This window comes from Nesterenkonia sandarakina (genome assembly GCF_013410215.1).
GTDB classification, from domain to species: Bacteria; Actinomycetota; Actinomycetes; order Actinomycetales; family Micrococcaceae; genus Nesterenkonia; species Nesterenkonia sandarakina.
Map to the genome: position 1 here is coordinate 2,438,362 of NZ_JACCFQ010000001.1, position 57,671 is coordinate 2,496,032.

49 protein-coding genes and 1 tRNA gene (2 of these 50 only partly in view) are annotated in these 57,671 nt (G+C 67.4%); 31 read left to right on the forward strand and 19 right to left on the reverse strand.

Annotated features, from left to right (window positions below; genetic code table 11):
- The 13 genes from rplU to HNR11_RS11280 form a co-directional block, all read left to right on the forward strand.
- Positions 1–40, forward strand: the 3' portion of a protein-coding gene (gene rplU / locus HNR11_RS11220) for a 50S ribosomal protein L21 (protein ID WP_058889479.1). The gene continues 269 nt to the left of window position 1, outside the view; 40 of the gene's 309 nt are visible here — the last part of the coding sequence; the start codon falls outside the window, past its left edge; the stop codon is at positions 38–40.
- 52 nt (positions 41–92) lie between these two features.
- Positions 93–347: a 50S ribosomal protein L27 gene (gene rpmA, locus HNR11_RS11225; protein WP_036475435.1), complete on the forward strand. Its 255-nt coding sequence runs from the start codon at positions 93–95 to the stop codon at positions 345–347.
- Between the two features lie 107 nt (positions 348–454).
- The gene (gene obgE / locus HNR11_RS11230; RefSeq protein WP_179442357.1) at positions 455–2,125 is read left to right on the forward strand and encodes a GTPase ObgE; all 1,671 of its coding nucleotides are present in this window, start codon (positions 455–457) and stop codon (positions 2,123–2,125) included.
- Entirely contained in the window at positions 2,122–3,276 is a 1,155-nt protein-coding gene (gene proB, locus HNR11_RS11235; protein ID WP_179442359.1) for a glutamate 5-kinase, read from the forward strand. Before obgE ends, proB begins: the two co-directional genes overlap by 4 nt.
- A gap of 2 nt (positions 3,277–3,278) precedes the next feature.
- Complete coding sequence (locus tag HNR11_RS11240) at positions 3,279–4,661, forward strand: glutamate-5-semialdehyde dehydrogenase (protein WP_179442361.1); 1,383 nt, start codon at positions 3,279–3,281, stop codon at positions 4,659–4,661.
- 55 nt (positions 4,662–4,716) lie between these two features.
- A complete protein-coding gene (locus HNR11_RS11245; protein WP_179442363.1) occupies positions 4,717–4,902 on the forward strand; it encodes a hypothetical protein in 186 nt (61 codons plus the stop codon).
- 5 nt (positions 4,903–4,907) lie between these two features.
- Entirely contained in the window at positions 4,908–5,558 is a 651-nt protein-coding gene (gene nadD, locus HNR11_RS11250; protein WP_281366241.1) for a nicotinate-nucleotide adenylyltransferase, read from the forward strand.
- A gap of 127 nt (positions 5,559–5,685) precedes the next feature.
- The gene (locus HNR11_RS11255; protein ID WP_179442366.1) at positions 5,686–7,107 is read left to right on the forward strand and encodes a hypothetical protein; all 1,422 of its coding nucleotides are present in this window, start codon (positions 5,686–5,688) and stop codon (positions 7,105–7,107) included.
- 11 nt (positions 7,108–7,118) lie between these two features.
- The gene (gene rsfS, locus HNR11_RS11260; protein WP_058889204.1) at positions 7,119–7,490 is read left to right on the forward strand and encodes a ribosome silencing factor; all 372 of its coding nucleotides are present in this window, start codon (positions 7,119–7,121) and stop codon (positions 7,488–7,490) included.
- A 138-nt stretch (positions 7,491–7,628) separates the two neighbouring features.
- Positions 7,629–7,701: transfer RNA gene (locus HNR11_RS11265), tRNA-Ala, on the forward strand.
- Between the two features lie 170 nt (positions 7,702–7,871).
- On the forward strand, positions 7,872–8,861 hold the full coding sequence (locus tag HNR11_RS11270) for an aldo/keto reductase (protein WP_179442368.1): 990 nt from the start codon (positions 7,872–7,874) through the stop codon (positions 8,859–8,861).
- Positions 8,862–8,925: 64 nt separating this feature from the next.
- A complete protein-coding gene (locus tag HNR11_RS11275) occupies positions 8,926–10,524 on the forward strand; it encodes an NAD-dependent epimerase/dehydratase family protein (protein WP_179442370.1) in 1,599 nt (532 codons plus the stop codon).
- 153 nt (positions 10,525–10,677) lie between these two features.
- Positions 10,678–12,357: a catalase gene (locus tag HNR11_RS11280; protein ID WP_058889201.1), complete on the forward strand. Its 1,680-nt coding sequence runs from the start codon at positions 10,678–10,680 to the stop codon at positions 12,355–12,357.
- Positions 12,358–12,456: 99 nt separating this feature from the next.
- Here HNR11_RS11280 and HNR11_RS11285 read toward each other — a convergent pair whose 3' ends face one another.
- From HNR11_RS11285 to HNR11_RS11305, 5 genes are all read right to left on the reverse strand, one after another.
- On the reverse strand, positions 12,457–12,714 hold the full coding sequence (locus HNR11_RS11285; protein WP_179442372.1) for a DUF7218 family protein: 258 nt from the start codon (positions 12,712–12,714) through the stop codon (positions 12,457–12,459).
- A gap of 45 nt (positions 12,715–12,759) precedes the next feature.
- On the reverse strand, positions 12,760–13,650 hold the full coding sequence (locus HNR11_RS11290) for an SDR family oxidoreductase (RefSeq protein ID WP_179442374.1): 891 nt from the start codon (positions 13,648–13,650) through the stop codon (positions 12,760–12,762).
- 58 nt (positions 13,651–13,708) lie between these two features.
- Complete coding sequence (locus HNR11_RS11295; RefSeq protein WP_058889198.1) at positions 13,709–14,896, reverse strand: alcohol dehydrogenase catalytic domain-containing protein; 1,188 nt, start codon at positions 14,894–14,896, stop codon at positions 13,709–13,711.
- 136 nt (positions 14,897–15,032) lie between these two features.
- A complete protein-coding gene (locus tag HNR11_RS11300) occupies positions 15,033–15,446 on the reverse strand; it encodes a DUF3054 domain-containing protein (protein WP_179442376.1) in 414 nt (137 codons plus the stop codon).
- A gap of 59 nt (positions 15,447–15,505) precedes the next feature.
- Positions 15,506–16,174, reverse strand: a complete 669-nt coding sequence (locus tag HNR11_RS11305) for a cyclodeaminase/cyclohydrolase family protein (protein WP_179442379.1) — start codon at positions 16,172–16,174, stop codon at positions 15,506–15,508.
- A 641-nt stretch (positions 16,175–16,815) separates the two neighbouring features.
- Here HNR11_RS11305 and HNR11_RS11310 point away from each other — a divergent pair.
- From HNR11_RS11310 to HNR11_RS11325, 4 genes are all read left to right on the forward strand, one after another.
- Positions 16,816–17,757, forward strand: coding sequence for a putative RNA methyltransferase (locus HNR11_RS11310; protein WP_179442381.1), 942 nt, complete (start codon positions 16,816–16,818; stop codon positions 17,755–17,757).
- A 38-nt stretch (positions 17,758–17,795) separates the two neighbouring features.
- Positions 17,796–18,311, forward strand: coding sequence for an NfeD family protein (locus HNR11_RS11315; RefSeq protein ID WP_179442383.1), 516 nt, complete (start codon positions 17,796–17,798; stop codon positions 18,309–18,311).
- Positions 18,312–18,350: 39 nt separating this feature from the next.
- Entirely contained in the window at positions 18,351–19,604 is a 1,254-nt protein-coding gene (locus HNR11_RS11320) for an SPFH domain-containing protein (RefSeq protein ID WP_179442385.1), read from the forward strand.
- A gap of 78 nt (positions 19,605–19,682) precedes the next feature.
- Entirely contained in the window at positions 19,683–20,024 is a 342-nt protein-coding gene (locus tag HNR11_RS11325; RefSeq protein ID WP_058889192.1) for an RNA polymerase-binding protein RbpA, read from the forward strand.
- Positions 20,025–20,177: 153 nt separating this feature from the next.
- On the opposite strand, the gene HNR11_RS11330 is transcribed toward HNR11_RS11325, so the two are convergent.
- The 3 genes from HNR11_RS11330 to HNR11_RS11340 form a co-directional block, all read right to left on the reverse strand.
- Complete coding sequence (locus HNR11_RS11330; RefSeq protein WP_179442387.1) at positions 20,178–20,912, reverse strand: glycosyltransferase; 735 nt, start codon at positions 20,910–20,912, stop codon at positions 20,178–20,180.
- A gap of 78 nt (positions 20,913–20,990) precedes the next feature.
- Positions 20,991–22,247 (reverse strand): hypothetical protein, encoded by a 1,257-nt coding sequence (locus HNR11_RS11335; RefSeq protein WP_179442388.1) that lies wholly within the window; start codon positions 22,245–22,247, stop codon positions 20,991–20,993.
- Positions 22,240–25,278, reverse strand: coding sequence for a DEAD/DEAH box helicase (locus tag HNR11_RS11340; RefSeq protein WP_179442390.1), 3,039 nt, complete (start codon positions 25,276–25,278; stop codon positions 22,240–22,242). Before HNR11_RS11340 ends, HNR11_RS11335 begins: the two co-directional genes overlap by 8 nt.
- 201 nt (positions 25,279–25,479) lie before the next feature.
- On the opposite strand from HNR11_RS11340, the gene HNR11_RS11345 reads away from it, so the two are divergent.
- The gene (locus HNR11_RS11345; protein WP_179442392.1) at positions 25,480–26,694 is read left to right on the forward strand and encodes an MFS transporter; all 1,215 of its coding nucleotides are present in this window, start codon (positions 25,480–25,482) and stop codon (positions 26,692–26,694) included.
- Between the two features lie 151 nt (positions 26,695–26,845).
- Here the strand turns inward: HNR11_RS11345 and HNR11_RS11350 are convergent, their stop codons facing one another.
- Both HNR11_RS11350 and HNR11_RS11355 read right to left on the reverse strand, forming a co-directional pair.
- Complete coding sequence (locus HNR11_RS11350; protein WP_343050662.1) at positions 26,846–27,892, reverse strand: LacI family DNA-binding transcriptional regulator; 1,047 nt, start codon at positions 27,890–27,892, stop codon at positions 26,846–26,848.
- Complete coding sequence (locus HNR11_RS11355) at positions 27,868–29,595, reverse strand: glycoside hydrolase family 13 protein (RefSeq protein ID WP_179442394.1); 1,728 nt, start codon at positions 29,593–29,595, stop codon at positions 27,868–27,870. Before HNR11_RS11355 ends, HNR11_RS11350 begins: the two co-directional genes overlap by 25 nt.
- A 254-nt stretch (positions 29,596–29,849) precedes the next feature.
- Here HNR11_RS11355 and HNR11_RS11360 point away from each other — a divergent pair, with 254 nt between their 5' ends.
- From HNR11_RS11360 to gdhA, 4 genes are all read left to right on the forward strand, one after another.
- Entirely contained in the window at positions 29,850–31,157 is a 1,308-nt protein-coding gene (locus HNR11_RS11360; protein ID WP_179442396.1) for a sugar ABC transporter substrate-binding protein, read from the forward strand.
- A gap of 3 nt (positions 31,158–31,160) precedes the next feature.
- Positions 31,161–32,768 (forward strand): ABC transporter permease subunit, encoded by a 1,608-nt coding sequence (locus HNR11_RS11365; RefSeq protein WP_179442398.1) that lies wholly within the window; start codon positions 31,161–31,163, stop codon positions 32,766–32,768.
- A gap of 1 nt (position 32,769) precedes the next feature.
- A complete protein-coding gene (locus HNR11_RS11370; protein ID WP_179442400.1) occupies positions 32,770–33,708 on the forward strand; it encodes a sugar ABC transporter permease in 939 nt (312 codons plus the stop codon).
- A 155-nt stretch (positions 33,709–33,863) separates the two neighbouring features.
- The gene (gene gdhA / locus HNR11_RS11375) at positions 33,864–35,222 is read left to right on the forward strand and encodes an NADP-specific glutamate dehydrogenase (protein ID WP_179442402.1); all 1,359 of its coding nucleotides are present in this window, start codon (positions 33,864–33,866) and stop codon (positions 35,220–35,222) included.
- Between the two features lie 111 nt (positions 35,223–35,333).
- Here gdhA and HNR11_RS11380 read toward each other — a convergent pair whose 3' ends face one another.
- Both HNR11_RS11380 and adh read right to left on the reverse strand, forming a co-directional pair.
- Entirely contained in the window at positions 35,334–35,723 is a 390-nt protein-coding gene (locus HNR11_RS11380) for a DUF779 domain-containing protein (protein WP_179442404.1), read from the reverse strand.
- Positions 35,724–35,756: 33 nt separating this feature from the next.
- Positions 35,757–37,280: an aldehyde dehydrogenase gene (gene adh / locus HNR11_RS11385; RefSeq protein ID WP_179442406.1), complete on the reverse strand. Its 1,524-nt coding sequence runs from the start codon at positions 37,278–37,280 to the stop codon at positions 35,757–35,759.
- A 216-nt stretch (positions 37,281–37,496) separates the two neighbouring features.
- Between adh and HNR11_RS11390 the strand changes: the two genes are divergently transcribed.
- Together HNR11_RS11390 and HNR11_RS11395 are read left to right on the forward strand one after the other, a co-directional pair.
- Positions 37,497–38,687: a sigma-54-dependent transcriptional regulator family protein gene (locus HNR11_RS11390; protein WP_179442408.1), complete on the forward strand. Its 1,191-nt coding sequence runs from the start codon at positions 37,497–37,499 to the stop codon at positions 38,685–38,687.
- Between the two features lie 59 nt (positions 38,688–38,746).
- Positions 38,747–39,481, forward strand: a complete 735-nt coding sequence (locus HNR11_RS11395; RefSeq protein ID WP_179442410.1) for an IMPACT family protein — start codon at positions 38,747–38,749, stop codon at positions 39,479–39,481.
- A gap of 58 nt (positions 39,482–39,539) precedes the next feature.
- On the opposite strand, the gene HNR11_RS11400 is transcribed toward HNR11_RS11395, so the two are convergent.
- Positions 39,540–40,343, reverse strand: a complete 804-nt coding sequence (locus HNR11_RS11400) for a GAF and ANTAR domain-containing protein (RefSeq protein WP_179442412.1) — start codon at positions 40,341–40,343, stop codon at positions 39,540–39,542.
- 294 nt (positions 40,344–40,637) lie between these two features.
- Here HNR11_RS11400 and HNR11_RS11405 point away from each other — a divergent pair, with 294 nt between their 5' ends.
- On the forward strand, positions 40,638–41,057 hold the full coding sequence (locus HNR11_RS11405) for a hypothetical protein (protein WP_179442414.1): 420 nt from the start codon (positions 40,638–40,640) through the stop codon (positions 41,055–41,057).
- Here the strand turns inward: HNR11_RS11405 and HNR11_RS11410 are convergent.
- Both HNR11_RS11410 and HNR11_RS11415 read right to left on the reverse strand, forming a co-directional pair.
- Positions 41,032–42,015, reverse strand: coding sequence for a heme o synthase (locus HNR11_RS11410; RefSeq protein WP_179442416.1), 984 nt, complete (start codon positions 42,013–42,015; stop codon positions 41,032–41,034). The genes HNR11_RS11405 and HNR11_RS11410 overlap by 26 nt on opposite strands.
- A gap of 196 nt (positions 42,016–42,211) precedes the next feature.
- Positions 42,212–44,293, reverse strand: a complete 2,082-nt coding sequence (locus HNR11_RS11415) for a DNA gyrase subunit B (protein ID WP_179442417.1) — start codon at positions 44,291–44,293, stop codon at positions 42,212–42,214.
- Between the two features lie 232 nt (positions 44,294–44,525).
- Between HNR11_RS11415 and HNR11_RS11420 the strand changes: the two genes are divergently transcribed.
- On the forward strand, positions 44,526–44,747 hold the full coding sequence (locus HNR11_RS11420; RefSeq protein ID WP_179442419.1) for a DUF7455 domain-containing protein: 222 nt from the start codon (positions 44,526–44,528) through the stop codon (positions 44,745–44,747).
- A 131-nt stretch (positions 44,748–44,878) separates the two neighbouring features.
- Here the strand turns inward: HNR11_RS11420 and HNR11_RS14110 are convergent, their stop codons facing one another.
- From HNR11_RS14110 to HNR11_RS11435, 3 genes are all read right to left on the reverse strand, one after another.
- Entirely contained in the window at positions 44,879–46,309 is a 1,431-nt protein-coding gene (locus HNR11_RS14110) for an RNA polymerase sigma factor (RefSeq protein WP_425488276.1), read from the reverse strand.
- A gap of 184 nt (positions 46,310–46,493) precedes the next feature.
- On the reverse strand, positions 46,494–47,927 hold the full coding sequence (locus HNR11_RS11430) for a DUF4192 family protein (RefSeq protein ID WP_179442423.1): 1,434 nt from the start codon (positions 47,925–47,927) through the stop codon (positions 46,494–46,496).
- 124 nt (positions 47,928–48,051) lie between these two features.
- Positions 48,052–49,224 carry a PAC2 family protein gene (locus HNR11_RS11435; RefSeq protein WP_179442425.1) on the reverse strand — a complete coding sequence of 391 codons (1,173 nt, stop codon included), beginning with the start codon at positions 49,222–49,224 and terminating at the stop codon, positions 48,052–48,054.
- A gap of 199 nt (positions 49,225–49,423) precedes the next feature.
- Between HNR11_RS11435 and HNR11_RS11440 the strand changes: the two genes are divergently transcribed.
- The 3 genes from HNR11_RS11440 to sucB all read left to right on the forward strand — a co-directional run bounded on the left by HNR11_RS11440 (position 49,424) and on the right by sucB (position 54,511).
- The gene (locus HNR11_RS11440) at positions 49,424–51,013 is read left to right on the forward strand and encodes a leucyl aminopeptidase (protein ID WP_179442427.1); all 1,590 of its coding nucleotides are present in this window, start codon (positions 49,424–49,426) and stop codon (positions 51,011–51,013) included.
- 142 nt (positions 51,014–51,155) lie between these two features.
- Entirely contained in the window at positions 51,156–52,535 is a 1,380-nt protein-coding gene (lpdA, locus tag HNR11_RS11445; protein ID WP_218849695.1) for a dihydrolipoyl dehydrogenase, read from the forward strand.
- Between the two features lie 110 nt (positions 52,536–52,645).
- The gene (gene sucB / locus HNR11_RS11450; protein ID WP_179442429.1) at positions 52,646–54,511 is read left to right on the forward strand and encodes a 2-oxoglutarate dehydrogenase, E2 component, dihydrolipoamide succinyltransferase; all 1,866 of its coding nucleotides are present in this window, start codon (positions 52,646–52,648) and stop codon (positions 54,509–54,511) included.
- Between the two features lie 217 nt (positions 54,512–54,728).
- Here the strand turns inward: sucB and HNR11_RS11455 are convergent, their stop codons facing one another.
- Complete coding sequence (locus HNR11_RS11455) at positions 54,729–56,504, reverse strand: serine/threonine protein kinase (protein ID WP_179442431.1); 1,776 nt, start codon at positions 56,502–56,504, stop codon at positions 54,729–54,731.
- Positions 56,505–56,604: 100 nt separating this feature from the next.
- On the opposite strand from HNR11_RS11455, the gene lipB reads away from it, so the two are divergent.
- Positions 56,605–57,345 carry a lipoyl(octanoyl) transferase LipB gene (gene lipB, locus HNR11_RS11460; protein ID WP_179442433.1) on the forward strand — a complete coding sequence of 247 codons (741 nt, stop codon included), beginning with the start codon at positions 56,605–56,607 and terminating at the stop codon, positions 57,343–57,345.
- On the forward strand, positions 57,342–57,671 hold the beginning of the coding sequence (lipA, locus tag HNR11_RS11465) for a lipoyl synthase (RefSeq protein ID WP_179442435.1). It continues 678 nt past the right edge of the window; 330 of the gene's 1,008 nt are visible here — the first part of the coding sequence; it begins with the start codon at positions 57,342–57,344; the stop codon falls past the right edge of the window. The genes lipB and lipA overlap by 4 nt, the downstream gene beginning before the upstream one ends.

Below are 57,671 nucleotides of genomic sequence, written 5' to 3' on the forward strand. Positions count from 1 at the left end.
TTCGGAACTCACCCGCATCAAGGTGACCTCGATCGCCTGAGGCGTTCCAGGTTCGCAGATTCCCCGTTCTTCCTGAGAGGTAGGCAGACCCAATGGCACATAAAAAAGGTGCGAGCTCGACTCGCAACGGCCGCGATTCCAACGCCCAGTACCTGGGCGTGAAGCGCTTCGGCGGCCAGAACGTCTCCGCTGGCGAGATCCTGATCCGCCAGCGCGGCACCAAGTTCCACCCCGGCGTGAACGTCGGGCGCGGCGGCGATGACACCCTCTTCGCACTGGCCGAAGGCGCTGTCGAGTTCGGCAGCCGCCGCGGCCGGAAGGTCGTCAACATCGTCCCAGCAGCCTGATCCAGGCCTGCACAGACGTTTCGCACGTAAAGTCGAGGGTGGGCCCACTTGATGGGCCCACCCTCGACTTGTCTTAAGTCAGAATTTTCTTCAAGGAGTCTCCCGCCATGGCACATTTCGTCGACCGAGTGGTCCTCCACACCACAGGCGGTAACGGTGGCCACGGCTGCGTCTCCGTGCACCGCGAGAAGTTCAAGCCGCTCGGCGGCCCGGACGGCGGCAACGGCGGCGACGGCGGCTCCGTGGTCCTGGTGGTGGACCCGCAGACCACCACGCTGCTGGAGTACCACCACCGCCCGCATCGCCATGGCGAGAACGGGGGAGTGGGCCAGGGTGACCTCAGGCACGGCACCCGTGGACCGGTGCTGGAGCTCCCGGTGCCCGAGGGGACCGTGGTGAAGGATCGCGAGGGCCGTGTCCTGGCCGACCTCGTCGAGCCCGGCGCACGGTTCACGATCGCTGAAGGCGGTCAGGGCGGGCTGGGCAACGCCTCGCTCGCCTCGAAGAAGCGCAAGGCCCCCGGCTTCGCGCTGCTGGGCACCCCGGGTGAGGCCAACGACGTCGTCCTGGAGCTGAAGTCCGTCGCGGACATCGCCCTGGTCGGCTTCCCCTCTGCGGGCAAGTCGAGCCTGATCGCGGCGATGAGCGCCGCGCGGCCGAAGATCGCGGACTACCCGTTCACCACCCTGGTGCCGAACCTGGGAGTCGTCCAGGCCGGCGAGACCCGGTTCACCGTGGCCGATGTGCCCGGGCTGATCCCCGGAGCCGCCGAGGGCCGGGGCCTGGGACACGAGTTCCTGCGCCATGTGGAACGCTGCGCCGCCCTGGTCCACGTGCTCGACTGCGCCTCCCTGGAGACCGATCGTGACCCGCTGGGCGACCTCGATGCCATCGAGGCCGAGCTCGCCGCCTACGCCCCGGACAAGGTCGAAGGTGCCGGTGGCACCGAGGACGCCTCCTCGAACGCGGTCCCGCTGAACGAGCGTCCCCGGCTGATCGCGCTGAACAAGACAGATCTCCCCGACGGGGCGGCGATGGCTGAGATGGTGCGGGCCGATCTCACGGCGCGCGGCTATCGGGTCTTCGATGTCTCCGCGCTGAACCGCGAGGGCCTGCGTGACCTGGGCTTCGCCATGGCCGAGCTGGTGCTGCAGGCGCGCGCCCAGCGCGAGATCGAACCCGCACCGGTGCCGGTCACGGTGCGGCCGCGGGCAGTGAACCGCAAGCAGTTCACCATCACCGCGGAGTCCAAGGGCGGGGAGCCGCTGTGGCGCGTGCGCGGTGACAAGCCCGAGCGCTGGATCCTGCAGACCGACTTCGGCAACGACGAGGCCGTGGGCTACCTGGCCGACCGCCTGGTCGCGGTGGGCATCGAGGATGAGCTCTTCAAGCAGGGCGCCAAGCCTGGCGATGCGGTGGTCATCGGCTCCGAGGCTGACGGCGTGGTCTTCGACTGGGAGCCCACCATGGCTGCCGGCGCCGAACACCTGGGCGGCCCGCGCGGCACCGACCTGCGCCTGGACGATCACTCCCGGCCCACTCGCGCGGAGAAGAAGCAGGAGCAGGCAGACCGTCGCGCCGCGAAGGCCGCGACCCGCGCGGAGATGGACGTGGAGTACCGCACCCAGAACGGCGCGCCCACCAAACGCAAGGACGACGGGGCGCCGACCAGCGTCACCGATGAGGACGGGGTGGAGATCTTCTACCCGCACGGCAACCCGGATGATCTCCAGGACGAGGGCTTCGGCGCTGACCAGGAGGAGGCCGAGAGGCGATGAGCACGCCCCGGCTGACCGAATCGATGGTCGCCTCCCGGGGCGACCTGGTCGACGCCCGCCGTGTGGTCGTGAAGATCGGGTCCTCCTCGCTGACCACCCTTGACGGGGGGATCTCGGTGGACGCGCTGAACCGGCTGGTCGCCGACCTCCAGGTGCTGCGCGAACGCGGCACCGAGGTGGTCCTGGTCTCCTCCGGTGCGATCGCCGCGGGACTGGCCCCGCTGGGGCTGGGCATCAGGCCCGCCGACCTTGCCACCCAGCAGGCGGCGGCTGCCGTCGGGCAGGGACTGCTGCTGGCGCACTACACGCGTGCCTTCGCGCAGTACCAGACCACGGTCTCCCAGGTGCTGCTGACCGTGGAGGACCTGATGCGGCGCACCCAGTACACCAATGCGCTGCGCACCCTGGAGAAGCTGCTCAGCCTCGGCGCCGTGCCGGTGGTCAACGAGAACGACGCGGTGGCCACCCATGAGATCCGGTTCGGCGACAATGACAGGCTCGCCGCGCTGACCGCGAACCTGCTGCGCGCGGACGCCTTGATCCTGCTCTCCGATGTGGACGCGCTCTACGATGGTCCCCCGGATCAAGGTGGTGCACCGGTGGCGCACGTCTCCGGCCCAGCGGACCTCACCGGGGTGACCCTGGGTCGCCGTGGGAAGGCCGGGGTCGGCACCGGAGGCATGGTCACCAAGGTGGAAGCCGCCCAGATCGTCGCCTCCAGCGGCATCCCGGCCCTGCTGACCTCGGCCCCGAACGCCCGCAGACTCTTCCACGGCGAGCAGGTGGGCACCTTCTTCGAAGCCAGAGGACGACGCCGCGGCGCCCGGTCCGCCTGGATCGCCCACCTGGCCCACCCCAAGGGCCGGCTGAGCATCGACGACGGGGCGGTCGCCGCCGTCGTCGAGGGCCGCCGCTCGCTCCTGCCGGCCGGGATCCTCTCGCTCAGCGGTGACTTTGAGGCCTCGGACCCGGTGGAGATCACCGACCGCAGCGGCGCCGTGCGGGCCCGGGGACTGGTCGGCTACTCGTCCACCGAGCTGCCACAGATGCTCGGTCGTTCCACCGCCGAGCTGGGCACTGAGCTGGGGCCGGAATATGAACGTGCAGTGATCCACGCAGATGACATCGTCCGCATCGAGACTAGGCTGTGAACATGGCAGAAGATCAGCAGACCGAAAGCACCGCCACCGAAGCGTCCGCCGAGCAGAGCAAGCCGGACCCCGCTGCGGATTCCTCCGCGGAGACCGCGGCCGGGATCCGGGAGGTCGCCGCGCGCGCCCGGGACGCCTCCCGGGGCCTGCGTGGGCTGGACCGTGAGCACAAGGACCGGACCTTGGCCGCGGTGGCCTCGGGCCTGCGCGAGTCCATCGCGTCGCTGACCGAGGCGAACCAGGAGGACCTGGATCGTGGCCGTGAAGCCGGACTCAGTCGTTCCCTGCTGGATCGACTGGCGCTGAGCCAGGATCGCATCGAGGCCCTCGCCGCCTCCGTGGAGGAGATCATCGGCCTCGATGACCCCGTGGGACGAGTGCTCCAGGGTCGCACGCTGCCCAACGGGCTGCGCCTGACCCAGGTCAGCGTCCCGCTCGGTGTCATGGGTGTGATCTACGAGGCCCGTCCCAACGTGACCGTGGACATCGCCGCGCTGGGACTGAAGTCCGGCAACGCCGTCATCCTGCGCGGTGGTTCCGCTGCACAGAAGACCAACGAGATGCTGCTGGCGATCATCCGCGACGCGCTGCGCACCACTGCGGTGCCGGTGGACGCGGTTCAATCGATCGACGGCTTCGGACGCGAGGGCGCGACCGCGCTGATGACCCAGCGCGGCTCGGTGGACGTGCTCATCCCGCGCGGCGGCCACGAGCTGATCCAGCACGTGGTGCAGAACTCCCGGGTCCCGGTCATCGAGACCGGCGAGGGCAATGTGCACATCTACATCGACGCCGACGCCGATGCCGAGACCGCGCGCAACATCGTGGTCAACGCCAAGACCTCCCGGCCCAGCGTGTGCAACGCGGCCGAGACCCTGCTGCTTCATGCCCAGGCCGCCGACGCCGGCCAGGAGGTGCTGCGCGGACTGCTGCGAAGCGGCGTGAACCTGCACCTCGACGCCAGGGCGCGGGAATGGCTGCCAGCAACTCAGCCCGAGAGCCTCACCGAGGATCCGGTGAAGTTCGGCACGGTCACCGAGGTCACCGAGGAAGACTTCGCCACCGAATATCACGATCTCGAGATCGCGGTGGCAGTGGTGGACTCCCTCGACGAGGCCATCGAGCACATCACCCGCTTCTCCACCGGACACACCGAGGCGATCGTCACCGACTCGGTCTCCAACGCCGACCGGTTCGTCGCGGAGATCGATGCGGCAGCGGTGATCGTCAACGCCTCCACCCGCTTCACCGACGGCGGGCAGTTCGGTCTCGGCGCCGAGGTCGGGATCTCCACGCAGAAGATGCATGCCCGCGGTCCGATGGGCATGGCCGAGCTGACCACCACCAAGTGGGTCGTGCGCGGCGAGGGCCAGGTCCGCGCCTGATTCCGCGTAGACTGTTGACCGATCAATTCACGTTCGTCCCAGATGAGGGAGAAGCATGCTCAACCTGCACGTCATCGCCACGGTCCTGGGGGCTGAGGCCCATGAAGCCAGCCCACTGCCCATCGACGCGATCTGGTACGGGCTGATCATGTTCGCACTGCTGATGTTCCTGCTGCTGATCACCCTGAGCTTCGCCGGCAAGGGCCGCCAGCTGCCCGCCGAGCCGCACAGCGATCACTGACCCTCTTGGAGCAGCGTCACCCGCACGTCGCGGCAACCTCAGAGCGCCGATCCGGTCGGCTGCGACTGGGCATCATGGGTGGCACCTTCGACCCCATCCACCACGGACACCTGGTCGCGGCCAGCGAGGTCGCCACTGAGTTCGCGCTCGACGAGGTCATCTTCGTGCCCACCGGTCAGCCGTGGCAGAAGGCGGGGCGCGAAGTCGCACCCGCCGAGCACCGCTACCTGCTCACCGTGGTCGCCACCGCGGCGAACCCCCGCTTCACCGTCTCCCGGGTAGACATCGACCGCGGGGGAGCGACCTACACCATCGACACGCTGCGAGACTTCCGCAGGATGTATCCGGATGCCGAGCTGTTCTTCATCACCGGTGCCGACGCCATGGCGCAGATCATGTCCTGGAAGAACGTCGATGAGCTCTGGGAGCTCGCGCACTTCGTCTCGGTGACCCGCCCCGGCTATATCTCCGAAGACTTCGGGCGCACCAACGAGATCTCACTCATGGAGATCCCGGCGATGGCCATCTCCTCCACCGACTGCCGGGAACGGGTCCGGGCTGAGAAGCCGGTCTGGTACCTGGTGCCCGACGGCGTGGTGCAGTACATCGCCAAGCACCGGCTGTACCAGGCAGATTCAGCTGAGCCCGCGCGTTGAGTGCTTCGCGCGCTCACGCCTCGGCATACGATGGATTCCGGTGCTCCAGAGTCGAGACCAATTTGATCAAGGGCAATGTTCCGCCTCAGACGCAACTGTCTGACCAGGGACTTCAGGAGGCTGCACGATGACCGCAGAGAACACCGAGCCGAACGACGCGCCAGGTGGTGCAGATCTGCGCGCCCGCTATCTTCCGGTCTCACGCAAGGAGCTGCGCCGCCGTCGCGAGGCCGGGATTGCCGATGAGCCGCGCCCCACGCAGGCCCAGGAAGCGCCGACCGATGCTCCGGTCGATTCCATGACGGCCGAGGAGTCCCCGGCTGCGGAGGACTCTGCGACGACGTCGGCGCCGGAGGAGTCCGGGACGGTTGAGGGGTCGGGGACTGAGGATGACCCCGAAGTGGCTGACCCCGAGGGCGAGCCTGACTCTGCGGCCGACGGCGGGGGCGAGGCAGACTCAGAGGCCGACTCAGAAACAGACGCTGACTCAGAGGCTGACGCCGAGGCGCAGACCGATGCCGAGTCCAGCTCGGTTCCCACCTTCACCACCGGCTCGGAATCCACCTCCGGCCCCGGCCCCGGCGCACCAGGCCCCTGGGGCTTCAGCCTGCCCACGCCCCCCGCCTCCGAGCCTGCCGTGCCCACCGAGCCGGCCCTGCCCGCGGGCTCCGCATTGCTCGCCGAGACCTCTGAGCAGGGGTCCGAGGACGCAGCAACCGAACCCGCCACCGGGTCTGAGCCGGGCGGCACCTCAGAGGAGGTCCTCGAGGGTGGGCAGGCGGAGCCCGCGGAATTCTTCGGCAGCGAGGAGATCGAGGGTCCGGAGGACCGTGCGGAGACCGACCCCGCCGAGGATGAACTCTCGGCGGAACCCACCGAGGACGAAGACCCCGCAGAAGCCACCGAGGGTCCCGCAGAAGGCGCCGAGGTCGACGCGGCCGCCACGGTCGAGCCTGGATCCCCTGCATCGCAGCCCGCGCAGCCCCGGCCTCAGGACCTCCCTGGTACCGATCTCGATGATCAGGACGAGGCGCCGGTCCCCGCATCCCGGAAGTCCCGCCGCGGTCTGCAGGTCACCGAGAACATCGCGGAGCTCTCCGCGGACAAGCTTGCGGAACTGCAGGAGATCAACGAGGCCGTCGCCGCCGCGGATGATCCGCACCGGGTGGACCCCGAGCTGCTGAAGAAGCAGCAGGCGCTGGCGGCCAGAGCCATGCAGGCCAATCAGGAGCGGCTGCGCAAGGAACAGGTCGCAGCAGATCGAGACGCCAAGGAGCGCCGTCGTCGTCTGCGACCGGAGTCCGAGGTGATCACCCGCAAGGCGCTCCGGGCCCATATGGAGTCCGACGAGACCGCTGAGCCCAGTGACTACGCGACCGGCTCCATCGAACCGATCCAGGCGCGGGGCGCCCATGGCCTCGAGATCGACGCCATGGTCGAGCACAGCACCCGCCAGGGAGCGCGTCAGTCCATGATGGGCTGGCTCGTGATCATTCTCGCCGTGCTGCTGGTCATCGCACTCGGTGTCGTACTCTCATTCATCCTCTAAGCTTGGACGTCATGGCTATCACCGAACTTGTGCTCTCTGAACTCCGCACCGCGGCCTCCGCTGCGGCGGATAAACTCGCGACGAACATCGTCGGGTTGGATGTGGGAGAGCGACTCGGCATCACCGATGCCTTCCTGGTCTGCTCGGCGCCCTCCGAACGGCAGATCGGCGCCATCGTCGATGAGGTGGAGCGCCAGCTCAAAGAGCAGCACGACTCCTCACCGCTGCGCCGAGAAGGCCGAGGCAGCGGCACCTGGGTGCTGCTGGACTACGGTCACATGGTCGTCCACGTCCAGCACGAGGAGGAGCGCGCCGTCTATGGCCTCGACAGGCTCTACGCCGACGTGGCCAAGGTCGACCTGCAGCTGCCCGCTGAGCAGTAGAGCAACTCGCATCGCCCCAAGTCAGCGAGTTGTCGCGGTGACTCCACGGCACTGGGATCTCGATTTGCACAGCGATTCGGATTCACAGTAGAGTAGGGGAGTTGCCGCGGCGCAGATGCTGAGTCGCGGTGATGATCTGGGGGTATGGCGCAGCTGGTAGCGCGTCCGCATGGCATGCGGAAGGTCAGGGGTTCGAGTCCCCTTACCTCCACAGATCAGTTGGCCCGGAGTCCACCAGGACTTCGGGCCTTCTTTGTATGCGGAGTGCTTCCACGTGAGCTTCGTGGACGCCGGGGAAGTCAGGTGCGTCTTCCGCTGGCACGCCTGGTGGTCAGGGGTAGGCTTGAGTCGACCGTCACATCTGACCTCGGAGGTTCTCCCATGCAGCATCGTGTCCTCGGCCGCACCGGCCGTGAAGTGTCCACCGTCGGCCTCGGCACCTGGCAGTTCGGCGGCGACTTCGGCCGGGTCGAGGAATCCGACGCCTTCGCGGTCATGGACGCTGCCGCCGAACACGGCGTCACCGTCTTCGACACCGCAGACGTCTACGGCGACGGCCTCAGCGAGCAGCTCATCGGGAGCTGGCTTGCGAAGAACCCGGAGTGGCAGGGTCTGGTCGCCACCAAGATGATCCGCCGCGCCGAGGAGCCCAGCCTGGCGCACGCCACCGCCGAGAACTTCCAGGCCTGGATCGACCGCTCCCGGAAGAACCTCGGAGTCGACACCCTGGACCTGGTGCAGCTGCACTGTCCCGACGACGACGTCTACGCCTCAGACGCGGTCTTCGACCGCCTGGACGCATTGGTGGAATCAGGCGCCATCGCGCACTATGGCGTCAGCGTGGAGACCGTGGAGCAGGCGCTGAGTGCCATCGCCCGGCCGAATGTGGCCACGGTGCAGATCATCCTCAACGCATTCCGGCAGAAGCCGCTGGAGAAGGTGCTGCCAGCGGCCCAGGAAGCCGGGGTGGGCATCATCGCTCGCGTGCCGCTGGCGAGCGGACTGCTCAGCGGTCGCTACACCAAGGACACCACTTTCGAAGCTACCGATCATCGCAGCTACAACCGCGCCGGTGAGGCCTTCGACGTGGGAGAGACCTTCTCCGGCGTCGACTTTGCCACCGGCGTCGAGGCGGCGGCGCAGTTCTCCGAGCTGGCCGAGCAGGAGGGCCTGAAGCCGACGACGGCGGCGCTGGCCTGGGTCATCCAGTCCGCGGGCGTGAGCACGGTCATCCCCGGCGCCCGGAATGCCGACCAGGCACGAGGCAATGCTGAGGCCGGGGGAGCTCCCCAGCTCTCAGATGACTTCCGATCCGCCGTGCGGAAGCTCTACGCCGATGAGATCGCGCCCTCGGTCCACGACCGCTGGTGAGTATCAGGGAACACGCCCGGCACTGAGACCCCCCCCAACCAGGCACCACCGAGCAGGAGGATTCATGCGCATCGCCGTCATCGGAGCCACGGGGAATGTTGGAACAGCGGTGCTGCGGCACCTCAACGATCGGCCCGAGGTGGACAGCGTGCTGGGGATCGCGCGGCGCCTGCCGGACACCGACACGGCCCCCTACGCACAGACCCAGTGGCACCGCGCCGACATCCAGTACAGCGATGTCATCCCGGATCTTGCCAGCGCGCTCTCCGGCGTGGATGCGGTGATCCACCTGGCCTGGCTGATCCAACCGAACACGCAGCGCAGCCTGCTGCGTCGAGTCAACGTCGATGGGACCCGGCACGTGCTTCAGGCGGCTGCCCGGGCGGGTGTCCGCCAAGCCGTCGTCGCATCTTCGGTCGGGGTCTATTCTCCGGCCGGAGACGACACCGCCCACGATGAGCAGTGGCCCACCCAAGGGATTCCTGGGTCCCACTACAGCGAAGACAAAGTGGCGCAGGAGCAGGTCATGGACGAGTTCCTGCGCGAGCATCCGGGCTTCTCGCTCGCCCGGCTGCGCCCCGGGCTGGTCTTTCAGCGCGAGGCGGGGTCAGAGATCCAGCGCTACTTCGCCGGTGAGCTGGCACCGGTGCAGCTGCTCAACCTCATCCGGCCCCCGGTGGTGCCAGTGCCTGCCGGGATTCGGGTCCAGGCGGTGCACGCAGACGACCTCGCCGCCGCCTATGCGCAGGCAGCGATCCTCGGGGCTCAGGGGGCTTTCAACATCTGTGCTGAGGATCTGCTCGACGGTGACGCCATCGCCAAGATCGTCTCCGGAGGGACGAGTCCAGGGGTGAAGCTTCCCCTGCCCGGGGCGGCGCTGCGTCCGCTGATCAAGGCCGCGCACCGTGCCCGGATCCTTCCCACGGATGAAGGCTGGTTGGACATGGGTCTGCACGTCCCGGTGATGGACAGCTCGCGCGCCAGGAACGAGTTGCAGTGGACGCCCCGGTATTCCGGAGCGCAGGCGCTGGAGGAACTCCTCGAGGGCATGGCGTCCGGCGTGGGGACCGCCTCTGTGCCGCTGCGACCCCGGGACCTCGACGCCTCGGGCCGGCCGGAGCTGCCTACGGCCGATCACACCCTGGGAGGCGAGGTCGATGCGCTGCTGCTGCGCCAATACCTGGCCGACCATCTCGCCGGGGCCACTGCCGGGACGAACCGAATCGGGCGCATGGCTGGGGACTACGTGGACACACCGGTCTTCCCTGAGATCTCGGAGGTGGCGGAAGCGGTCCGGCGGGAACGCGGGTTCCTCATCGAGCTGATCCGGCGGCAGGGCTTTGCCACGCCACCGGGCTCCACCACCATTGCCTGGCTGGGGGAGCGGGTCGGGCGACTCAAGCCCAATGGCCGGCTGCCCGGCGGGCGCTCTCCCTCCACGCTCGTGGTCGAGGCTGAGATGATGATCACCGGAGTGACCGGCAAGCTCCACGGCTGGAAGGTCATGAAGGACCACGCCGAAGCACTCGGAGTCCACGCGCAGGTGTTTCAGGATCTCATCGAGGACGCCGAGCGCCAGCGTGAACAGCTCCAGAGCGTCCACGCCTATGCGCGCCGCCGGGCCTTCCGAAAGGACCGCGGCACCTTCGAGAAGACACGCTGAACGCCTAGTTATGAACTACTCGTAATAACTTCTCGATCTTGCTAAGCTCGGAGGGTCCACCCCACAAGCCCGCTCAGCACGAGCCGGGCACGTCAGAGCACTCCTGCGTCCATCCGACGTGCGGGTCCTGGCTGCAGCGAAGAGGAGACCGAATTGGCACAGACCGATCCGATCCTGACCACTCGACAGGGCCACCCTGTCACCAATAACCAGAACCAGCGCACCGTGGGAAACCGCGGACCTGCCACGCTGGAGAACTACCAGTTCCTCGAGAAGATCAGTCACTTCGACCGGGAGCGCATCCCGGAGCGCGTGGTCCATGCCCGTGGCTTCGTCGCCTACGGCGAGTTCGAGGCCACCGGCATGATCGGCGACGAGCCGGCGTCGAAGTACACCCGCGCCAAGCTCTTCCAGGAGGCTGGCAAGAAGACCGACCTCGCCATCCGTTTCTCCACCGTCATCGGCGGCCGGGACTCCTCTGAGTCGGCCCGTGACCCTCGCGGCTTCGCCGTGAAGTTCTACACCGAGGATGGCAACTGGGACCTCGTGGGCAACAACCTGCCGGTGTTCTTCATCCGCGATGCGATCAAGTTCCCCGACGTGATCCACTCGCTGAAGCCGGATCCGATCACCTTCCGCCAGGAGCCCAACCGGATCCTGGACTTCATGGGTCAGACTCCTGAGTCCATGCACATGCTCACCCACCTCTTCAGCCCCCGAGGCATCCCGGCGACGTACCGCCACATGGAGGGCTTCGGTGTGAACACCTACAAGATGGTCAACGCCGAGGGCGAGACCGTCCTGGTGAAGTACCACTTCCACCCCCGCGCCGGCGTCGCCTCCATGACCGAGGCAGAGTCCGCCAAGGTCCAGGGACAGGACCTCGGACACGCCTCGAAGGACCTCTTCGAGGCCATCGAGCGCGGTGACTTCCCGCAGTGGGACGTCCACGTGCAGATCATGGAAGACCATGACCACCCCGAGCTCGGCTGGGACCCGCTGGATGACACCAAGATCTGGCCCGAGGATCAGTTCCCGCTGCGCAAGATCGGCGTCATGACGCTGAACCGCAACGTGGGGGATCACCACAACGAGAACGAGCAGATCGCGATGGGCACCGGTGTGCTCGTCGACGGCCTGGACTTCTCCGACGACAAGATGCTGGTGGGACGCACGTTCTCCTACTCGGACGCCCAGCGCTACCGGGTGGGCCCGAACTACCTGCAGCTGCCGGTCAACCAGCCCAAGGGTCGCGATGGCCGGGTCTACACCCACCAGCGCGGCGGACTGATGTCCTTCGGCAACGATGTGCACCCCGAGCAGAACCCGCACGTGAACTACGAGCCGTCCATCCACAATGGGCTGCACGAGTCACCTGAGCACCAGCCGCAGAACGCGCCCGCCGTCGGCGGGAAGGTGGTCCGGGAGAACCTGGATCGCCGCAACGATTATCTGCAGGCTCGTGGCCGCTACAACACCATGATGGACTGGGAGCGCGATGAGCTGATCAACGTGCTCACCGGGATGCTGGAGCAGTCCGAGCGCGACGTGCAGGAGCGCATCGTGTGGCACTTCTTCATGATCCACGACGACTACGGTCAGCGGATCGCGAAGAACATCGGCCTCACCGTGGAAGATGTCAAGCATCTGAAGCCGCTGGCCGTGCAGAACCTCACCGAGGAGGAGCAGCAGCGCCTGGCCAACCTCGGCAACAACGGGGACACCATTGATCCCGAGGCGTGGGGCACCTGGACGGCTTCCGTGGAGAACCGTCAGGCCTCCGGGGAAGACGTGCTGGCCGGCAAGCTGGGAAGCCCCAGCTACAGCAGCTGATTCCTCAGCGCCGCTGAACCCTGGTTGAACCAGTGATGGCCGGGACCCCCGCGGGGGTCCCGGCCATCACTGTCTCAGTGCTCTTCGGCAGCTGCCGCCTCAGTGGTTGCGCAGCGCGTCGATCAGCTGATCCTTGTTCATCTCGGAGTAGCCGGTGAGACCGAGCTCCTTGGCGCGCTCCTGCAGCTGCGCGACCGTCCGGTCCTCGTAGTTCGGCGCCTCCCCGCCCTTCTCGCCCTCGCTGCTGCGACCTTCTCTGGCAGCGGCGTTGGCGATCCGAGCGGACTTCTCCTTGGAGTTGCCCTCCTCGCGGAGGCGTTCGTAGAGCTCTTCATCCTTCACGCTGGAGCGTGCCATGGCGGTGGTTCCTTCCTCGGTGTGGTCGGGGGACGTCAGTCCAGCTCAGAAGCCCTTGCCGCCGGTCACCGGGATCACAGAGCCCGAGACGTAGGAGGCCTCTTCGCTGGCGAGGTAGACGTAGGCCCCGGCGAGTTCCGCCGGCTGCCCTGGTCGGCCCAGGGGAGTGTCCTGCCCGAACTTCGCGACGCCGTCGAATCCGGTGGCCGGGATCAGGGGAGTCCAGATCGGTCCCGGTGCCACACCGTTGACGCGGATCCCCTTCTCCGCGAGCTCTGCGGCCATCGACTCGATGAAGGCCACCTGAGCGGCCTTGGACATCGCGTAGTCGAAGAGCGGGGCCTTGGGCTCCACGGCCTGGATGGAGGTGGTCACGATGATCGAGGCCCCTGGCGACAGGTGCGGCACCGCCTCCCGGGTCACCACGATGTGGGCGATCAGGTTGGTCTCGAAGACCTTGCGCACCTCCGCTGTGGGCGTCACGTCGATGCCGTCGCGGGCCCGCTGGTAGGCAGCGTTGAGGATCAGCACATCGATCCCGCCGAGGTCCTCCACGGCTCTGCGCACGATGCCCACGGCGCTGTCCTCCTCCGTGATGTCCACCGGGTAGGTCGCACAGATCCGTCCAGCCTCGCGCACGTGCTGAGCGGTGGTCTGGGCATCCTCTTCCTCCTCAGGGAGGTAGGCGATGGCGATGTCCGAGCCCTCCCGGGCGAACGCGATGGCGACGGCGCGGCCGATGCCGGAATCACCGCCGGTGATCAGGGTCCTGCGGCCAGTGAGCCGGCCGTGACCAACCCAGCTGGATTCTCCGTGGTCGGGATCCGGGCCGGTCGCCCCGGTCAGTCCTGGCTGATCGGACTGTTCCTGCTCGGGGAGGTCGCTGTGCCGGTACTTCGTGCGCGGGTCCTGCTGGGTGTAGGGGTTCGTCGTCATGCCTTCATCCCTTCGAGTGATCGGTCCGACCCAGGGTCGGCGGGCCTGCTGATGTCGTTCAGACTGCTGACTTCGTGGGATCCAGGACGACCTTGATGCAGCCGTCCTCCTTCTTCTGGAACATCTCGTAGGCACCGGGAGCCTCGCCGAGCGCCACGGTGTGCGTGATGAAGTCGTCCACACCCAAGGGATCGGCGGGATCCTCGACCAGCGGCAGGATCTGATCCACCCAGTTCTTCACATTGGCCTGGCCCATCTTCACCGTGATCTGCTTGTCGAACATGGTGATCAGTGGCAGCGGGCTGGCGGCACCGCCGTAGACCCCGCTCAGTGAGATGGTGCCGCCGCGGCGCACCAGTTCGATCGCGGAGTACAGGGCTGCCAGGCGGTCCACCCCGACGGTCTGCATCATGGCCTTGCCTGCGGCGTCGGGCAGGAACTGGGCCGAGATCTGAGCCGCCTTGGCGATGGGGGAGCCGTGGGCCTCCATGCCTACCGCGTCCACCACCCCGTCGGGGCCTCGCCCGCCGGTGGCTTCACGGATCTGGCTGATCGACTCCTCGCCGGTGTCGAAGACCATCACGCCATGGCGGGCTGCCATCTCGCGGCGCTCGGCCACAGGATCGATCGCGTAGACCTTCATGCCCTGATGCTTGGCGATGCGTGCGGCGAACTGGCCGATCGGGCCGAGCCCGATGATCGCGATGCTGTCTCCGCGCTGCAGCCCGGTGTAGGCCACACCCTGCCAGGCGGTGGGGATGACATCGGAGAGGAAGAGGTAGCGATGGTCGGGAAGCTCATTGCCCACCTTGATCGGGCTGTAGTCGGCGTGGGGGACCCGCAGGTACTCGGCCTGGCCCCCGGGAACCGCCCCGTACATCGCGGAGAAGCCGTAGAGCGCGGCTCCCATGCCCTGTTCGCGGACCTGCGTAACCTCACACTGGGTCTGCAGTCCACGCTGGCACATGTAGCAGCTGCCGCAGGAGATCTGGAACGGGATGACCACCCGGTCACCGGCGGTCAGGTTGGAGTCGGGGCCCGCCTCGACCACCCGTCCCATCGGCTCGTGACCCAGGATATCGCCGGGAGTCATGAACGGTCCGAGCACCTCGTAGAGGTGCAGGTCGGAGCCGCAGATGGCGGTGGAGGTGACTTCGATGATCGCGTCATTGGCCTGCTGAATCGTCGGATCCGGCACTGTCTCGACACTTACCTTGTGGTGGCCCTGCCATGTCACTGCTTTCACGTCGCGTCTCCTCAGAAGTTCTGCTGCGAGGCGTACTCGAAAGAGATGTCATGCATCAATTCCGTCATCACCCTTACAGGCTCTACGCTATCGGCTCGCAGCTGAGAGTGAGCTGAACACCAGCCGAATGTTGACCTCATCGCCCGGTGCCGAGGCGGCCGATCAGCCTGGTGAGCACACGCCGGCCGGTGAGCAGCGCGCCGAGCACGCCCAGCGCGACAAGGACGAAGGAGAATTCGGCGCCTCCGCCGCCGGCCAGGACCCGGCCTGCCATGCCCAGGACCACGGTGCCCAGGATCACGACGACGGCGTCCGGCCAGAGCCTGGAGGGGGCTCTCCAGAACCGCACGGCGAGCGAGCTGATCAGCAGTCCCAGAAGAAACGGTGCGGCGGTCCCCAGCACATCGCCCAGCCCGAGCCCGGTCTCGTGGGACCGATTGCCCAGCGCGGCGAAGCCCACCACCAGGAGCGCGTCCAGGGCCAGCAGCAGCCAGGGGAGTGCGAGCTGACCCCGATGCCGGGGTGTCATCTGCTGAGAGGGGGAGCGCATGTGCCGAGTCTAGGTCGCGCCTGCGGGATCTGGTCTAGGACGTGCCTGCGGGATCTGGTCTAGGACGTGCCCGCGGGATCTGTCGGGGCAGCGCGGTCATCGATCGAGGCGGTGCAGGCGTCGATGCGCTCGATCGCGGCCGTCAGGTCCTGCACGCTGGCCCAGAGCCTGGGGTGTGAGGCCTGGATCTGCTCCAGCGTGGAGCCGGAGGACTTCAGGGTGGCCAGGTCGAAGCTGGCATTGGTCCGAGCACCGGCGACGGCGGCACGCAGCGCACCGAAGGCGACGACGACGTCGGCGATCAGCGCCTGCTTGCCGTGCTCTGCCAGCCAGGCCAGATCCTCGATGGCAGATACCGCGTGGTCACCGAGCTCCGCCGAGGACTGCGCAGCGCCGATGGCGGCCTCCCGGATCGCCTCCTCGCGCTCTGGTCCTGGATCCACCTTGAAGGCCGCGCCGAAGGCCTGGGAGGCGGTCGCGTCGTCGTCGGCCAGCTGGAGCGCGGTCCCCCGACGGTCCTGGGCTTGCGCGAGGATGGCGCTGAGCCTGTCCGCGCACTGCGCATCAGGCTCGGTGTATCCGGCCACCATGGAGGTCAGCGACGCGGCGATGGCCAGCATCACCCCGGCTCCGGCCCCGCCGCCGGGGGAGCCGGTGGCCTGGGACAACCCGTGGGTCCACTTGGCGACCGTGGAACGATGGGTGGTGATCGCTTCAGTCTCAGACATGGGCCCAGTGTGTCCTAGAAATCCGAGGAACCAAACGCCCCGGACGACGCGGCGGCTGAAATCCGTCACATCGGAGGGGATAGGCGGCTTTACTCGGAGTCATTAAACTGCAACAGTGAAATAGATATAGTTCCCGCAGACACGGATTAAACCGTGGAGATTGCGCCTGCCCACGCGAGGCCCGAGGCCGCGGAGCATGACGTCCCTCGCGCCCCAGTCCTCGCCGGGCCGGGCTGAGGTCCCTGCGATGTCCACGAGATCAATCATCATCATCGGCGTCGTCCTGTCGCTGGTGGCGCTCAGTCTGGGCATCGCTGGAGTGTTTCGCGCGGGCTCGGGCCAAGCAGTCTCGTCAGTGTGGCCGGTGCTGATTTCGCTGGCAGCGCTGCCCTTAGCGGCCATCGTTCACCGGCGACGGGTCCGGTGCCAGTCCGAGCGGGGAACCAGGGCCCAGAAGGGCAACCTGACATAATGTAGATTATCGGCGCATTATATACGTGGCGGAGTTCTTGCGGCGCCTGACTGCCGGTTGGTTTATCCAGGCACTCAGGTCAACGCTGAAGGTGACACACGAACGCTGGATATTCAGGAACGGCCTAACGGCACTGAGCCGACCGAGTCGGAGCGATAGCCTGGAACCTGTGACCTCACCCTGGCCCTTGATCTGTCCCTCCTGCGCCGCGCCGATGGACCTGGTGCGGGCACCTGACGCCCCGGGACACTCACCCCGGACTGAGCCGCAGCAGCAGAAATCCTCACCCCGCGCCCTACAGGCCCTCAGCTGCCCCGCTGGTCACCGCTTCGATGCGGCACGTCAGGGTTATGTCAACTTGCTCTCCGGGCGCGGGACACGCTTCACGCCCGACTCCGCGCAGATGATCATGGCCCGGGAACGGGTCCAGAACGCCGGAGTCTTCGACGCACTGAGCACAGAGCTGACCCAGATCCTGGGCGAGCACACCGCCGCGCGGAGCCGCACTGATCCCGCTGTCCCGGCTGAGACCACGCACACCTCCGATCCAGCGATCTTCCTGGACTGCGGCGCCGGCACCGGACACTACCTGCACCAGCTGCTCGATTCCTCCCCCGCATCCCGAGGCATCGCGCTGGACCTCTCTGTGGCGGGACTCAAGCGGGCGGCCCGCCACCGGCGAACGCTCGCGCTGGCCTGGGACCTCTGGCAGCCGCTCCCCCTGGCCTCGGATGCCGTGGACCTGCTCCTGGACGTCTTTGCCCCGCGCAACGTGGCCGAGTACGCCAGAGTTCTTCGCCCGGGTGGACTGGCAGTGGTGGTGACCCCCGGTGACGCGCACCTCGGGCAGCTCCGCTCGGCGGGCATGCTCAAGGTCCAGGGCGAGAAGCTGCGCCAGCTCGCGGAGCAGATGGCACCAGCCTTTGGCGTGGCGGAACTGAACGCCCAGGTCAAGGCGACAGTCCCGGTCGATGCCGGTCTCGCCGCCGATCTGGTCTTCATGGGTCCCGCCGGGCATCATCTCGACCTCGGCGCCCTGCGCAAGCAGCTTGCGGATGCTGGCGTGTCACATGTCACCATCGACCTCGACGTGAGCCTGTGGCGCAGATAGTCTGAAGTCACGCGTGTATGGGCTGATGAGGAGCTGAGATGATCGAATGGTTCGGCGATAACCTCTGGGCGCCCTGGCTGGCACTGGCGCTGGGACTGCTGGTCCTCGAAGCCATCACCCTCGATCTGCTCTTCCTGATGCTCGCCGTCGGCGCCGGAGCAGCCACCACCGTGGCCCTTGCCGGTGGCGAGCCCTGGCTGCAGGTGCTCGTGGGCTGCGCCACGGCGCTGCTGATGCTCGGTGCCGTCCGGCCGATCGCACTGAAGCACCTGAAGAAGGGCCCGGCGAACCAGCTCACCAACATCGACCGGATGACCGGCATGGAGGCCCATGCCCTGGAGGCCATCACCGGCGACGCCGGCCTGGCCGAGGTCGACGGCGACACCTGGACCGCGCGCACCACCGGAGGCCTGCGGATCGAGCCCGGAATGGACGCCGTCGTCGAGTCCGTGGAAGGCGCCATCGTCTACCTGCGGCCCAGCCGCGAGATCAACTGGGATGAGCCGGGACCCGACATCTCTGGGCCCAACACTCCCCGTTCGGAAGGCGCCTGAGAGACCTTCAGGCGCGCCACTGATAGAGAACGGAACGTCATGGAAGTCACTGCACTTGTAGTCCTCCTGGTCCTGGTAGCCCTGGTGGTGATCATCATCGCGCGCAGCGTGCGGATCGTGCCGCAGGCCCGCGCCGGACTGATCGAGCGCCTGGGCAAGTACCAGCGCACGCAGGGCCCGGGACTCACCCTGTTGGTCCCCTTCATCGACCGGCTGCTGCCGATGCTGGACATGCGCGAACAGGTCGTCTCCTTCCCGCCCCAGCCGGTGATCACCGAGGACAACCTGGTGGTCTCCATCGACACCGTGGTCTACTTCCAGATCACCGATCCCAAGGCCGCCACCTACGAGATCCAGAACTACATCATCGCGGTGGAGCAGCTGACCACCACGACGCTGCGTAACGTGGTCGGTGGGCTGAACCTGGAAGAGGCTCTGACCTCGCGTGATCGGATCAACGGGCAGCTCCGCGGGGAGCTGGACAAGGTCACCGGGCGCTGGGGCATCCGGGTCGCCCGAGTCGAGCTCAAGGCCATCGAGCCGCCGCACTCCATCCAGGACTCCATGGAGAAGCAGATGCGCGCCGAGCGGGAGCGCCGCGCCGCGATCCTCACCGCCGAGGGCACCAAGCAGGCCGCGATCCTCACCGCTGAAGGTGAGCGTCAGGCCTCCATCCTCGCCGCCGAGGGCGATGCGCAGGCCAGGATCCTGGGCGCCAACGCCGAAGCACAGGCTATCGAGACCGTGTTCAACGCGGTCCACGACTCCGAGCCCGGCCCGGAGCTGCTCTCCTACCAGTACCTGCAGATCCTTCCCGAGATCGCGAAGTCCGAGTCCAACACCATGTGGATGATCCCGGGCGAGTTCGGCGATGCGCTGAAGAACCTCGCAGGGGCCTTCGGAGGGCCGGAGTCCGCCGCCGCATCCGGCATCAGCCTGGAAGATCGCGAGTCCGAACGGGCAGCCCGATCGGAGCGGCTGAAGCAGCGTCGGCTGGAGAAGGCCCGGGAGTCCGAGCAGAATCAGGGCAAGCCGTCCATCTCTTCTGCCATCGCGGATATGGCCGAGTCTGCTCGCAGCACCTCGGTGACCGACGAGAACCCGCACTACACCAGTCGCCAGGAGATCGAGCAGGAGGCCCGCAAGGCGCGGGTCGGCAATGCACAGGTCGCCGAGTCACGCACCGACGCTCCCGCGCAGGACACTGCAGTCGCCCCGACGCAGGAGGCAGAGCTCACCGAGCAGCCGGTCTTCCAGCAGCAGCCTGAGCCGATGGAGGATCCGCAGCGCTGAGCAAGGTGGGAATATCTCGGCGGTGCTTTAGAGTTGTACACCGAGAATGACTCTGCCCATCACACTGGAGGAAAATCGATGAGCGATCGCAGTCTGCGCGGAATGCGCCTTGGTGCGCAGTCCATGGAAACGGAACAGGGCGTTGAGCCTGCGCCCCGTCAGGAGATCGAGTACCTCACTGAGGACGGCGAGCGGATGCGGGTGATGTTCTCCGCCGAGGCCGACGTCCCCGCCACCTGGGTCTCCCCCACCGGCAAGGAAGGTCTGCGCGTCGACGTCGACCGGCCCGAGGCGGAGCCGGAGAAGCCGGTCAGGACGCACTGGGACATGCTGCTGGAGCGTCGTTCCACGGAGGACCTCGAAGTGATCCTGCAGGATCGGCTCAAGCTGCTCAAGGAGCGCCGCGGCGAAGCCGCCTGACTCGACTCAGTGCACCAGCCGGTTCAGCAGCACACCCTGCTGACCACACAAGGACGGCGTCTCTCCCCACGTGAGAGGGACGCCGTCCTCGTATTTCCGGTGGGCACGCGCGGGCTCGGCTCATCCCCGTGCTCGGATGGGCCGCGCGCAGGCTCAGCGCTGGCGCAGCTTCTGGGCCAAGGTGCGGGCTCGTGCACTCAGTCCCCAGCGGGTGACGTTGACCATGGCCTCGACCACGATGTTCGAGCTCATCTTGGAGACCCCCTGGGTGCGCTCCACGAAGGTGATCGGCACCTCTGCGATGGTCTTGCCCATCCCGGCCACCCGGAATGTCATGTCCACCTGGAAGCCGTAGCCCACTGATTCGATGCTGCTCAGGTCGATCTCTTCGAGCACTGAGCGGCGGAAGGCCCGGAACCCGGCGGTGATGTCGCGGACCTTGAGTCCCAGCATGGTCCGCGAGTAGAGGCTGCCGGCCCGCGAGATCGCGATCCGGTGCAGCGGCCAGTTCACCACCGATCCGCCGGGCACCCAGCGTGAGCCGATGACCAGGTCCGCCTCGTCGATCTTTGCAAGCAGCTTCGGCAGCTGTTCGGGCTGATGCGACCCATCGGCGTCGAGTTCGACCAACACGTCGTAGCCGCGCTCGAGTCCCCAGCCGAACCCCGCGATATAGGCACCGCCGAGCCCGTTCTTGGCGGTGCGGTGCAGCACATTGATCTGTGGATCCTCAGCGCTGAGCTCCTCGGCGAACTCACCGGTGCCGTCGGGACTGTTGTCATCGACGATGAGCACGTCTGAGTCCGGCACTGCCGCTCGCAGACGCGAGACGGTGCCGGGAAGGGCGTCGATCTCGTCATAGGTGGGGATGATCGTCAGGATCTTCACGAGTTGCTTCGCGTCCTTCTGGGGGTTGTGGAGATGGTGGCAGTGGGTCGGGCACAGTCTACGGTCATGCGCTGGAGCTCATCTCCGGGAAGCAGGCTCGGCGCGGGGGTCCGAAGGGGCGACCTCGACCCCGTCGATCACGGTGGAGATCAGCCGTGGCAGGCTCTGCCCGTCGAGGTAGGGCAGCAGCGGGGTGCGCGCCCGGACGTCGGTGCTCCACGCCGCGGTGCGCGAGTCTGGGGTCTGCACCGCCAGTGAGTCCACCTCCCAGATCGCGTAGCTTGCCCGTGCGCCTGGATCCAGCTGCGCGGAGGTCACTGGCGTGCCGCTGGACTCGGGCAGAGACCGGTACGCCCCGCGCGTCTGCGCGTTGAAGCCTGCCCGCACCGAGACCGGGTCGCTGGGGTGGTGGACGTGGGCGCTGACGGTGGACCAGGGGCTCTGCCCGGCCTCGGCGACGGCGCTGACCGGCACACCGACGCTCAGCGCCGTGGCCAGGTGTCCTGCTCCGCGCAGCACCACCTGGGCTCCGGTGTTCAGCAGCAACTCCCAGTCCTCCCGCGACGCCGAGTCGAAGCCATGCAGCACGGTGGGCAGCCCCCCTGGCGGGCTCTGCCGCTTGGAGCGCATCTCGGCGGTGGTGTCCACCAGCGCGGTCACCACGGTCGACGCGGTGGTGTCCTGATCCACCCGCAGAATCAGCTGACGCTGGGCCTGAGCGGCTGCGAGCCGGATGCCCAGCAGCTGCTCCAAGATCTCCTCAGCGGGCAGCTCCAGCGCGGCTGGGCGGTCGAGGATCGCGTCCACGGTCCGCAGCAGCTCGCTCGAGGCCCGCACTGCATCGAGCCGGTCTGCCACGCTCAGCTCATCCAGGCCGGTCAGCGCGAGCACCGGGTAGGCGCGCACCCCATGCTCGGCGGCTGCGCGGAAAGCGGCATTCAGCGATTCCTGGGCCGCGTCGGCGTCGCTCAGCGCGGAGCTGGAGAGCTCGACGCTGAGCCGGACGGCGCCGCAGCCCTGCGCTGCCGCCTCGTCGAGGGCAGCGGTGACCCGCTCCGACCAGGGCGTGTGCTCGGCGGAACCAGGTGCAGCGGGATCCACGGCGTCAGAAGCTGTGAGCTCGACCCAGCCGACGAAGGCCGGGGTGACCAGGGCGCGGTCCAGATCGTGGATGACCAGGTCGGGCTCCCTGCGCTCTGCGGCGGTCTCATCGGAACCTACCCAGGCGATCAGCCCGTCCTCGACCAGCATCGCGTCTGCGTAGGGCTCGGAGGGGGAATGGATCGTGCCGTTGGTCAGCAGCCGCGGCGGGTGGGCGGCACTGGTGCTAGTCATCAGTTGGTTCCTCCAGGTTCTGATAGGCCACCGAGGAGTATGCCACCACTCCCCTGCCGATCAGCTGCACGGCCTCGGCGCAGCGCGCCGAGAGCTTCGCCGGGGTGTGTGGAATCTTGCTCATCTGGTCCAAGGTGTCGATGCACTGTTTGGTCCAGCGCACGAAGTCACCTGCCGCCAGGGGCGAGTCGTCCAAGGAGCTGCGCAGGCTCTTGCCTCCGGCCCAGGCATACATGGGCAGCACCAGACCCATCTCCGGGGCCGCCGTGGGCTCCAGATGATGCCGCTTCTCCAGGGCTTCAAGTTCAGCGTGAACCTCAATCCCGGTCTGCGCGGCCTGGCCCAGGCGCTTGGTCGGCATCACCGGCATGGCGCCTTCGTCCTCGCGTTTGGCCTGGTAGACCAGCACGGTGACGAACGCTGCCAGCTCCTGCGCGGTGAGCCCGGAGAGCACCCCGCGTTCCATCAACAGACCGGTGAACAGGTCTCGCTCCCCGTAGATCCGGCGCAGCTGCTGCCCGCGGTCTGTCACGGCGAACTCGGTGGCGAACCACTGCTCGGCGGTGAATCCAGGGCGTTGCAGCGCAGGGTCCGGAGCGGTCACGGCGGCGGAGTTCTCCGGCGGGACGTGGGGCATCAGTTCCGGGTCCACGGCCTCCATATGGCCGAGCTCGTGGAGGACCCCGCAGACCCGGTCGAAGGTCTTCGCGATGGAGCCGGTGCGGCGGTCGATCTTCAGCTTCAGCTGATCGATCTCGCGCTGCAGCTTCCAGGCGCGCTCGGCCCAGCGGGCGTGGTCCTCACGTTCGCTGCAGCCGTGACAGGGGTGGCGCTGCAAGGCGTTCTGCAGCTGCTCCAGCGACTCGGACTCGGAGTCCTCGGCGCGGAACCCGAATCCCGGGGCGGGCGCATTCGGGCGCGGCGGCACCCGCTCGTGCAGCGCGGCCCGCATCGAGGAGGCCAGGTCCCTGCGGACCTTGGGCACCTTCACCTGCGGCTTGCGCGGGAGCCGGATGCTGGCGATCACCTCCGGGGGCTGGGCGAAGTCCTCGGCGGTGATGTTGCGGAACTTGCCGTCGGCGGTGATCACCCCGGGGCGAGGGTCGTGCTCCGGGGCGCTGTGGACCACCAGAGAGTCCCCGAAGCCGCGCTTGCCGCCAACTTCGATGACGTCACCGGGCTGCAGTGCGGCCAGGACCCGGATGATCTCGCGGCGTCGCTGCCGGTGCCGCGCCTTGGCCTGGTCCTTCTCCGCCTCGTTCAGACGCCGACGCAGCGCGGCGTATTCTCGGAAGTCTCCGAGGTGACACGCCATCGCCTCCTCGTATCCGGCCATGGAGGACTCACGCTTCGCCACGTCCCGGGCGACCCCGACCACCGAACGGTCAGCCTGGAACTGCGCGAAGGAGGATTCCAGGATGGTGCGCGCCCGGCGTCGGCCGAACTGCGCCGTGAGGTTCACCGCCATGTTGTAGGAAGGCTTGAAGCTGGAGTTCAGCGGGTAGGTCCGCTTCGACGCCAGCCCCGCCACCTGACGCGGATCCATGCCGGGCTGCCAGACGACGACGGCGTGGCCCTCCACGTCGATTCCGCGCCGGCCGGCACGACCGGTGAGCTGGGTGTACTCCCCCGGGGTGACGTCGACGTGGGATTCGCCGTTGAACTTGTCCAGCTTCTCCAGCACCACGGTGCGGGCCGGCATGTTGATCCCCAGCGCAAGGGTCTCGGTGGCGAAGACCACTTTGAGCAGACCCTCCGCATAGAGCTGCTCCACGAGCTCCTTGAACGGGGGCAGCATCCCCGCGTGGTGTGCGGCGACCCCGTTGATCAGCGCCTCACGGAAGCTTTCGAATCCCAGGATGGAGAGATCCTCGGCCGGGAGGTCCCAGCCCATCTGCTCCACCCGGGAGGTGATCTCGGCGGCCTCTTCACGGGTGGTCAGCACGATGCCGGCATTGAGGCACTGCTCCACGGCGGCTTCACAGCCCACCCGGGAGAAGATGAAGCCGATGCAGGGAAGCAGACCGTCACGGTCCAGGGCCCGGATCATCTTGGGACGGTTCAGCCGCGGGCGCCCTGCGGAGGAGCCCGAGACCCCGGAGACGTCGGAGGAGCCGGCTCGACTCCGGCTCGAGGAGCCGCCCCGGCTGGAGGAGGCGCTGCTGCTGAGCTCATGCCGCACTCCGGCGCCTGAGCGGCCGCGTCCTGCGCCGCGTGCAGGACCCGCACCGGGACCTCTGCCTCGGCCGCGTGAGCGGTGGCCGCCGCTGCGCCGCGAACTGGGCCCCTGGCTCTGATGGGCCAGGCGCTGCAGGTCGGGATTGACCAGCGTGGGCGCGTCGTCGTCCTCTTCATAGATGAACAGATCATGCAGCTGGTTCTCGACGAACATGTGCTGCCACAGCGGCACCGGACGGTGCTCGGAGACCACCACGGAGGTCTCCCCGCGCACCGTGTCCAGCCAGGCGCCGAACTCTTCGGCGTTGGAGACCGTGGCCGAGAGCGCGACGACCTGCACGTGCTCCGGGAGGTGGATGATGACCTCCTCCCAGACCGCGCCCCGGAACCTGTCGGCCAGGTAGTGGACCTCATCCATGACCACGTAGCCGAGATCACGCAGCGTCGCGGAGTCCTGGTAGAGCATGTTGCGCAGCACCTCGGTGGTCATCACCACGATCTGCGCCTCGGAGTTGATCGAGGTGTCACCGGTGAGCAGCCCCACCTTCTCGGTCCCGTGGTCCTCCACCAGCTCCTGATACTTCTGGTTCGAGAGCGCCTTGATCGGGGTGGTGTAGAAGGTCTTGGTGCCCTTGGCGAGTCCCAGGTGCACGGCGAACTCGCCGACGATCGTCTTGCCTGCCCCGGTGGGTGCCGCGACCAGCACAGCACGCCCGGCCTCCAGGTGCTGACAGGCCTGGACCTGGAACTCGTCGAGGTCGAAGGCCTGGGCCCGGCGGAAGGCCCCGAGGTGACTCTTGGCCTCTGCTGCTCGTCGACGTGACTCTGCGTAGCGCTCGGCCGGTGAACTCATGGTGCCAGCCTATGACATCCCCGCCTGGTGGTTCTCACCTGGCGCATGCGCCTGCCAGGGCCTTGTCCCGTGATCCGTCGCATCGCTGTGCCATGTCCCCTCGCTATATCTGTCCAAAGCCAGGGGATGTGGCAAAGGGATGCGACAGCCGGGCCGGGGTGTGCGAGCTCGGCGAGGGTGCCGGCTCGCTAGACTGCTGCGATGACCACGGCGCACTCCCCCCGGCGAGAGATCCTGCTGGGGGCGCTGCTGCCGGCGTTCATCTTCAGCCTCGGAGCCGGTGCCATGATCCCGGTGCTGGCTCCCTTCGCCGTGGAGCGCGGAGCGAGCCTCGCCGTGGCGGGGATCATCGCAGCGATGCTTCCGGTGGGTCAGATCCTGGCGGATCTGCCCGCAGGCGCGCTGGCCGCCCGGGTCGGGGACCGTCGGGCGATGCTGATCGCGGCCGGCGCCGCGGCGATCGGATTCCTCGCCGCGGGACTGGCACCCTCGCTGCTCACCCTGGGCGCCGCCGTCGGCCTGGTGGGGGCTGCGAACGCGGTCTTCCACCTGGCGCGGCATTCCTACCTGACCGAGGTCACCCCGGTGCACCAGCGCGCTCGGGTGCTCTCCACCCTTGGCGGGGTGCATCGGATCGGGCAGTTCCTCGGGCCTTTCCTCGGGGCGGGGGTGCTGCTGCTGGGCGACCTGCGTGCGGTGTTCCTGCTGGCGCTGCTGACCGCCCTCGCCGCCGGTGTCACCGTGCTGCTGGCCCCGGAGATCGACACCCGGCCTGCCAGGGCCCCGGGCGCCTCCCGCGCCGGGTTCACCCAGGTGATCGCCAGACACCGGGAGCTGCTGCTCACCCTGGGGGTGGCCTCCATGCTGGTGGGAGCGATTCGCGGGGCCCGCCAGCAGGTGCTTCCGCTCTGGGGCGAGCACATCGGCCTGGACCCCACGACGATCTCGCTGCTCTTCGGCCTGGCCGGGGGCATCGACATGCTGCTGTTCTATCCGGCGGGGAAGATCATGGACCGGTTCGGGCGACTCTGGATCGGAGTGCCCTCGATGACCTGCCTCGGAGTGGCGATGGCCCTGGTGCCGCTGGCTCATTCGGTCCCGGTGCTGGCCGCTGTCGCGGTGCTGCTCGGTGTCAGCAACGGACTCGGCTCCGGGGTGATGATGACCATCGCCTCGGACATCGCCCCGGCGGATGCGCGTCCGCAGTTCCTCGGTGCCTGGAGGCTGATGCAGGACTTCGGGATCGCCGCTGGTCCGCTGACCCTCGCCGCCGGGGCTGCCCTGGGATCCTTGGCCGCCGGGGTCTGGGTGGCGGCGGCCATGGGACCGCTGGCCAGCGCCGGTCTGCTGCGCTGGCTGCCGCGGTACTCGGTCCACGCCAGTAGCCGCACCCGCCGAGCCGCCGGCATCGACTGAGACACCCCCTGACCTTGCGGCGGTGGTTGTGCCCAGGCAGGCTCACGCCCCGAACGGGTCAGCAGCCGGGCAGGCGGATTGGTCAGCGTTCTCGGCGAGCGGGCCAGCAGTCCAGTAGGCGGTCTGGCAGGCGGTCTGGACTGCTGACCCGTCAGCGGTGCGGGGTCGCGGCCGCTCGAGCGGTGCTGCGGCGCACCAGGAGGTCGAACGGGAGGTCCAGCATCTCCGGCCGTTCGGCTCCGGATTCCACGGCGGCGAGAATCAGCTTCGCCGCCGTCTCCCCCTGGTGCTGCGCGTGCTGATCCACCGTAGTCAGCTCGAAGAGCGCGCCGAGTTCGTGCCCGTCGATGCCCACCACGGAGAGCTCCTCGGGGACCGTGATGCCCAGCTCCCGCGCGGCCAGGACCGCGCCGATGGCCATCTCGTCGGAGGCTGCCACCAGCGCTGTCATCCCGGTTCCTGGCTGGCCCAGCAGCTGCCGGGCCGCATGGAAGCCCCCAGGGATCGTGAAGTCTGCCTCGGCGATGAGCTCGGGGTGGGTCGGCAGTCCGCGGCGTCGCAGCGCCCGATCGAAGCCCTCCCGACGCTGGCTCGGGACCTTGTAGTCGGCGTCGAAACCCTCAGCGCCGCCGATGAAGCCGAGCACCTGATGGCCCAGCTCGAGCAGATGTGCCGTGGCGAGTTCGGTGATCGCCAGGTCATCGATCGCGACCCCGGGAAGCATCCCGGAGGTGCCCCCGATGATCACCACCGGAATCTCCAGCCGCTGCAGCTCCATTTCCTCCCATTCGCTGAGCTCCAGCGCCACCACGACGACGGCGTCCACTCGGCGCCGACGCAGGAAGGCGCTGAAGATCTCTCGGCGCACCTCCGGGTCTCCGGTGACGTTGTAGAGCGTCACGTCATACCCCGCCCGGGTCGCCTCATCCGAGATCCCGGTGAGCACGGTGTTGAAGAACCAGCGGTGCAGCTCCGGCATGATCACGCCCAGGTTGCGCATCCGCCCCGAGGCCAGGCTGGAGGCCGCGGAGGAGGCGACGTAGTCAAGGTCGGCGGCGACCTTCTGGATCTTCGCGCGCGTGCTCGCGGAGACGTTGCCCCGGCCGCTCAGGGCACGGGACACCGTCGCCGCGGACACGCCCGCTGCACGAGCGACGTCATCCAGGCTGGTCATCAGCCGGCGTGCCGACGCAGCCACACGGTGCAGTCCCCGGGCACCTGGTCGCCCTCCAGCGCCGAGCTTGCCAGCAGGACCTCGTGGCCGGTGGGCAGCGGGACCGAGGAGGTTCCGGTGTTCGCCAGCACCACCACATCCTGGTTGCTGAACATCAGCACATGCTCTGAGCGACCACCGAGCCAGTTCAGCTCACCGAGGCCCAGGTCATGCTCACTCCGCAGGCTGAGCATCCTGCGGTAGAGGCTCAGCGTGGAGTCTGGGTCGGCCTGCTGGACGTCTCGGGCGAGGCCCCTCCAGCGCTCGGGCTGCGGGAGCCAGGGCGTGCCGCCGGCGGTGAAGCCGAAGTCGTCGGCGTCGGCGGCCCAGGGCAGCGGGACCCGGCATCCGTCGCGGCCGTAGCGCTCTCCCGCCGTGCGGAACCAGGTCGGGTCCTGGCGTGCCTCATCGGGGAGGTCGTGGACCTCGTCCAGACCGAGCTCCTCCCCCTGGTAGATATAGGCGGAGCCTGGAAGGGCCAGCATCAGGGCGGTCGCGGCGCGGGCACGCGCCAGTCCGGTCTCTCGGTCCGGCAGGCCCGGATAGTCGGGGCCGATCCCGGTGCCCTGCGGGTTCTCTCCGGTCAGCGCCAGCCGGGTGGCGTGGCGCACCACGTCATGGTTCGAGAGCACCCAGGTGCTCGGGGCCCCGACGGCGTTGAAGGCACGCAGTGAATCGTTGATGACGCCACGCAGCTGCTGCGCATCCCAGGAGGCCTCCAGGTACTGGAAGTTGAACGTCTGGTGCATCTCATCGGGGCGCACCCAGAGTGCCGCCTTCTCCACAGAGGAGACCCAGGCCTCGCCACAGAGCGCCCGGTCTCCGGCATACTCCTCCAACACCAGACGCCAGTCCCGGTACACCTCGTGGACCGCTGACTGCTCGAAGTACGGCGCCGGGGTCGCCTCGCCTCCCATCGACGCCGCGTCGGCATCCGGGGTGTAGTCCGGGAAGTCCTGGTCCTTGACCAGCCCGTGGGCCACATCGACGCGGAAGCCGTCGACCCCACGATCCAGCCAGAAACGCAGAATCCGACGGAACTCCTGCTTGACCTCCTCCTGGGACCAGTCGAAGTCGGGCTGACTGGAGTCGAAGAGGTGCAGGTACCACTGGCCCGGGGTGCCGTCGGCCTCGGTGATCCGCGTCCACGCCGGGCCTCCGAAGATGGACTGCCAGTTGTTCGGCGGCTCCTGGCCCTCAGGGCCCTTGCCTTCACGGAAGATGTAGCGGGCCCGCTCCGGACTGCCCGGTGCCGCCGTGAGCGCCTGCTGGAACCACTCATGCTGATCCGAGGAGTGGTTCGGGACCAGATCGACGATGACCCGGATTCCGAGGCTGTGCGCCCGTGCCAGCAGCGCGTCGAAGTCGCTCAGAGTGCCGAAGATCGGGTCGACGTCACAATAGTCGGTGACGTCGTAGCCGGCGTCCTTCTGCGGAGAGGTCATGAAGGGACTGAGCCAGATCGCGTCCACCCCGAGGGCGTCCAGAGCCCCAAGTCGGGCGGTGATCCCCGGCAGGTCTCCGATCCCGTCTCCCGAGGAGTCGCTGAAGGAGCGCGGGTAGATCTGGTAGATCACTGCGCTGCGCCACCATTCGGCCGTCGTCCCCGGCCTCCGGGTCGTCTCGTCTGAATCTGGCACGGCGTCGGTGGAGGCGTCGGGGCGACGCAGGTCCTGGTGAACAGTCATGTCTCCAGCATATATGCAAGCGCTTCCATGTCACCAGCAACCTGAGACAACCGCTTGCAGTCCTGGACGACATCCCGAAAGGGCAGAAAATGGCCTCATCATGAGGCATAAATGCTGGTCATCGCCGTGGCGTCGGGGATCATGACACGCCACGCCATGGAGTTGCGCAGATCACATTCCCCTCGCATACTGGAAGCGCTTGCACTCAGGATGGCGGAGTGACCCACTCCGCTTCTTCACAGAGAGGGACACCGATGACGGTGAACACCAGAGGAATCACAAGGCTGACCGCGCTTCTGGGGCTGGGAGCATTTGCGCTGACCGCCTGCGGCTCCGGAGGCGACTCCGCCGAGCAGGGTTCAGGCGAATCTGCCGAGACCGAAGCCGCCGAAACCACCGAGGAGGAATCCTCGCAGTCTGAGTCCGGTGATGCGGCCGCCTCCGGCAGTCTGACCATCTGGGCCGACGCCAACCGCGCCGAGGTGCTCAACGAGGTGGCCTCGGACTTCGAGTCCGACACCGGCATCGCCGTGGAGATCGTGCAGCAGGACTTCGAGGAGATCCGGGACCAGTTCGTCTCCCAGGTGCCCACCGGAGAGGGCCCGGACATCGCCGTCGGCGCCCACGACTGGCTCGGTGTCCTGGTGAACAACGGTGTCGTGGCGCCCGTGGAGCTCGGCGACGCCGCCGGGGACTTCGAAGAGATCGCCGTGGACGCCTGGACCTATGAGGGGCAGACCTACGGCCTGCCGTACTCCATCGAGAACATCGCGCTGCTGCGCAACACCGAACTCGCCCCCGAGGCCCCTGCCGACTTCGACGAGATGATCCAGATGGGTGAAGAGGCCGGCACCGAGTACCCGTTCCTGGTCGGCCTGGACCCCAACGAGAGCGACCCGTATCACCTCTACCCGTTCCAGACCTCCTTCGGAGCTCCGGTCTTCGGCACGGCGGAGGACGGCAGCTATGACTCCTCGCAGCTGGCCATGGCCGACGCCGGCGGGGAGGAGTTCGCCGGCTGGCTCGCAGAACAGGGCGAGGCCGGGGTGCTGAACCTGAACATCGACGGGGACCTGGCCCAGGAGAGCTTCAACGACGGAAACTCCCCGTTCTTCCTGACCGGTCCCTGGAACGTGGACGGCGCGCGGGAGGCGGGCATCGACGTCGCCGTGGACCCGATTCCGGCCGCTGGTGACCAGGATGCGCAGCCATTCGCCGGTGTCCAGGGGTTCTTCCTCTCGGCACAGAGTGAGAACGTCGTGGCCGCCAGCAACTTCCTGATCAACTATGTCGGCACCGCAGAGGTCCAGACGGCGCTGTATGAGACCGGCGGACGGGCCCCCGCCCTGACCGAGTCGTTCGAGCAGGCGCTGAGCGAGGACGAGATCGTCGCCGGCTTCGGCGAAGTCGGCGCTGAGGCCGTGCCGATGCCCGCCATCCCGGAGATGGGGGCGGTCTGGGACGACTGGGGCTCCAGCCAGGCCGCAATCATCAAGGGCGACGGCGACCCGGTGGAACTCTGGCAGAAGATGTCCGAAGACATCTCCTCAGCGATCGACTGACCGATGAGCGCACCGACCACCACCAGGCCCGATGAGCGCACCGTGCATGGGCGTCGTGCCCGCCGCACGGCCGAGAGCGCGAGCATCGGATGGAAGCTGCTGCTGCTGAAGATCACCGTGCTGGGGCTGCTCAACGCCGTCTCCGTCTACGCCGCGATGGTGCTCTTCTTCAACGAGCGGTGGATCATCGGCACCCTGGTGGTGGTCAGTGGCGCCATACTCACCTGGATCTATCTCCAGCGCGGCGCCCTGCCGGCGAAGTACCTCGCTCCGGGCGTGGTCTTCCTGCTGATCTTCCAGGTCTTCGTCATCCTCTACTCCGGCTACGTGGCGTTCACCAACTATGGGACCGGCCACAACAGCACCAAGGATCACGCGATCCACGCCATCATGCTCCAGACCCAGGACCGCGTGCCCGATTCACCGACCTACCCGCTCACCGTGGTCGAAAGCTCCGATGAGCTCGGATTCGCGGTGACCACCGAGGACGGCGAGATCCTGATCGGCTCCGCCGATGCGCCCCTGGAGGCCGTGGAGGGCGCCGTGGTCGAAGACGGTCGAGTGGTGCAGGTCCCAGATCACCAGGTGCTCAGCTTCGCGGACCTGGTGGAACGTCAGCAGGAGCTGACCACCCTGGCCGTCCCGCTCTCCGATGACCCCAACGCCGGGGCGCTGCGCACCCAGGACGGGCAGCGCGCCTATGTCTACACCTCGCGGTTCGTCTACGACGAGTCCTCGGACACCATGACCAACACGCAGACCGGGCAGACCTACACCGACGGCGGAGAAGGCGCCTTCGTCACCGAGGCCGGCGAGGAGCTCATGCCCGGGTGGCGGGTCAATGTGGGGCTGGAGAACTTCGTGCGAGCGATCACCGAGGAGTCCATCCGGGGCCCGCTGCTCTACGTCACGACCTGGACCTTCGCTTTCGCGTTCCTCTCAGTGGCCAGCACCTTCATCCTGGGACTGTTCCTGGCGATCGTGTTCAACGATCCTCGGATGAAGTCCCGGAAGTATTACCGGCTGGTGATGATCCTGCCCTACGCATTCCCGGGCTTCCTCTCGGCGCTGGTCTGGGCCGGGATGATGAACCAGGAGTTCGGATTCATCAATAACGTGCTCTTCGGCGGCGCCGCGATCCCCTGGCTCTCCGACCCCTGGCTTGCCAAGCTGAGCATCCTGATCGTAAACCTGTGGCTGGGCTTCCCGTATATGTTCCTGGTCTGCACCGGTGCGCTGCAGTCGATACCCGAGGAGCTCACCGAAGCCGCTCAGATGGATGGGGCCCGCCCCTTCCAGGCCTTCCGGCAGATCAAGTTCCCGCTGCTGCTGGTCTCCATCGCGCCGCTGCTGATCTCCTCCTTCGCCTTCAACTTCAACAACTTCAACCTGGTGTACATGCTCACCGGTGGCGGTCCCCGAGACATCGAGGCTGGCATCAACGTGGGGTCCACAGACATCTTGATCTCCATGGTCTATAAGGTCGCGTTCGTGGGCTCCCAGAGTGACTATGGGCTGGCCAGCGCCTTCTCCATCCTGATCTTCTTCATCGTCGGAACGATCTCCGTGATCGCCTTCCGGCGCACCCGCGCTCTCGAGGAGCTGAACTGAGATGGCCGTCGCCTTGGAACCCCAGACTCGCCGCCCGAACCGGGCACCCAGCACCCCCAGAGCGGCCAAGAGCGCCACTGCCCGCCGCCCGTTCCGGCGCTGGTTCTCCCAGACCGGGTGGCGGCACCTGGTCGGCGTCGCCGTCGTGATCTTCGCGGCCTTCCCGCTGGTCTATGTCTTCTCTGCCTCGCTGAACCCCGGTGGGACGCTGATCACGGCGAACACCTTGTTCGGGAATCTGAGCCTGAGCAGCTATGTGGACCTGTTCAACCGACCGCAGCAGCCCTTCGCGGCCTGGTATGTCAACACGCTCTTCATCGGGTTCAGCGCCTCTGCAGGCAGCGTGCTGCTCGGGGCACTGGCCGCCTATGCGTTCTCCCGGATGCGCTTCACCGGACGCCGCTTCGGCCTGATCACCATCCTGCTGGTGCAGATGTTTCCGCAGCTGCTGGCCATGGTGGCCATCTTCCTGCTGATGCTCTCGATCGGAGAGATCTTCCCCGCCATCGGACTCAACAGCCAGATCGGTCTGATCCTGGTCTACCTCGGCGGCGCGCTGGGGGTGAACACCTACCTGATGTATGGCTTCTTCAACACCATCCCGACCTCCATCGACGAGGCTGCCCGCATCGACGGGGCTGGTCACGCGAGGATCTTCTTCACGATCATCCTCCCGCTGGTCTCCCCGATCCTGGCTGTGGTGGCGCTGCTGTCCCTGGTGGCCACGCTGAGCGAGTTCGTCATCGCCTCGGTGCTGCTGCGGGATCCGGAGAGGCAGACCCTGGCGGTGGGCCTCTACCAGTTCATCTCCCAGGAGACCTCGCAGAACTGGTCCATCTTCGCCGCCGGCGCGGTGCTCGCCGCGATCATTCCAGTGGCCCTGTTCCTGGCTCTGCAACGCTACATCGTCTCGGGGCTGGTCGCCGGCAGCGTGAAGTGAGCCTCGCCCCGGCCCGGTGACGGCGCTGACCTGCTGCGGTCTGGGTGCTCTGTCCCCGGTCAGGACGCCGCCGGGCCGGTCAGGACGCTGCGCGGCGGTCTATTAGGGTGGAATCCGCCGCCCTGACCGGGCGTGCCGCCGTCCAGGAGTCCACCATGAGCCCCAGCAGCAAGCGCATCGCCGCCGTGTACGACCAGGTCCTCGCCCGCAATCCTGGGGAGGCGGAGTTCCACCAGGCGGTGAAGGAGGTCTTTGACTCGCTGGACCGGGTGCTCACCAAGTTCCCGGAGTACGCCGAGGAATCCATCCTGGAACGGATCTGCGAACCGGAGCGCCAGATCATCTTCCGCGTCCCGTGGACCGACGACCACGGCCGGGTGCGCATCAATCGCGGCTTCCGAGTCCAGTTCAACTCCGCACTGGGTCCGTATAAGGGTGGGCTGCGCTTTGACCCCTCGGTGATGCTGGGCACGGTGAAGTTCCTCGGCTTCGAACAGATCTTCAAGAACGCGCTCACCGGGCTGCCGATCGGCGGCGGCAAGGGCGGCAGTGACTTCGACCCCAAGGGCCGCAGCGACGGTGAGATCATGCGCTTCTGCCAGTCCTTCATGACCGAGGCCTACCGGCATATCGGTTCCTCCGTGGATGTCCCGGCCGGGGACATCGGCGTGGGGGCCCGCGAGATCGGCTACCTCTTCGGTCAGTACAAGCGGATCGCGAACCGCTATGAGGCCGGGGTCATCACCGGAAAGGGAACCAGCTGGGGCGGGTCCCTGGTGCACACCGAGGCCACCGGCTACGGGGCGGTGTTCTTCACCGAGCACATGCTGCAGGCGAACGGCCGAGGACTGGACGGCGCGCGAGTCCTGGTCTCGGGCTCCGGGAATGTCGCCTTCTACGCCATAGAGAAGATCCACGCCCTGGGCGGGCTGGTGATCGGCGCATCAGACTCCTCCGGGGCCGTGCATGATCCCCAGGGCATCGATCTGGATCTGTTGCGGGAGGTCAAGCAGGTCCAGCGCGCCAGGATCAGCGAGTACGCCCAGCAGCGCGACTCCGCAGAGTTCATCGGGGGCAGGTCGGTCTGGAGCGTCGCCGAGAAGCACCGGGTCGACGTCGCCATGCCCTGCGCCACGCAGAACGAGCTCGACGACGACGACGCGAAGCTCCTGCTCAAGGCAGGGGTCTCGGCGGTGGTCGAGGGCGCGAACATGCCCACCACGCCTGCGGCGATCGATCGACTCCGCGACGCGGGCACGCTCTTCGGCCCCGGCAAGGCAGCCAACGCCGGCGGCGTGGCGACCTCGGCCCTGGAGATGCAGCAGAACTCGATCCGCGACTCCTGGAGCTTCGAGTACACCGAGGCCCGGCTTGCGGAGATCATGGAGAACATCCACGCCCGCTGCGCGGGCACGGCCGAGGACTACGGGGTTCCCCGAGACTACGTCGCGGGTGCCAACATCGCCGGGTTCACCCAGGTGGCCGATGCGATGATCGCCCAGGGGGTGATCTGAGGCCCTAAGGGCTTCGGGGCCTCAGGGCCTCTTGGGCTGCTCAGCGCCTCAGGCTCGGCCGGTGATCTCCGACTGAGCCCGAGGCGCTCTGAGACAAGACGGGCAGCCCGGTCAGCCGGTGGTCACCGGTTCCAGGGCCTGGGACTCCGCGTCGGTGAAGAGCCGGGAGCGGATGATGAACCTCAGCCCCGTGGGCCCTTCGATGCTGAACCCCGCCCCTCGGCCCGGCGCCACGTCGATGGTGATGTGTGTATGGGACCAGTATTGGAACTGTGCCTGCGAGATCCATACCGGCACCGGTTCCGGGGTTCCGGGCTCCAGCTGGCCCAGCAGCACATCTGCCGGGCCAGTCAGGAAGGTCCCCTGGGTGAAGCACATCGGAGCTGAACCGTCGCAGCAGCCTCCCGACTGATGGAACATCAGCGGTTTCCCGTGACTCTCCCGCAGCTGGATCAGCAGCGCAGCGGCCTCGTCGGTGACGTCGATCCGTGAAGTACTCATGACTCCATCATGCTCCTCTCCCTGCACCTCTGCCTAGAAGAAACCAAGCTTGTCCTCGCTGTAGCTCACCAGCATGTTCTTGGTCTGCTGGTAGTGCGAGAGCATCATCAGGTGGTTCTCGCGGCCGATCCCGGAGTTCTTATAGCCTCCGAAGGCGGCGTGCGCCGGGTACTGGTGGTAGCAGTTGGTCCAGACGCGTCCGGCCTGGATGTCCCGACCGGCCCGGTAGGCGATGTTCGCCTCACGGGACCAGACCCCGGCGCCGAGCCCGTAGAGAGTGTCGTTGGCGATCGCGATGCCCTCCTCGTAGTCCTTGAACTCGGTGACCGAGACCACCGGGCCGAAGATCTCCTCCTGGAAGATCCGCATCGAGTTCTGTCCCTTGAAGATGGTCGGCTCCACGTAGTAGCCCTCAGCGAGGTCTCCGCCGAGGTCCGCCCGGTTTCCGCCGGTGAGCACCTCGGCGCCCTCCTGCTGACCGATGTCGATGTAGCTGAGGATCTTCTCCAGCTGATCGTTGCTGGCCTGAGCGCCGACCTGGGTGTCGGTGTCCAACGGGTTGCCCTGCTTGACCAGCTTGGTCCGCGCCACGGCCTTCTCCAGGAACTCCTCGTAGATGCTGGACTGGATCAGCGCCCGTGAGGGGCAGGTGCAGACCTCACCCTGGTTCAGCGCGAACATCGTGAAGCCCTCGAGGGCCTTGTCGTAGAAGGCGTCGTCCTTCTGGGCCACATCCTCGAAGAAGAGGTTCGGACTCTTGCCTCCGAGCTCCAGGGTCATCGGGATCAGGTTCTGTGAGGCGTACTGCATGATCAGCCGGCCGGTGGTGGTCTCCCCGGTGAAGGCGATCTTGCGGATCCGGGGGCTGGAGGCCAGCGGAGCGCCGGCCTCGGCACCGAAGCCGTTGACCACGTTGAGCACTCCGGCCGGAAGCAGGTCTCCGATGAGCTCCATCAGGACCAGGATCGAGGCCGGGGTCTGTTCTGCGGGCTTGAGCACCACGGCGTTGCCGGCCGAAAGCGCGGGCGCCAGCTTCCACACCGCCATCAGAATCGGGAAGTTCCAGGGAATGATCTGTCCCACCACGCCGAGCGGCTCGTTGAAGTGGTAGGCCACCGTGTCGCCGTCGATCTCGCTGATACCGCCCTCCTGTGCACGGATGGCGCCGGCGAAGTAGCGGAAGTGGTCCACCGCGAGCGGCAGGTCAGCCGCAAGGGTCTCGCGCACCGGCTTGCCGTTCTCCCAGGTCTCAGCGACCGCGAGCATCTCGAGGTTCTCCTCGATCCGGTCCGCGATCTTGTTCAGCACCACCGCCCGCTCGGCCACGGAGGTCTTGCCCCAGGCGGGCGCGGCCCGGTGGGCTGCGTCGAGGGCGAGCTCGATGTCTGCCGCCTTGGAGCGGGGGATCTCGGTGAAGGTCTTTCCGGTGACTGGTGAGGGGTTGTCGAAATACTCCCCGTCCACCGGTGCGACCCACTCTCCGCCGATGTAGTTCTCGTAGCGGGACTTGTAGCTCATCAGCGCGCCGTCGGTTCCGGGCTGTGCATAGATGGTCATGTCGGGTTCCTTCCCATGTCGCTGCGCCGGGCGATCCGCTCCGGGTGTTGAAGTCTCACCGCCCGCGCTGTGGTGTGAATCACATATCATCAGCGTAGGACCATCGAGGTTGCAGCACCGTTGCATGGTTAGACTGTGAGGCAGCACACAGTGATCTGTGCTGCGCCGAACCGCCCGGCCGCGTCCGCGCGTGGCTGGGAGCGTCGAAGGAGTGCCATGGAGGCCCTGCCCACCGAGCCGAAGACCTGGAACGCGCTGCCCCAAGCATTGCGCGATTCCTGGCTGCGTTCCGCCGGGGGTGTGCGTGATCCGATCAGCGCGCTGCCACCCATCGATCTCGACGACGCCGCGCTGCGCGAGTACCGGAAGCACCACCCGCTGCGGCTGGTGCTTCCGGTGCTGCGTCGACTCCTGATCGAACCTGCAGCCGAGGCGGGGCTGATCGTGGCGATCGGCGATGCTGCGGGACGACTGCTCTGGGTGGAGGGGGCACGAGAGACCCTGCGCCAGGCCGAGCGCTCCGCCTTCCAGCCGGGCGCGAACTGGTCAGAGTCTGCGATCGGGACCTCCGCCCCGGGTCTCGCGCTGGCCACCGGCCGCGGTGCGCAGGTGCACCGGGAACAGCACTTCTCCTACACCGCGCATCGGTTCTCCTGCTCCGCGGTGCCGGTCCGCGATCCCGGCACCGGGGGGCTGCTCGGTGTGGTGGACCTGACCGGGGATGCGCAGGCCGTCGCGGTGCATTCGCTGCCTCTGCTGCTGGCGGCCGTATCTGCCGCGGAGGCCGAGCTGAAGCTTCGCCCAGCCAGCATCGAGCAGATCACCGTCTCGACACTGGGGGCGAGCCCGGCCGAGCTGGTCAGCTCTGACACCCGGCAGCCACTGGGTCTGCGGCATGCTGAGATCCTGCTGCTGCTGGGCTGGCAGGCTGCCCGGGGTTCGCAGCGCGGGCTGGGCGCCGAGGAGCTCTCACACCTGCTCTACGGCGAGTCCGGTCATGAAGTGGCGGTCCGGGCGGAGCTGGTCCGGCTGCGACGCCTGCTCACCAAGCACCACGCCCCGGGCATCGACCTGCTCTCCCGTCCCTACCGACTCAGCGCGCCGGTGCTGCTGGACGCCGCGCAGGCCCATGCTGCGCTCTTCTCCGGTGATCGCCGTGCTGCTCTGGATCTCTATCAGGGCGAGCTGCTGCCCGGCAGCGAAGCCCCGGGGGTGCTCCGGATCCGCCGGGAACTCTCTGCGCTGCTGCGCGAGGCGGTGCTCGCCGACGGCTCCACCGATGACCTGTGGCGGTACCTCCAGCTGCCCGAGGCGCTCACCGACCAGGCCGCGATCCGCGCCGCGCTGCGCACCATGCCGCCGGACTCCCCGCACCGTGCTGTGCTGGTGGCCAGGACCGAGAGCTAGGGCCGCGCCCTGCGCGCAGGGCAATGCGCCCAGCCAACAGGGTCGTAGACTGCTGGGACATGTCCACCTTCACTCCTGGCCCCGATGCTGGGTCGTCGAGCCCGGAGCATGCTCGTCCCTATACCGTGCTGAGTCCGACCGCTAAGATCACCCACGAGGTGGAGCGCCGACGCTCGAAGTTCCGCGCCCATCTGGTCCGCTCCGAGAGTGAGGCATCCGCGCAGGCGTGGGTCGAGGAGCTGCGAAGGGCATACCCAGACGCGCGACATCATTGCAGCGCCTGGGTGCTCGGCCCGGAACGCAGGATCCAGCGCGCCCATGACGACGGCGAGCCTTCCGGCACGGCCGGGGCACCCATCCTCGCGGCGCTGATGAAGTCAGAGATGCCCGACGGCGCTGCGGATCTCAGCGATGTGACCGCCGTGGTGCTGCGTTGGTTCGGCGGAACCCTGCTCGGCCCCGGTGGACTGGTCAGCGCCTACTCTGATGCGGTGTCCGGCGCGCTGCGAGGCGCCCAGGAGCAGGGGCAGCTGCGGGTCAGGGCTCCGATGCGAGGCTTCGAGGTCTCGGCGCCGATCTCCGAGGCGGGACGCTGGGAGCACGAGCTGCGCGCCGCAGGTGTGCTGGTCACCGAGACCGTCTACACCGACGACGGCGCTCACGCCCGTATCCGGCTCTCGGTCCCGGATTCACAGACCCAGGTCGCTGACCTGCACCGCAGGATCGCGGCACTCAGCGCCGGAGCGGTGGCTCCGGAGCCGAGCACTGCGCATTGGGTGGACCGTCCTCGGTGACGCGGCAGCGGCTGGTGAGTCAGGCGCCGTCCCTCCCCCGCAGCCCTGGCCGGCCGGATCAGGTGTCGAAGACGGTGGAGGCCGACGCGCGCCCCACCGAGGCCACCAGCTCCTCGGCGAGCACCCGAAGCTTCACGTTGCGGTGACTCGAGGCCTGTCGCAGGATGTCGAAGGCCGCCTGTTGGCTGCAGCGGTTCTGGGCCATCACCACTCCGATGGCGATGTCGATCGCGGTACGCGATTCCATGGCGGCCTTCAGGTGGGCCGCGTTCTCCGAATAGGCTGCCAGCCGCAGCGCGATCACGCCGACTTTGGATGCGAGCTCGGCGTAGCGTTGCGCGGCCTCGATCTCCGCGGGCCCGAAAGCCTCCGGCGTGCTGGTGTAGAGGTTCATCGCCGCCGCGGCCCCAGACTGCAGGGTCAGTGGGACAGCTAATACGCTGCGCATCCCGAATTCGCGGACAGCGGCCATATAACCGGGCCAGCGGCGCTCCGTGCGCACGTCCGCCACACTGATCACCGTATTGGTCCGCTGAGCCTCCAGGCACGGTCCTTCGTCGAAACCGGCCTGCACCTCGTCCAGACGGGCGGCCTCCGGGCTGCTGGCGGCGACCACGACATTGCGCTTCGCCCGATCCAGGATGATGCTGCACAGCACCGGCTGGGTGCCGCTGAACCGTTCGGCGGAGACCTGCGCCAGCCCATGCAGGAAGCCGGAGAGGTCGGTGTCCTGCTGCAGCAGCACCTGCAGATCCGCAGGGACGTCCCGGTCCGGGGCCTTGATGTCGATGGCGTCGAGAACGGCGTCGTCGACATTGCCGGTGTCCAGGAACTCCTCGCCAAGCTTGGACTCTGTACTCATGGTGACCTCCGCTCCGAACGTGGGTGGCGCCGCGACGGCCCGCCCAGTTTACTTGAAAACTTGACGGCATTCGGTCTGGTCAGAGGGATGCCTGACGGGTTCCCGGCAGAGAGCTCAGTGGCTACACTGAGGAACGAGTTCAGCGGTGGGCTCCCCTCCTGAACCGCGGGAGAGCACATGGTCCGCCCACCGCTCGGCGCCCCGCACAGCCCTTTGGCTTCCATCTCGAGAGTCTACGCACCGGTCGCCTCGGGGTTACAGACGGTTCGCCAGTGCCCCGAGAGGAGTGTGGCCATGACCGAGATCGGAGACATCATGGCACCCATCGGTGCCACCATCCTGGGCACCCGGTCGCTGGCCGACGCTGCGCAGGTCCTCGATGAGTCCGACCCGGCGGTGGTCTTGAACCTGTCCTACCGGGCCACCGGGCTCATCACGTACGCGGATCTCATCGAGTCCCAGCGTCGGAATCCGCAGGGCTGGTCGAGGAGACGCTGCGCGGGTCTGGTGCGGACCACCGATCACCCGCTGCAACGCAACACCCCAGTCCGGGAGCTGCTGGTCAGCTCGGTCGTAGACCTCACCCGGCCGCAGCTGGTGATGGATGGTGATGAGCCAGCGGGCATCTTGGTTCCCGAGAGCGTCAGCGCCTGGCGTCGAGAGCACCAGATGATCCACGCAGCGAGGATCAGCCCATCAGGGGGGACCCGATGAAGGGGTCCACCCAGAGCCCGATGAAGAGCAGGGTGAGGTAGAGGATCGAGAGGTGGAAGACCTTCATGGCCTTCTTGTCCGTGAGCGTGCCGTCCTCAGCCTGCCGATGCAGCACGTGAGCCTCATAGATGAACCATGCTCCTGAGACCAGCGCGAACGCGGTGTAGGTGATCCCGGCCCAGCCCAGCGGGATCAGCAGAAGCGAGCACATCACGGTCGCCCAGGCGTAGAGCACCACCTGGACCGAGACCGTCTGCGCTGTGGCCACGGCGCCCAGCATCGGGACATCCGCAGTCTGGTAGTCCGTCCGATACTTCATCGACAGCGGCCAGTAGTGCGGCGGGGTCCACAGGAAGATGATCACGAACAGCACCACAGCGGGCCATTCGAGGGTCTCGCGAACCGCAGCCCAGGCGATGACCACCGGGAAGCATCCGGCGATACCGCCCCAGATGATGTTCTGCTCGGTCCGTCGCTTCAGAATCATCGTATAGACCACGACGTAGAAGAAGATGGCGGCAGCCCCGAGACCGGCCGCCAGCGGATTGGTCCCGAACCAGAGGACCGCGATCGCGGCGGCGCCCAGGACCGAGGCGAAGATCAGCGCCTCCCGTGGACTGAGCTCCCCCGTCACCAACGGACGCTTCTTGGTCCGGTTCATCAGCTTGTCCATATCGCGATCGATATAGCAGTTGAAGGCACCGGCGGAACCAGCCGCCATGGCACCGCCGACCAGTGTGGCCAGGGCCAGCCAGAAGTCCGGAACTCCCTGCTGAGCGAAGAACATCGTGGGCAGGGTGGTGACCAGCAGCAGCTCGATGACGCGCGGTTTGGTCAGCGACCAGTAGGCGGCCACCTTGCGTCGCCACTGCGGCTGCTCGTCCGCCGCGCCTTGGGCAGCAGAGGCTGCTCGGGCTGCAGAATCGCCGGTTCGGGCGACAGAAGTCTGTTGGGTCACGTCTCAGCTCACATGGGGTCGAGGTGCACTCGTCGTCGTCGTTCAGTGTACCGGTCGGACCAAGGCACATGAGGGCGAACCGGCCTCTTCGACGATTTATTTCTACACCAGGTAGAAATCACTGCGGTGTGTGAACGGGCCGGCGCAGCTCTCGCAGCGCGCCAGGCCGCTCAGCCCTGGCGGGGCTCACCTGCACTCAGGCGTCGATGCGGTCGCGATCCAGCGCCTGCGAGCCTTCGATGATGAAGTCCTTGCGCGGGGCGACCACGGACCCCATCAGCAGGTCGAACACGCGTTCAGCGGCCTCCGCGTCCTGTACCCGGATTCGGCGCAGCGCGCGGTGCTGCGGGTCCATGGTGGTCTCCGAGAGCTGGTCTGCGTCCATCTCACCGAGGCCCTTATAGCGCTGGATCGGCTCTTTATAGTTCAACCCGTCCTGCTCGAGGCGGGCCAGCAGCTGATTCAGCTCGGCCTCCGAGTAGGTGTACTTGACCTCGTTGGCCTTCCGGCCCGGGTGGATCACCTCGACCCGGTGCAGCGGCGGCACAGCGGCGAAGACACGACCAGCCTCGATCATGGGGCGCATGTAGCGGAAGAACAGCGTGAGCAGCAGGGTCCGGATATGGGCGCCGTCGACGTCGGCGTCGGTCATCAGCACCACCTTGCCGTAGCGGGCGGCCTCCAGGTCGAAGGATCGCCCCGAACCGGCCCCGATCACCTGGAGCAGCGCGGCGCACTCGGTGTTTGAGAGCATGTCCGCCACCGAGGCCTTCTGGACGTTGAGGATCTTGCCGCGGATGGGCAGCAGCGCCTGGAAGTCGGAGGAGCGGGCGAGCTTCGCGGTGCCCAGCGCCGAGTCCCCCTCCACGATGAACAGCTCGGTCTCGGCCACGCCCTTGGATCGGCACTCCACCAGTTTGGCGGGCATCGAGGAGGTCTCCAGGGCGTTCTTCCGGCGCTGGGTCTCTTTGTGCATGCGCGCCGAGATGCGGGACTTCATCTCGGCGACGACCTTTTCCAAGACCGCGGTGGCCTGCTGCTTGTCACCGCGCTTGGTGGATCCCAGTCGGGTCTCGAGCTCCTTGCTGACCACCTTGGAGACGATCTGCCGTGCTGCCGGGGTGCCGAGGATCTCCTTGGTCTGCCCCTCGAACTGGGGTTCGGCGATGCGCACTGTGACCACTGCGGTGAGTCCGGCCAGCACATCATCCTTCTCAAGCTTGTCGCTGCCGGCCTTGAGCTTGCGGGCGTTGGACTCCACCGTCTTGCGCAGCGATTTCAGCAATGCCTGCTCGAAACCGGTCAGGTGGGTCCCGCCCTTGGGCGTGGCGATGATGTTGACGAAGCTGCGCACAGTGGTCTCGTAGCCGATCCCCCAGCGCAGGGCGATGTCCACCTCACAGTCCCGCTCCACGTCTTCCATATGGCTGCGGCCGTCAGCGGCGAGCACGGGGATCCGTTCGGTGAACTTCCCGTGACCCTGGATGCGCCAGATGTCGGTCACGGACGCGTCCGCGGAGAGGTGTTCAGCAAACTCGCTGATACCGCCGTCGTACTGGAAGACCTCTTCCACGGGCTCGGCACCGCGCTCGTCGCGCACCGTGATGCGCAGCCCCGGAACCAGGAAAGCGGTCTGCCGAGCCCGATTGGCGATCTCGACATCGTTGAAGACCGCATCGGAGGTGAAGATCTGCCGGTCGGACCAGTAGCGGATCGTCGTGCCGGTGACGCCACGCTTGGCCTTGGCGATCACGTCCAACGGGGAACCATCCACGGCGGGGGTGAACTCTGCGTCCGGGTCGGGCCGGGATCCGGAGAAGACGCCGGGCTCACCGCGTCGGAAGGAGAGCTGGTGGACCTTGCCGCCTCGGGTCACCTGTGCGTCCAGGCGTGCCGAGAGCGCATTGACCACTGAGGCGCCCACTCCGTGGAGACCGCCCACGGCGTTATAGGAGCCGCCTCCGAACTTGCCGCCGGCGTGGAGCTTGGTGAAGACCACCTCCAGACCGGAGAGGCCGGTGCGAGGCTCGATGTCTACCGGGATCCCGCGGCCGTCATCGCTGACCTCGACCGAGTCATCCGGGTGCAGGGTGATGCTGATGGTGGAGGCGTGGCCGGCAAGCGCCTCGTCCACCGAGTTGTCGATGATCTCCCACAGACAGTGCATGAGCCCACGCGAATCCGTGGAGCCGATGTACATCCCAGGACGCTTGCGGACGGCTTCGAGACCTTCGAGCACCGAGAGATGCCTCGCGTCGTACTCCGAGCGTTTCGCCACGCAGTGTCCTCCTGTGCTGGTGATGGGATCACAGCCATCGTAGTGTCGGGCGGCGCCGGAGCCCCGCAGAAGCGCCGAAGCCGGTACGCGCACAGCGAAAGCACAGCGGTTTCGTGCTGCAAGTGCGAATGAAACCGCTCGGTTCATGGTTCTATGGAACACCAAGAGATCCTGAGTCGGGACGACCCGGCCTCCGGAGCTCTGGAGCATTGACCTTGAGGAGGCGAAGAGCATGACCGGCACAACTGGCACCCTGGACAACCAGCCCACTACCCTGACTGCCCTTGACCGTTGCGACCGCTGTGGAGCACAGGCCTATGTGCGGGCCGCGCTGTCATCCGGCGCCGGCGTTCTGCTCTTCTGCAATCATCACGCTCGGGCGGTCGAGGACTCCCTGCGACCGAAGACCATCGAGTGGATCGACGAGTCAGATCGCCTCGCGACCGCCAAGTAGGGCGGAGCACACAGAGCAGCTGAACGTACAGAGAAAGGGTGCGGACCGGAGTCATCCGGTCCGCACCCTTTCTCTTTGCCCGGTGCCCCCGTCTCACGGATGGACGCACCGGGCGTGGGTCGATCGCAGGCTCAGTCGAGGTAGTCGCGCAGCACCTGGGAACGACTCGGGTGGCGCAGCTTCGACATGGTCTTGGACTCGATCTGGCGGATCCGCTCACGCGTGACGCCATAGACCTTCCCGATCTCGTCGAGGGTCTTGGGCTGACCGTCGGTGAGACCGAATCGCATAGCCACCACCCCGGCCTCGCGCTCGGCAAGGGTGTCCAGGACCGAATGCAGCTGTTCCTGAAGCAGCGTGAAGCTCACCGCATCTGAGGGGACGACGGCCTCGGAGTCCTCGATCAGGTCCCCGAACTCAGAATCGCCGTCTTCACCCAGCGGGGTGTGCAGCGAAATCGGTTCACGGCCGTACTTCTGGACCTCGACGACCTTCTCCGGGGTCATGTCCAGTTCCTGCGCCAGCTCCTCCGGGGTGGGCTCGCGGCCCAGGTCCTGAAGCATCTGACGCTGCACGCGGGCAAGCTTGTTGATGACCTCCACCATGTGCACCGGGATGCGGATGGTGCGCGCCTGGTCCGCCATGGCGCGGGTGATCGCCTGACGGATCCACCAGGTTGCGTAGGTGGAGAACTTGAAGCCCTTTGTGTAGTCGAACTTCTCCACGGCGCGGATCAGACCGAGGTTGCCCTCCTGGATCAGGTCCAGGAAGAGCATGCCGCGTCCGGTGTACCGCTTGGCCAGGGAGACGACCAGACGAAGGTTGGCCTCGAGCAGGTGGTTCTTCGCGCGCTTGCCATCCGCGACGACGAGCTCCAGGTCGCGGCGCAGTCGCCGGTCGGTGATCTTCTCTTTGGCCAGCTTGTGCTCGGCGAAGAGTCCGGCCTCGATGCGCAGCGCGAGGTCGACCTCCTGCTCCGCGTTGAGCAGCGCGACCTTGCCGATCTGCTTCAGGTAGTCCTTCACCGGGTCGGCGGTCGCACCGGCCGAGACCACCTGGATCGCCGGGGCGTCGTCCTCATCGGCGTTGGAGATCACGAAGCCGCGGCCCTTGGACTCTTCCTCGTCGCCGTCCTTGGACTTCACCGACTCTTCGGTGATGGCCTCCGGGTCTTCTCCGTCGGCCACAGCCTTCGCCACGGCCTTCTCCAGGGCGGCGGTGGGTGCCGCGGTCTCCTCGGCGTCGACCTCGGCGAGCACCTCGTCAACGGGATCAGCGGCCTTCTTGCGGCCACCGGTCTTCTTCGCCGGTGCCTTGGCGGTGGCTGCCGCAGGAGCCGCCTTGGCCGCCGCAGTCTTCGCAGCCGGGGCCTTCTTTGCAGGCGCCTTGGCGGAGGTGGAGCTCTTCTTCGCGGCGGTGGACTTCGCGGCGGTGCTGCGCGCTGCAGTGCTCTTCTTGGCGGGCGTCTTCTTCTCAGCCTCTGCAGCGGCCGCGTTCTCTTCGGTGGACTTGGACGCAGTAGTGGGCACGGTGACCTTCCGACTTAGACATGTGATGCAGATGCGATGAACTTGCCGGTCAACACACCTATGACCCTGTCAAGGCCATTGTGGAAATCGCACTCGCCTGAGGAGCTGTCAAAGGCTCCCCGGACGGGCACGATCCCGCAGATGGTTGCAGGGTCTTAATACTTGACAACATAGCGTGTTCCGCGCGCATTCCCAATCTGAGAGTTTTTTCCACCAGCTATTCCAGACGCTGCTCCGGGCGCGAACCCCTCGATCCCCGACCCCAGGACCAGCTGTGCTGCTTGACCCGTGCCCAGCGAGACACCCCCTTGAGTCGCATCAGCTCCTCGATGAGTCGGCTGAACTCGTTGTGCGGGAATTCCTCCAGACAACGGTCGATGAATGAACCCGACGCCGTCCCGCGACCCCTGGCCCATTCCACCCAGGCCATGAGTGCAAGTAGGTTCTCCCGTTCCTCCTCCCGGGCATATGGGACCAGCTCACGGAGCACCGTCTCCAGTGCGTCCACCCGGTCCCAGTCTGGACGGCTGGACGTCTCGCCGAGGAATGATCCCGCGTAGTCGCGCAGTCTCGGATCTTCGGCCGAACCACGCTCGGGGTCAGGCTGGGCCTGCTCCAGCCCCAGGAGCGCATGGTCCAAGCCCAGAGCAGCCAGCGGAATCAAGAGGTCGCGACCGAACGAGGTACGCAGCTGCCCGAGCAGCCTGTTGAACCACGCGGCCCGGGCTCGCGGATCCTCGGGCGCCGCGGAGACAGCACCGGCTGGCCCCTGCACCTGCACCTGCCCCTGCGCCTCTCCTTGCGCCTGCCCCGGCACCTCGGAGAGGTCGCCGGGGGCCTCCCGCAGGCCGGTGTTCTGCGCCGCGGCGACCTGGCATCGCAGAGCCAGATCCCAGCTCTCCAGGAGCCGCCGACCGTGGAAGGAACCACTGGACCCCTCCCGATCGGCGCGCAGCTCCCTCAGCAGCGCAGCCATCGCAGGATCCGCCCGGGGCGCACCGTCCAGGAATCTATGGGCTGTCTTCCCCAGGGGCCATGCCTCGGGCCCGGACCCTGCATCAGCCGGTGAGGCCAGCAGTGGGATCCTGAGATCGGCGACCCGTCGACCCGGCAGCGAGCAGCACTGGGGATCGGGGCAGCGGGGATCACGAATATGCCCGCCCGCGAGGAACCAGACCTGCACGATTCGGACGCAATACTCGGATTCCAGCATCAGTCGCAGCGCATCCAGGCACGCCCGCCAGGTGCGATCCTGCTCTGGGGAGGGATCGACCTCCCCGATCAGCACCACCAGGGCCGCCTCGGGCGCCGGCGCCGAGCCCTCTCCGGCGAGACAGTCTGCGATCAGTCTGGCCGAGCTGACCGGCTCCCGCAGGGCGGGCGCAAGGTCGATGCGCATGTGTCCACCCGTGGCGCCATCGAGCAGCCCCACGACGACCAGCGAGTCACGCGGCGGGCTCGAGAAGGTATGTCTGAGCAGTGCCAGACAGTCACCGGGGTCCTGGATCTCAAGCGGACCGCGGCTGGGCATCGCTGGTTCGAGAAACACCGGATCCGTCGATGCTGGTTTCCCAGGCGCCGGCTCGATGCGCCGGCCTCGGCCCTGCTGCAGGGGATCACGCTGATGCGGGGAGTCGGTGTGTGCGTCCATGCATCCAGGGTCCGGGGATCACCCGTGCCGCGGATCTTCAGGGCTCCGACTGTGCAGAAGCTCCGCCGGGCCCCCGTTCAGGCTGCCCCCTGGGGAAGACCCGCCCCGGTGTAGCACCGCTGGCTCACTCAGGACGGTCGGGGTCCTCGGCCGGCGCCTGGTCGGGGTCCCCGGCCTGGGCCTGGTCCGGCTGCTCGCCCTGTGTCTCGGGGGCCGCTCCCCCGGCGCCTGCCGCCGGATCTCCGCTGCCGGGATCCTCGGAGTCAGATCCGGCGCGCGCGGCCTCGGCGTCGGCTGCGGGATCGTGGTGGCGCAGGTAGGCCTCCACGGCCGCACCGAGCTCCTCGGCGTCCGGGACGGCGTCGTCGTCTTTGACCAGCAGAGAACGCTGCTGCGGGGTGGCGTACTCGTCGAAGTTGCGCTCCAGGCGCTCGACCATGCCTTGGATCTCGGTGTTCTGCGCCACCTGCCGGGAGATATCCTGCTCCACCATGCGGGAGGCCTCGCGCAGCTCATCGGTGGGCAGCATCAGTTCCAGTGCGGCCCCGGCGTACTCCAGCGCGGCCACAGCCACATGCGGGAAGCGGCCGCCCGCGAGGTAGTGCGGGACGTGCAAGGTGTAGCCCACCACGTCCCGCTCGGCCTCGGTGATCCGCAGCTCCAGGAACTGGCTCAGTCCGGCCTCGATCTGGGCACTGGGGCCCCAGGTGGAGATGCCCTCGATCAGGTCCTCTCGATTGCCGTGGGCAGTCACGCCGATCGGGCGGGTGTGCGGGGTCGGCAGTCCCAGGGCATCCACCAGCACCACGAGCTTCACGTCGAGCCGATCCACCAGCTGCAGCACCGCCGAGGAGACCCGATCCCACTGGTAGTCGGGCTCATCCCCGGTCAGGAGGAGGAACGGCCGGCCCAACGCGTCCCGGACCTCGTAGAGCTCAAGGGAGGGTGCGTCGAAGTTGCTGAACCGATTGTCGGTGAACGTGATCTGCGGACGCCGAGACCGGTAGTCGAAGAGTTCATCCACATCGAAGCTGGCGAGCCTGCGGTGCGGCAGCGCCCCGAGCAGAGACTCGGAGAGCTGCTCGCTGAGGCTGCCGGCATCGGTGTGCCCCGACCAGGAGACCAACAGGCTCAGCTGCTCGGCAGGCGCCTGGTCTCCGCGCAGCACCAGGGCGCCGCCTTCGGCGCTCACGCTGGACTCATGTCCGTCCTGGGCACCGAGATTGCGGGCAGCATCCGACTCTTCGCTTCCCTCGGCTGCGGGGTGGACATGCAGCAGATCCAGGGGGTCCTTCACCTGAGGGGTCCTCTTTCCGATATGGGGGAGCCGAACTGCACCGGGGCTACGGGGCGCCCTGGACAGCTCGGCAAGTCGTCTATACAACAGGATGCCACCTGCGGGCATTCCCACGCGGATTGTGGTTAGGATCGATTATCAAGAACAACCAAGACGACATACCCCGATTCCACCACCCGCGGAATCAGACAGGACCACTGTGATCCACGATTTCCAGCCCAGCCTCACCGCCGTCTCCACCTCTGTCGAGAAGACCGACACCGACGCACTGGTGCTCGGTGTCGCCAAGGGACCCCAGGGCCCCATCCTGTTGCCCAACCCGCTCGCCGACGACGCCGCCAAGGGCGTGGCCGACTCGCTGAAGGCACTGGGCGCCACCGGCGCCGCAGATCAGCTGCTGCGGCTGCCCGGCATCGACGGGTTCAAGTCGGAGACCCTGGTGCTCATCGGCGTGGGGCCGCTGACCGGAGAGCCCACCGGCGGGGTCACCCTGGAGGCGCTGCGTCGCGCCGCCGGTTCAGCGATCCGGCAGCTCGGCAGCATCGATTCCGTGGCCCTGGCCCTGCCTTCGGCCACCGTGGAGCAGGTCGGAGCCATCGCTGAGGGTGCCGCGATCGGCGCCTACTCGTTCAACCACTTCCGCAGCTCCGAGGAGGCCCGCTCGGCCACCCCGGTCAGCAGCATCCTGGTGCTCACCGAGCTGAAGGAGAAGCAGACGCGTCCGGTGATCGACCGGGCCGCCGTCGTCGGCTCTGCGGTCCGCGCCACACGGGATCTGGTGAACACTCCTCCCAGCCACCTCTACCCGGAGAGCTTCGCCGAGATCGCTGCCGAACTGGCAGACCGGACCAAGGCCCCGGCGCAGCAGGGCGGCACCGCCCGGGCAGGGAAGCTGAAGATCAAGGTCTGGGGTGAGAAGGAGCTGGCGCGCGACGGCTTCGGCGGCATCCTGGGTGTAGGCGGCGGATCCTCCCGCAAGCCCCGTCTGGTCCGGATGGAACACTCCCCCGCCAAGCCGGTGGCACACATCGCCCTGGTCGGGAAGGGCATCACGTTCGACTCCGGCGGGCTCTCGCTCAAGCCCGCCGCGGCGATGACCACGATGAAGCTGGACATGGGCGGTGCCGCGACCGTGGCCGCCGTCGTCCGGGCAGCCGCGGACCTGAACCTGCCGGTGAAGGTGACCGGCTGGCTCTGCCTCGCGGAGAACATGCCCTCAGACACCGCGCAGCGCCCCGAGGACGTGATCACCATCCACGGCGGGAAGACCGTGGAGGTGCTCAACACCGACGCCGAGGGCCGACTGGTCCTGGCCGACGGGATCGTCGCCGCCTCAGCCGAGCAGCCCGATGCGATCATCGATGTCGCCACGCTCACCGGCGCGCAGATGATCGCGCTGGGTGTGCGCACCACCGGCGTGATGGGCAACGAAGACCTGCGCGAGGCCCTGATGATGGCCTCCCAGGAGTCCGGCGAGAGCCTGTGGCCGATGCCGATCCCCGAGGAGGCCCGCTCCGGGTTCGACTCCGAGGTGGCTGACCTCACCAACCTGGGTGATCGCTTCGGCGGCATGATGAACGCGGCAGCCTTCCTGCGTGAGTTCGTCGGAGACCGCTCCGGCGCCAGCGCCGAGCCGCTGGATCCCGAGAGCAGCCGGATCCCCTGGGCCCACCTGGACATCGCCGGCCCGGCGTTCAACGAGAAGGGCGCCTACGGATACACCCCGAAATCGGGCACCGGCGTGATGGTGCGCACACTGATCAGCTACCTCGAAGGCCTGAGCCGCTGACCCAGTGGCTGATGCCTGCGCACAAGCGATAGGCTGATCGCAGAGAACACCTGGAAGGGGGCCTCGGCGGACCCCGCGGTCCGTCGAGGAGCCCTTCCAGACCGAACAAGGATCTTCACGTCTCACTCGATGCAAGGGAGCAATGACAGTGGCCGACCAGCCTCAGGAATTTGACGTACTCGTCCTCGGAGGGGGCAGCGCAGGCTACGCCGCGGCGCTTCGCTCGGTCCAGCACGGACTCACCGTGGGCCTCATCGAGAAGGACAAGCTGGGCGGCACCTGCCTGCACTGGGGCTGCATCCCGACCAAGGCATACCTGCACTCCGCGGAGCTCGCCGATGAGGCGCGCAACTCGGAGAAGTACGGCGTGAAGATGAACTTCGAAGGCGTGGACATGGCCAAGGTCCGCGAGTACAAGGACGGCATCGTCGCCGGGAAGTACAAGGGCCTGAGCGGGCTGCTGAAGATGCGCAAGGTCACCGTGATCTCCGGTGAGGGCAAGCTGGTCTCGGAGAACGAGATCGAGGTCGACGGCACCCGTTACACCGGCAAGAACATCGTGCTGGCCACCGGGTCCACCTCCAAGACCTTCGGTCTGCCGCTGAGCAAGAAGATCATCACCTCCACCGAGGCCCTGAAGCTCGACTACACCCCGAAGTCGGCCATCGTGCTCGGCGGCGGAGTCATCGGCTGCGAGTTCGCTTCGGCCTGGACCTCCTTCGGCACCGAGGTCACCATCATCGAGGGCCTGCCCTCGCTGGTGCCCAATGAGGATCCCTCGATCGTGAAGCAGCTCGAGCGCACCTTCAAGAAGCGCGGCATCACCTTCAACACCGGGACCTTCTTCAACGAGGTCAAGGAGACCGACGACGGCGTCAAGGTCACCCTGGAGGACGGGAAGACCTTCGAGGCGGAGATCTGCCTGGTCGCCGTCGGTCGCGGCGCGGTCACCGAGGGCTTCGGCTTCGAGGATCAGGGCATCACCCTGGACCGCGGCTTCGTCATCACCGACGAGCGGCTGCACACCGGGGTCGGGAACATCTACGCGATCGGCGACATCGTCCCGGGACTGCAGCTGGCCCACCGCGGCTACCAGCAGGGCATCTTCGTCGCCGAGGAGATCGCCGGGAACAATCCGATGATCGTCGAAGACATCAACATCCCGAAGGTCACCTACTGCGAGCCGGAGATCATGTCGGTGGGCTACACGCAGCCCGCCGCCGAGGAGAAGTTCGGCAAGGACCAGATCGAGATCACCGAGTACAACCTCGCCGGCAACGGCAAGTCCTCCATCCTGGGCACCGGCGGTCTGATCAAGATGGTCGGCGTCAAGGGCGGCCCGATCGTCGGAGTGCACGGGATCGGAACCCGGATCGGCGAGCAGGTGGGCGAGGCCCAGCTCATCGTGAACTGGGAGGCCTACCCGGAGGACGTCGCGACCCTGCTCCACGCTCACCCCACGCAGAACGAAGCAATGGGCGAAGCGGCGATGGCGCTCTTCGGCCACCCGCTGCACGGCTGACCCAGCCCTGACCCCTCCCCGGACCTCCGGGGCCCCTTCCAGAACCGCCCGTTGAGACAAGAATCCAGCCGCGAGGCTGAGTCGAACTTTGAGAGTAGGAGTCGGACACCATGTCTGAAACCGTGAACCTTCCAGCCCTAGGTGAATCAGTCACCGAAGGCACCGTGACCCGCTGGCTCGTGGAGGTCGGTGACACCGTCGAAGTTGATCAGCCGCTGCTGGAGGTCTCCACCGACAAGGTCGACACCGAGGTCCCCTCCCCCGCCGCAGGCACCATCGAGGAGCTGCTCGTCGCCGAAGACGAGACCGTCGAGGTCGGCGCCCCCCTGGTGAAGATCGGCGACGGCGCGGGCTCGGACGATTCCGGGTCCTCGCAGGACTCCGCAGAGGAGGACGCCCAGGAGGAGACCTCCGGCGAGGATGAGTCCAGCTCCGAGGCCGAAGAGGCCGAGGATGCCGCCACCGAGGCGGCCCAGCCTGAGGCCACGGAACAGGCCGCAGAAGAGAACACCTCCGAGGACCAGGGCGCTGAGTCGACCGGCGAGTCCTCCTCCGGCTCCTCCGAGGGTGGAGAGTCCCAGGAGATCACGCTCCCGGCTCTGGGCGAATCGGTCACTGAGGGCACCGTGACCCGCTGGCTGGTGGAGGTCGGTGACACCGTGGAGGTCGATCAGCCGCTGCTGGAGGTCTCCACCGACAAGGTCGACACCGAGGTCCCCTCCCCCGTGGCTGGCACCATCCAGGAGATCATGGTCTCTGAGGACGAGACCATCGAGGTCGGCGCCGTGCTCGCGCTGGTCGGTTCAGGGGCCTCCGCCGGTTCCTCCGGCGGTTCCGACTCAGCAGATGCGGAACAGGAGCAGGACGAGGAGGCCGAGGCGGCAGCTGCCGAGCCGGCCACCGAGGAGTCCACTCCGGAGAAGTCCGAGCCGGAACAGGAGCCCGCCCCAGAGGAGCGGACCCAGCAGGAGGCCCCGGCCGAGTCCGAGCAGAAGTCCGAATCCAAGGCAGAGCCGAAGTCCGAGTCCTCGGACTCCTCCGCGGAGGGTTACGTCACTCCCCTGGTGCGCCGGTTGGCCAAGAACGAGGGCGTGGACCTGGCCGACGTCAAGGGCACCGGAGTCGGTGGGCGCATCCGCAAGCAGGACGTGGTCGACGCCGCCGAGGCGAGCAAGTCCCAGACCGAGTCCGAGGCCCCGGCCGAGGCGGCAGCACCTGCCAAGTCCGCTCCCAAGGTCGAGGTGGACACCAGCAAGCGCGGATCCTCCGAGAAGGCTCCGCGCATCCGCCAGGTGATCGCGCAGCGGATGAACGAGTCCCTGGACATCTCCGCACAGCTCACCCAGGTGCACGAGATCGACATGACCCGCATCGTGAACCTGCGCGCCAAGGCGAAGGCCTCCTTCAAGTCGCAGAACGGTGTGAACCTCACCTACCTGCCCTTCATCGGCACCGCCGTGACCGAGGCGCTCAAGCAGCACCCCAAGCTCAACGCGGAGTACGACGAGGCCAACCAGCAGATCACCTACCACGACGCCGAGCACCTGGCGCTTGCCGTAGACACTGAGAAGGGCCTGCTGGTTCCGGTGATCAACGATGCGGGCGATCTGAGCATCGCAGGACTCGCCAAGAAGATCGCTGACGTGGCCGAGCGGACCCGTCAGTCCAAGATCGGTCCGGGTGAGCTCTCCGGAGGCACGTTCACGATCACGAACTTCGGTTCGGTGGGTGCGCTCTTCGACACCCCGATCATCAACCAGCCGCAGGTCGCAATCCTGGGCACCGGGACGATCGTGAAGCGCCCGATGGTGGTCACCGATGCAGACGGCAACGAGTCCATCGGCATCCGGCACATGATGTACCTCTCGCTGACCTACGATCACCGCCTGGTCGACGGCGCCGACGCCGGACGTTTCATGCAGACGCTGAAGGCCCGCCTGGAAGAAGGCAACTTCGAGGCTCAGCTGGGCCTCTAGAACGCCCCCGGAGCAGGGTCAGGGGAACGAACGCCCGGGGAAGTCGGGACCTCAGCTCCCTGACCGAGGTGCTCAGTCGGCACAGAAGAGGGTCCGTCCTGGAAGGGACGGGCCCTCTTCTGCGTCCGAGCCCGGTTCTGGATCAGCACCCAGTTCTCATGCCTCACCCGGCCGCTGCACGCGCAGCCACCTCACCCGGCCGCTCCTGGAGCTGCTCCTACTGGAGCTGCCTGTCCTCGACGCTTGCGGGGAGCTCCCGGACGCTGTGCAGCAGCCACCTGTCCTGCACTCGGTGCAGCACCAGCAGCACCCTCTGGGACTCGGCCGCACCCGCGGAGGCTCCCCCGGCCGTCACAGTGACGGGAAGTTCTGTGACACGTTCCGGCGCGAGGTCGGGGTCGGAAGACTCCGGTTGCTGCGATTCCGACTGCTGCGAGCCTGAACTGCTATTTGCATCCTCCCGACTGACCTGGATCGACAACGCCGCTCCCTGATAGCCGGCACCGGTCCGGGCGAAGCCCCGGATCAGCTCCAGCTCGGCAGTCCGGGCTGGGGCATCGGGCACGGTGTAGCGGCGGACATCCTGTTCGGAGACGTCACGCAGCGCCTGGGTGCGCAGCGCCGCGATGCCTGCCACGGCGCGCATCGGGTCTGGATCTCGCAGCAGCTGCAGCGGCGTCGAGCCGCCGCCGTCGCCGGTCCCGAATCGGGGCTCAGGGGTCTCTGCCCGGCCCGCACCGGCTTCAGACGGCCCAGGGGTGTCAGAGGTATCGGCGGTGTCAGAGGTATCGGCGGTCTCAGGGGTATCGGCGGTGTCAGGGGCCCCGGCGCTCTCACCGGACTGTGCCTCGGGGTGAGCCTCATGCGAGGCGGGAGCCAGCGTCGTCGTCGGCGTGGAGACCGGTGGTCCTGCCGCCACCCAGAGTCCAGCGAACCCCAGGCCCGCAAGGGTGAGCGCGGCGACCCGGGGCGCCCGGCGGTGACCCTGCTTTGCAGGGCCGGGCCTGCTGGGGAGTTCGGGAACCACCTCCTCGTGCACGTAAGGGGTGAGATCCAACGCGGTCGGGGCGGCGCAGCGGAACAGCTCCACCGCGAAGTCCTCGGCACTGGGCCGGCGCGCCGGCTCGGTGTCCAGAGCCGCCTCGAGCAGCCGGGAGATCGAGGCGGGAAGCTCTGGTCGCAGACTGCGCAGCGGTGCCCGCCGCCGTCCCACGGCGGGCACCGAGTGGGTCAGGGCGAACCAGGCCACCGCGCCCAGTGCGTACACATCAGCTGCCGGAGCCAGGCCGGCCCGCGCCTCTCGGCGTGCCGCCGCATCCGCCTCGGGGGGAAGCCGAGCTTCAAGGTCCCGTTCCGGAGCGGTGAACCCGGCCGAGGCGGTGAGGGTTCGCGGGGTACTCAGGACCGCGGCGTCCGCCAGATCTCCGAGCGCCGGCTTGCCGTCCGCGGCGAGCAGGATGTTCCCCGGGGTGACCTTCCCGTGGGCGACCCCGCCTCGGTGCAGCGCTCCCAGAGCGGTCGCTATCGGGGTCAGCACGGTGACGACCTCCCCGAGGTCCAGGGTGCCGACGCTGAGCAGGAGGTCTCCCAGGGCACCTGCGCTATACGGCTCAAGCATGAGTCCAAGCCCCTGCGAGGTCTCCAGCACCCCGTAGGCGCGGACCAGGTGTTCATGACGCAGCATGTCCAACGCCTGAAGCTCAGCGATGGCGCTGCGCAGCGGGATCGGATCGGCGACCGGCGCACGGGGAACCTTCAAGGCGAAGGCCGCCGGCGGGCACCCGTCGACCAGCTGCCAGTCCGGCTCCGCCGGAGAATCCCACCAGACCAGCCACACCAAAGCCTCGGCCTCCACGCCCAGCAGCCGCTCCACCGTGATGCCAGGCGCCTGCGGAGGGTCCCAGCCGCGGTCCCCCCAACCGTGGAAGGTCCGTGCCACGCGCTCAAGCGGTTCTGCCCGGTACAGGGTGCCGCCGGTGGGGTCAGCGTTCATACCACCATTCTCACCGCCCTCCAGCCCGCGCCCGAGTTATCCACAGGTCATCTGCGACGCCGGTTCTCACGTCAGCCTGTAATCGGTCTAGGCTGGTGTCATGGAGCTCGCATTCACGAGGCTCGGGTTCGATCCTGAGCTTCTCGACTACTCCGAGGCCCTCGCCGAACAGCGGCGGCTGCACTCGGCAGTGCAGGACGGCACGGCGCCCTCCACGGTGCTGCTGCTCGAGCATGCCGACGTCTACACCGCCGGGCGACGCACCGAGCCTGAGGACCTGCCCGCGGACGGCACCCCGGTGGTGGAGGTGGACCGCGGCGGCAAGATCACCTGGCACGGCCGTGGTCAGCTCGTCGGCTACCCGATCCTGCATCTGCGTGATCGCTCGCTGGTGAAGGACTACGTCTGCGTCCTGGAGAAGACCCTGATCCGGATCCTTCAGGACGACTTCGGCATCGTGGGCACCCAGGTGCCGGGGCGCTCAGGGGTCTGGATCACCGAGGACGGGCCGGACCGCAAGATCGCCGCCATCGGACTGCGTGTGCATCACGCGGTCACCATGCACGGGTTCGCGCTGAACTGCTCCAACGATCTCGCGCCCTTCGAGAACATCATCGCCTGCGGCATCAACGACGCCAAGACCACCAGCATCAGCGCGGAGCTGGGCCGCCGGGTCACCCCTGAAGACGTGGCAGACCGGGTGACCGAGGAACTGAGCCGGGCCCTGCCGCGGCTGCTTCACCACGACGACGACGCGCCCGTCCCCACCGGGTCCCCCGGCTTCGGCGCAGACCAGGACACCTGTGTGATGTCCCGAACTACAGAAGGAGCACCACAGTGACTGTGGCACCAGAAGGCCGTCGCATGCTGCGCGTGGAAGCACGCAATGCCTCGATCCCCGTGGAGCGCAAGCCCGAGTGGATGCGCACCAAGGTCAAGATCGGCACCGAGTTCACCGAGATGAAGAAGCGCGTCGGAGAGAAGGGCCTGCACACGGTCTGTGAGGAAGCCGGGTGTCCGAACATCTTTGAATGCTGGGAAGACCGAGAGGCCACGTTCCTGATCGGGGGCTCCGCCTGCACCCGGCGCTGTGACTTCTGCGAGATCGACACCGGACGCCCGGGCGCCGTGGATGAGTCCGAGCCGCTGCAGGTCGCACAGTCGGTG

Bases quoted from the DNA above. Each gene is read 5' to 3' on its own strand.
- HNR11_RS11325 (WP_058889192.1), top strand. From the start codon at position 19,683: ATGAGCGATCGCAGTCTGCGCGGAATGCGCCTTGGTGCGCAGTCCATG.
- HNR11_RS11245 (WP_179442363.1), top strand. From the start codon at position 4,717: ATGCTCAACCTGCACGTCATCGCCACGGTCCTGGGGGCTGAGGCCCAT.
- HNR11_RS11455 (WP_179442431.1), bottom strand. From the start codon at position 56,504: ATGAACGCTGACCCCACCGGCGGCACCCTGTACCGGGCAGAACCGCTT.
- HNR11_RS11320 (WP_179442385.1), top strand. From the start codon at position 18,351: ATGGAAGTCACTGCACTTGTAGTCCTCCTGGTCCTGGTAGCCCTGGTG.
- HNR11_RS11365 (WP_179442398.1), top strand. From the start codon at position 31,161: ATGAGCGCACCGACCACCACCAGGCCCGATGAGCGCACCGTGCATGGG.
- lpdA (WP_218849695.1), top strand. From the start codon at position 51,156: ATGACAGTGGCCGACCAGCCTCAGGAATTTGACGTACTCGTCCTCGGA.
- HNR11_RS11315 (WP_179442383.1), top strand. From the start codon at position 17,796: ATGATCGAATGGTTCGGCGATAACCTCTGGGCGCCCTGGCTGGCACTG.
- HNR11_RS11355 (WP_179442394.1), bottom strand. From the start codon at position 29,595: ATGACTGTTCACCAGGACCTGCGTCGCCCCGACGCCTCCACCGACGCC.
- lipB (WP_179442433.1), top strand. From the start codon at position 56,605: ATGGAGCTCGCATTCACGAGGCTCGGGTTCGATCCTGAGCTTCTCGAC.
- HNR11_RS11340 (WP_179442390.1), bottom strand. From the start codon at position 25,278: ATGAGTTCACCGGCCGAGCGCTACGCAGAGTCACGTCGACGAGCAGCA.
- obgE (WP_179442357.1), top strand. From the start codon at position 455: ATGGCACATTTCGTCGACCGAGTGGTCCTCCACACCACAGGCGGTAAC.
- HNR11_RS11420 (WP_179442419.1), top strand. From the start codon at position 44,526: ATGACCGGCACAACTGGCACCCTGGACAACCAGCCCACTACCCTGACT.
- HNR11_RS11290 (WP_179442374.1), bottom strand. From the start codon at position 13,650: ATGACGACGAACCCCTACACCCAGCAGGACCCGCGCACGAAGTACCGG.
- gdhA (WP_179442402.1), top strand. From the start codon at position 33,864: ATGAGCCCCAGCAGCAAGCGCATCGCCGCCGTGTACGACCAGGTCCTC.
- HNR11_RS11400 (WP_179442412.1), bottom strand. From the start codon at position 40,343: ATGAGTACAGAGTCCAAGCTTGGCGAGGAGTTCCTGGACACCGGCAAT.
- HNR11_RS11405 (WP_179442414.1), top strand. From the start codon at position 40,638: ATGACCGAGATCGGAGACATCATGGCACCCATCGGTGCCACCATCCTG.
- HNR11_RS11380 (WP_179442404.1), bottom strand. From the start codon at position 35,723: ATGAGTACTTCACGGATCGACGTCACCGACGAGGCCGCTGCGCTGCTG.
- HNR11_RS11370 (WP_179442400.1), top strand. From the start codon at position 32,770: ATGGCCGTCGCCTTGGAACCCCAGACTCGCCGCCCGAACCGGGCACCC.
- HNR11_RS11360 (WP_179442396.1), top strand. From the start codon at position 29,850: ATGACGGTGAACACCAGAGGAATCACAAGGCTGACCGCGCTTCTGGGG.
- rpmA (WP_036475435.1), top strand. From the start codon at position 93: ATGGCACATAAAAAAGGTGCGAGCTCGACTCGCAACGGCCGCGATTCC.
- HNR11_RS11270 (WP_179442368.1), top strand. From the start codon at position 7,872: ATGCAGCATCGTGTCCTCGGCCGCACCGGCCGTGAAGTGTCCACCGTC.
- HNR11_RS11300 (WP_179442376.1), bottom strand. From the start codon at position 15,446: ATGCGCTCCCCCTCTCAGCAGATGACACCCCGGCATCGGGGTCAGCTC.
- HNR11_RS11305 (WP_179442379.1), bottom strand. From the start codon at position 16,174: ATGTCTGAGACTGAAGCGATCACCACCCATCGTTCCACGGTCGCCAAG.
- HNR11_RS11275 (WP_179442370.1), top strand. From the start codon at position 8,926: ATGCGCATCGCCGTCATCGGAGCCACGGGGAATGTTGGAACAGCGGTG.
- HNR11_RS11430 (WP_179442423.1), bottom strand. From the start codon at position 47,927: ATGGACGCACACACCGACTCCCCGCATCAGCGTGATCCCCTGCAGCAG.
- HNR11_RS11345 (WP_179442392.1), top strand. From the start codon at position 25,480: ATGACCACGGCGCACTCCCCCCGGCGAGAGATCCTGCTGGGGGCGCTG.
- HNR11_RS11335 (WP_179442388.1), bottom strand. From the start codon at position 22,247: ATGACTAGCACCAGTGCCGCCCACCCGCCGCGGCTGCTGACCAACGGC.
- sucB (WP_179442429.1), top strand. From the start codon at position 52,646: ATGTCTGAAACCGTGAACCTTCCAGCCCTAGGTGAATCAGTCACCGAA.
- HNR11_RS11285 (WP_179442372.1), bottom strand. From the start codon at position 12,714: ATGGCACGCTCCAGCGTGAAGGATGAAGAGCTCTACGAACGCCTCCGC.
- HNR11_RS11240 (WP_179442361.1), top strand. From the start codon at position 3,279: ATGGCAGAAGATCAGCAGACCGAAAGCACCGCCACCGAAGCGTCCGCC.
- adh (WP_179442406.1), bottom strand. From the start codon at position 37,280: ATGACCATCTATGCACAGCCCGGAACCGACGGCGCGCTGATGAGCTAC.
- rsfS (WP_058889204.1), top strand. From the start codon at position 7,119: ATGGCTATCACCGAACTTGTGCTCTCTGAACTCCGCACCGCGGCCTCC.
- HNR11_RS11390 (WP_179442408.1), top strand. From the start codon at position 37,497: ATGGAGGCCCTGCCCACCGAGCCGAAGACCTGGAACGCGCTGCCCCAA.
- proB (WP_179442359.1), top strand. From the start codon at position 2,122: ATGAGCACGCCCCGGCTGACCGAATCGATGGTCGCCTCCCGGGGCGAC.
- HNR11_RS11395 (WP_179442410.1), top strand. From the start codon at position 38,747: ATGTCCACCTTCACTCCTGGCCCCGATGCTGGGTCGTCGAGCCCGGAG.
- HNR11_RS11255 (WP_179442366.1), top strand. From the start codon at position 5,686: ATGACCGCAGAGAACACCGAGCCGAACGACGCGCCAGGTGGTGCAGAT.